Origin of the sequence: Pseudomonas fluorescens group sp. (assembly GCF_020093335.1) — a bacterium.
GTDB lineage: Bacteria > Pseudomonadota > Gammaproteobacteria > Pseudomonadales > Pseudomonadaceae > Aquipseudomonas > Aquipseudomonas petroselini.
This window is the reverse complement of sequence record NZ_JAIOKW010000004.1, coordinates 1-57490: the sequence shown is the minus strand read 5'-3', so window position 1 is coordinate 57490 and position 57490 is coordinate 1. Positions and strand designations below refer to the sequence as shown.

The 57490-nt window shown below is 54.9% G+C and carries 53 protein-coding genes (1 of these 53 cut by a window edge); 40 read left to right on the top strand and 13 right to left on the bottom strand.

All coding sequences use genetic code 11. The features are described from left to right. Together K7431_RS06305 and K7431_RS06300 are read right to left on the bottom strand one after the other, a co-directional pair. Positions 1–237, bottom strand: the beginning of a protein-coding gene (locus tag K7431_RS06305; protein WP_148270900.1) for an anthrax toxin-like adenylyl cyclase domain-containing protein. The gene continues 1005 nt to the left of window position 1, outside the view; only the first 237 of its 1242 coding nucleotides appear in the window; it begins with the start codon at positions 235–237; its stop codon lies beyond the left edge, outside the window. 275 nt (positions 238–512) lie between these two features. After that, positions 513–1418: a LysR family transcriptional regulator gene (locus tag K7431_RS06300; protein ID WP_012722910.1), complete on the bottom strand. Its 906-nt coding sequence runs from the start codon at positions 1416–1418 to the stop codon at positions 513–515. Positions 1419–1520: 102 nt separating this feature from the next. On the opposite strand from K7431_RS06300, the gene K7431_RS06295 reads away from it, so the two are divergent. Continuing rightward, the gene (locus tag K7431_RS06295) at positions 1521–2690 is read left to right on the top strand and encodes an aspartate aminotransferase family protein (protein ID WP_012722911.1); all 1170 of its coding nucleotides are present in this window, start codon (positions 1521–1523) and stop codon (positions 2688–2690) included. Positions 2691–2811: 121 nt separating this feature from the next. Here the strand turns inward: K7431_RS06295 and punR are convergent, their stop codons facing one another. Further along, positions 2812–3726 (bottom strand): DNA-binding transcriptional activator PunR, encoded by a 915-nt coding sequence (gene punR, locus K7431_RS06290; RefSeq protein ID WP_012722912.1) that lies wholly within the window; start codon positions 3724–3726, stop codon positions 2812–2814. Positions 3727–3848: 122 nt separating this feature from the next. Here punR and punC point away from each other — a divergent pair, with 122 nt between their 5' ends. Further along, positions 3849–5033 carry a purine nucleoside transporter PunC gene (punC, locus tag K7431_RS06285; RefSeq protein ID WP_012722913.1) on the top strand — a complete coding sequence of 395 codons (1185 nt, stop codon included), beginning with the start codon at positions 3849–3851 and terminating at the stop codon, positions 5031–5033. A 128-nt stretch (positions 5034–5161) separates the two neighbouring features. On the opposite strand, the gene K7431_RS06280 is transcribed toward punC, so the two are convergent. After that, entirely contained in the window at positions 5162–5995 is an 834-nt protein-coding gene (locus tag K7431_RS06280) for a hypothetical protein (protein WP_012722914.1), read from the bottom strand. A gap of 158 nt (positions 5996–6153) precedes the next feature. Here K7431_RS06280 and K7431_RS06275 point away from each other — a divergent pair, with 158 nt between their 5' ends. Then, positions 6154–7656 (top strand): nucleobase:cation symporter-2 family protein, encoded by a 1503-nt coding sequence (locus K7431_RS06275; RefSeq protein WP_012722915.1) that lies wholly within the window; start codon positions 6154–6156, stop codon positions 7654–7656. Between the two features lie 115 nt (positions 7657–7771). On the opposite strand, the gene K7431_RS06270 is transcribed toward K7431_RS06275, so the two are convergent. Then, positions 7772–8704 carry a proline iminopeptidase-family hydrolase gene (locus K7431_RS06270; protein WP_012722916.1) on the bottom strand — a complete coding sequence of 311 codons (933 nt, stop codon included), beginning with the start codon at positions 8702–8704 and terminating at the stop codon, positions 7772–7774. 92 nt (positions 8705–8796) lie between these two features. Beyond that, positions 8797–9561, bottom strand: coding sequence for a LuxR family transcriptional regulator (locus K7431_RS06265; protein WP_012722917.1), 765 nt, complete (start codon positions 9559–9561; stop codon positions 8797–8799). 182 nt (positions 9562–9743) lie between these two features. On the opposite strand from K7431_RS06265, the gene K7431_RS06260 reads away from it, so the two are divergent. The 6 genes from K7431_RS06260 to K7431_RS06235 are packed head-to-tail and all read left to right on the top strand — an operon-like array spanning position 9744 to position 15904. Next, positions 9744–10631, top strand: a complete 888-nt coding sequence (locus tag K7431_RS06260; protein ID WP_012722918.1) for a proline iminopeptidase-family hydrolase — start codon at positions 9744–9746, stop codon at positions 10629–10631. Between the two features lie 3 nt (positions 10632–10634). Beyond that, complete coding sequence (locus tag K7431_RS06255; RefSeq protein ID WP_012722919.1) at positions 10635–11582, top strand: ABC transporter permease; 948 nt, start codon at positions 10635–10637, stop codon at positions 11580–11582. Continuing rightward, on the top strand, positions 11579–12436 hold the full coding sequence (locus K7431_RS06250; protein WP_012722920.1) for an ABC transporter permease: 858 nt from the start codon (positions 11579–11581) through the stop codon (positions 12434–12436). Before K7431_RS06255 ends, K7431_RS06250 begins: the two co-directional genes overlap by 4 nt. Beyond that, positions 12433–13389 (top strand): ABC transporter ATP-binding protein, encoded by a 957-nt coding sequence (locus K7431_RS06245; protein WP_012722921.1) that lies wholly within the window; start codon positions 12433–12435, stop codon positions 13387–13389. Before K7431_RS06250 ends, K7431_RS06245 begins: the two co-directional genes overlap by 4 nt. Then, positions 13386–14357 carry an ABC transporter ATP-binding protein gene (locus K7431_RS06240; RefSeq protein ID WP_012722922.1) on the top strand — a complete coding sequence of 324 codons (972 nt, stop codon included), beginning with the start codon at positions 13386–13388 and terminating at the stop codon, positions 14355–14357. Before K7431_RS06245 ends, K7431_RS06240 begins: the two co-directional genes overlap by 4 nt. A 32-nt stretch (positions 14358–14389) precedes the next feature. Further along, on the top strand, positions 14390–15904 hold the full coding sequence (locus K7431_RS06235; protein WP_012722923.1) for an ABC transporter substrate-binding protein: 1515 nt from the start codon (positions 14390–14392) through the stop codon (positions 15902–15904). Positions 15905–15972: 68 nt separating this feature from the next. On the opposite strand, the gene K7431_RS06230 is transcribed toward K7431_RS06235, so the two are convergent. From K7431_RS06230 to K7431_RS06215, 4 genes are all read right to left on the bottom strand, one after another. After that, positions 15973–16713, bottom strand: a complete 741-nt coding sequence (locus K7431_RS06230) for a YciK family oxidoreductase (protein WP_012722924.1) — start codon at positions 16711–16713, stop codon at positions 15973–15975. A 178-nt stretch (positions 16714–16891) separates the two neighbouring features. Beyond that, positions 16892–17563, bottom strand: coding sequence for an N-acetylmuramic acid 6-phosphate phosphatase MupP (gene mupP / locus K7431_RS06225; protein WP_012722925.1), 672 nt, complete (start codon positions 17561–17563; stop codon positions 16892–16894). A gap of 4 nt (positions 17564–17567) precedes the next feature. Further along, positions 17568–18266 (bottom strand): bifunctional 2-polyprenyl-6-hydroxyphenol methylase/3-demethylubiquinol 3-O-methyltransferase UbiG, encoded by a 699-nt coding sequence (ubiG, locus tag K7431_RS06220; RefSeq protein ID WP_003172645.1) that lies wholly within the window; start codon positions 18264–18266, stop codon positions 17568–17570. Positions 18267–18330: 64 nt separating this feature from the next. Beyond that, positions 18331–19662: a TRZ/ATZ family hydrolase gene (locus K7431_RS06215; RefSeq protein WP_012722926.1), complete on the bottom strand. Its 1332-nt coding sequence runs from the start codon at positions 19660–19662 to the stop codon at positions 18331–18333. Between the two features lie 108 nt (positions 19663–19770). On the opposite strand from K7431_RS06215, the gene mtnA reads away from it, so the two are divergent. The 29 genes from mtnA (at position 19771) to K7431_RS06070 (ending at position 53306) form a co-directional block, all read left to right on the top strand. Continuing rightward, positions 19771–20847: an S-methyl-5-thioribose-1-phosphate isomerase gene (gene mtnA, locus K7431_RS06210; RefSeq protein ID WP_012722927.1), complete on the top strand. Its 1077-nt coding sequence runs from the start codon at positions 19771–19773 to the stop codon at positions 20845–20847. 424 nt (positions 20848–21271) lie between these two features. After that, positions 21272–23926 (top strand): DNA gyrase subunit A, encoded by a 2655-nt coding sequence (gene gyrA / locus K7431_RS06205; RefSeq protein ID WP_012722928.1) that lies wholly within the window; start codon positions 21272–21274, stop codon positions 23924–23926. Between the two features lie 242 nt (positions 23927–24168). Then, on the top strand, positions 24169–25254 hold the full coding sequence (gene serC / locus K7431_RS06200; protein ID WP_012722929.1) for a 3-phosphoserine/phosphohydroxythreonine transaminase: 1086 nt from the start codon (positions 24169–24171) through the stop codon (positions 25252–25254). Then, positions 25254–26348 (top strand): prephenate dehydratase, encoded by a 1095-nt coding sequence (gene pheA / locus K7431_RS06195; protein ID WP_003172650.1) that lies wholly within the window; start codon positions 25254–25256, stop codon positions 26346–26348. The genes serC and pheA overlap by 1 nt, the downstream gene beginning before the upstream one ends. Positions 26349–26357: 9 nt before the next feature. Continuing rightward, positions 26358–27470: a histidinol-phosphate transaminase gene (hisC, locus tag K7431_RS06190; RefSeq protein WP_012722930.1), complete on the top strand. Its 1113-nt coding sequence runs from the start codon at positions 26358–26360 to the stop codon at positions 27468–27470. 28 nt (positions 27471–27498) lie between these two features. Next, entirely contained in the window at positions 27499–29709 is a 2211-nt protein-coding gene (locus tag K7431_RS06185) for a bifunctional prephenate dehydrogenase/3-phosphoshikimate 1-carboxyvinyltransferase (protein WP_043204980.1), read from the top strand. After that, on the top strand, positions 29706–30395 hold the full coding sequence (gene cmk / locus K7431_RS06180) for a (d)CMP kinase (RefSeq protein WP_012722932.1): 690 nt from the start codon (positions 29706–29708) through the stop codon (positions 30393–30395). The genes K7431_RS06185 and cmk overlap by 4 nt, the downstream gene beginning before the upstream one ends. 120 nt (positions 30396–30515) lie before the next feature. Next, positions 30516–32207: a 30S ribosomal protein S1 gene (gene rpsA, locus K7431_RS06175; protein ID WP_012722933.1), complete on the top strand. Its 1692-nt coding sequence runs from the start codon at positions 30516–30518 to the stop codon at positions 32205–32207. A 162-nt stretch (positions 32208–32369) separates the two neighbouring features. Next, the gene (locus K7431_RS06170) at positions 32370–32654 is read left to right on the top strand and encodes a hypothetical protein (protein ID WP_012722934.1); all 285 of its coding nucleotides are present in this window, start codon (positions 32370–32372) and stop codon (positions 32652–32654) included. A gap of 132 nt (positions 32655–32786) precedes the next feature. Continuing rightward, positions 32787–33083 carry an integration host factor subunit beta gene (gene ihfB / locus K7431_RS06165; RefSeq protein ID WP_003218804.1) on the top strand — a complete coding sequence of 99 codons (297 nt, stop codon included), beginning with the start codon at positions 32787–32789 and terminating at the stop codon, positions 33081–33083. Next, complete coding sequence (locus K7431_RS06160; RefSeq protein ID WP_370636053.1) at positions 33058–33348, top strand: LapA family protein; 291 nt, start codon at positions 33058–33060, stop codon at positions 33346–33348. Before ihfB ends, K7431_RS06160 begins: the two co-directional genes overlap by 26 nt. Positions 33349–34229: 881 nt before the next feature. Continuing rightward, positions 34230–35513, top strand: a complete 1284-nt coding sequence (locus K7431_RS06155; protein ID WP_043204985.1) for a flippase — start codon at positions 34230–34232, stop codon at positions 35511–35513. Then, positions 35513–36319: a glycosyltransferase gene (locus K7431_RS06150; RefSeq protein WP_012722937.1), complete on the top strand. Its 807-nt coding sequence runs from the start codon at positions 35513–35515 to the stop codon at positions 36317–36319. The genes K7431_RS06155 and K7431_RS06150 overlap by 1 nt, the downstream gene beginning before the upstream one ends. Before the next feature lie 2 nt (positions 36320–36321). Beyond that, a complete protein-coding gene (locus K7431_RS06145; protein ID WP_012722938.1) occupies positions 36322–37545 on the top strand; it encodes a putative nucleotide-diphospho-sugar transferase in 1224 nt (407 codons plus the stop codon). Between the two features lie 92 nt (positions 37546–37637). Then, positions 37638–38864 (top strand): hypothetical protein, encoded by a 1227-nt coding sequence (locus K7431_RS06140; protein ID WP_148270901.1) that lies wholly within the window; start codon positions 37638–37640, stop codon positions 38862–38864. A 54-nt stretch (positions 38865–38918) separates the two neighbouring features. Then, positions 38919–39953 carry a polysaccharide biosynthesis protein gene (locus tag K7431_RS06135; RefSeq protein ID WP_012722940.1) on the top strand — a complete coding sequence of 345 codons (1035 nt, stop codon included), beginning with the start codon at positions 38919–38921 and terminating at the stop codon, positions 39951–39953. Positions 39954–39956: 3 nt separating this feature from the next. Further along, on the top strand, positions 39957–41084 hold the full coding sequence (gene wbjC / locus K7431_RS06130) for a UDP-2-acetamido-2,6-beta-L-arabino-hexul-4-ose reductase (RefSeq protein ID WP_012722941.1): 1128 nt from the start codon (positions 39957–39959) through the stop codon (positions 41082–41084). A 12-nt stretch (positions 41085–41096) separates the two neighbouring features. Continuing rightward, entirely contained in the window at positions 41097–42227 is a 1131-nt protein-coding gene (gene wecB, locus K7431_RS06125; protein WP_012722942.1) for a non-hydrolyzing UDP-N-acetylglucosamine 2-epimerase, read from the top strand. A gap of 5 nt (positions 42228–42232) precedes the next feature. Then, positions 42233–43450 carry a glycosyltransferase family 4 protein gene (locus tag K7431_RS06120; protein WP_012722943.1) on the top strand — a complete coding sequence of 406 codons (1218 nt, stop codon included), beginning with the start codon at positions 42233–42235 and terminating at the stop codon, positions 43448–43450. A gap of 185 nt (positions 43451–43635) precedes the next feature. Beyond that, a complete protein-coding gene (locus K7431_RS06115) occupies positions 43636–44280 on the top strand; it encodes a sugar transferase (RefSeq protein ID WP_043204987.1) in 645 nt (214 codons plus the stop codon). Beyond that, complete coding sequence (locus tag K7431_RS06110) at positions 44280–44486, top strand: acyl carrier protein (protein ID WP_043204989.1); 207 nt, start codon at positions 44280–44282, stop codon at positions 44484–44486. The genes K7431_RS06115 and K7431_RS06110 overlap by 1 nt, the downstream gene beginning before the upstream one ends. Positions 44487–44643: 157 nt before the next feature. Continuing rightward, positions 44644–45675 carry an aromatic ring-hydroxylating oxygenase subunit alpha gene (locus K7431_RS06105; protein ID WP_012722944.1) on the top strand — a complete coding sequence of 344 codons (1032 nt, stop codon included), beginning with the start codon at positions 44644–44646 and terminating at the stop codon, positions 45673–45675. Positions 45676–45726: 51 nt separating this feature from the next. After that, positions 45727–46809 carry a ketoacyl-ACP synthase III gene (locus tag K7431_RS06100; RefSeq protein ID WP_012722945.1) on the top strand — a complete coding sequence of 361 codons (1083 nt, stop codon included), beginning with the start codon at positions 45727–45729 and terminating at the stop codon, positions 46807–46809. After that, on the top strand, positions 46809–47567 hold the full coding sequence (locus K7431_RS06095) for an SDR family NAD(P)-dependent oxidoreductase (protein ID WP_080567227.1): 759 nt from the start codon (positions 46809–46811) through the stop codon (positions 47565–47567). The genes K7431_RS06100 and K7431_RS06095 overlap by 1 nt, the downstream gene beginning before the upstream one ends. Beyond that, positions 47564–48229 carry an acetyltransferase gene (locus K7431_RS06090; RefSeq protein ID WP_012722947.1) on the top strand — a complete coding sequence of 222 codons (666 nt, stop codon included), beginning with the start codon at positions 47564–47566 and terminating at the stop codon, positions 48227–48229. The genes K7431_RS06095 and K7431_RS06090 overlap by 4 nt, the downstream gene beginning before the upstream one ends. 3 nt (positions 48230–48232) lie before the next feature. After that, the gene (locus K7431_RS06085) at positions 48233–49249 is read left to right on the top strand and encodes a ketoacyl-ACP synthase III (RefSeq protein WP_012722948.1); all 1017 of its coding nucleotides are present in this window, start codon (positions 48233–48235) and stop codon (positions 49247–49249) included. 48 nt (positions 49250–49297) lie between these two features. After that, complete coding sequence (locus K7431_RS06080) at positions 49298–50476, top strand: DegT/DnrJ/EryC1/StrS family aminotransferase (RefSeq protein WP_012722949.1); 1179 nt, start codon at positions 49298–49300, stop codon at positions 50474–50476. A gap of 392 nt (positions 50477–50868) precedes the next feature. Beyond that, complete coding sequence (locus K7431_RS06075) at positions 50869–52863, top strand: polysaccharide biosynthesis protein (RefSeq protein ID WP_012722950.1); 1995 nt, start codon at positions 50869–50871, stop codon at positions 52861–52863. A gap of 110 nt (positions 52864–52973) precedes the next feature. Continuing rightward, positions 52974–53306 (top strand): ComEA family DNA-binding protein, encoded by a 333-nt coding sequence (locus K7431_RS06070; RefSeq protein WP_043204991.1) that lies wholly within the window; start codon positions 52974–52976, stop codon positions 53304–53306. 21 nt (positions 53307–53327) lie between these two features. Here K7431_RS06070 and K7431_RS06065 read toward each other — a convergent pair whose 3' ends face one another. Further along, entirely contained in the window at positions 53328–53906 is a 579-nt protein-coding gene (locus K7431_RS06065) for a TetR/AcrR family transcriptional regulator (RefSeq protein WP_012722952.1), read from the bottom strand. A gap of 132 nt (positions 53907–54038) precedes the next feature. On the opposite strand from K7431_RS06065, the gene K7431_RS06060 reads away from it, so the two are divergent. Then, positions 54039–54683, top strand: coding sequence for a GntR family transcriptional regulator (locus K7431_RS06060; RefSeq protein ID WP_043204993.1), 645 nt, complete (start codon positions 54039–54041; stop codon positions 54681–54683). A 15-nt stretch (positions 54684–54698) separates the two neighbouring features. Next, positions 54699–55547, top strand: coding sequence for an urea carboxylase-associated family protein (locus K7431_RS06055; RefSeq protein ID WP_012722954.1), 849 nt, complete (start codon positions 54699–54701; stop codon positions 55545–55547). 74 nt (positions 55548–55621) lie between these two features. Here the strand turns inward: K7431_RS06055 and K7431_RS06050 are convergent, their stop codons facing one another. Beyond that, positions 55622–55789 carry a DUF2897 family protein gene (locus K7431_RS06050; protein WP_012722955.1) on the bottom strand — a complete coding sequence of 56 codons (168 nt, stop codon included), beginning with the start codon at positions 55787–55789 and terminating at the stop codon, positions 55622–55624. Between the two features lie 111 nt (positions 55790–55900). Beyond that, positions 55901–57265 carry an ethanolamine permease gene (gene eat / locus K7431_RS06045; RefSeq protein WP_010211919.1) on the bottom strand — a complete coding sequence of 455 codons (1365 nt, stop codon included), beginning with the start codon at positions 57263–57265 and terminating at the stop codon, positions 55901–55903. Positions 57266–57490: the final 225 nt, after the last annotated feature.

Below are 57490 nucleotides of genomic sequence, written 5' to 3'. Positions count from 1 at the left end.
TGCGACGTTTTCTACTGGGCGTATGCCGATGATGGAGTTGGTCTGCGCCGCGACTTTCTGTAACGGAAGAAGGTGGCTCGAGACTATTCCTGTGTTTTCTCTTGCGCGCTCAAACGCGGCGATTACCGGGTCATTCGTCTCTTGTGTGGCGTCGTTCGGTTGATCAGCTGAGGAGCGCTGTAACGTGTTCAAGCTGAGCGCGGAAGGTGAAATAGCGGGGGTGAGTAAGTTTGTCATTGAATGTCTCCAAGGCATGGTTTACCGATACGTCGGATGATTTCGTCCTGACCGAAGCATTCCTTCGGTTACGCAGGAAACACTAGAGAAGTCTCTGTTTGCCTGGGAGGGAAATGTATGACTGGTTGTATGAGACAAAGTTGGAGAAAGAACGCTCAAGGTCGAATACGCGGGGGAGGTTAGGTTTGTTGTGTGCACATCGGAGATTTATCAGAACAGTCCTACGCGCATTGACTCGTGGCGATGTCACCGATGTAGCGATTGCCACACGGTCTCTAGCGCGCCCATTTCTCCATGGCGAAATCCACAAAGGCGCGTAGCTTGGGCAGGCGATAACGGTCCTGGCCGTAGAGCAGGTGCATGGGGCGGCTGGGCAGTTTATAGGTGGTCAGCAAGGCCACCAACTTGCCGCTCTCCAGGTCCGGTTGCACCAGGGCATCGGCCAGCATGATGATGCCCATGCCGTTTACGGCCGCCTGGCGCAAGCCTTGCGAGCTGTTGATGGTCAATGAGCCGGACACCGGAACCTCCAGCTCGCCTCCATCACCGGTCATGCGCCACAGTTTTTCGGTATCGCGCCAGTTGTCATTCGCCGGGTAGGCGAACGCCAGGCAGTCGTGCTGCTGCAGTTCTGCTGGGCTCGAAGGCGTGCCGCGTCGCGCCAGGTAGGCTGGCGACGCGCAGAGGGTGAGGGTGTAGTCCTGCATGGGCCTGGCGATCAGGCTGGAAGTTTCCAGTTCGCCAAGACGGATGGCCACGTCGAAGCCGCTGTCGACCAAGTCCATCCGCTCATTACTTAGCACCACATACAGGTTGATCTGCGGGTAGCGCCGGGAAAATTCGCTCAAGGCCGGTGTAAGGCGTTCGGTGCCGAACACGGGGGGCGCAGTGATCCGCAGGGTGCCTTTGGGGATGTCGCTGTGGGCTTGCTCGGCAAGCTGCTCGGAGTCGGCCACCAGCCCCAGCACCTCAAGGCAGCGCTGGTAATACTGCCCGCCAAATTCCGTGAGGCTTTGCTTGCGCGTGGTGCGCTTGAGCAGGCTGACGCCCAATCGTTGCTCCAAGGCGCGCAGGTGGTTGCCGACCATGGTCGTGGACATGCCGCAGGCTTGGGCTGCTGCCGTCATGCTGCCGGCCTCGACCACTTTCACGTACACCGACATTGCTTGGAACAGGTCCATTATCAAGCCCTGATTTAAAGTCATTGCAGGAATGTGCAGTTTATCCAGCTCAGGTGGTTAACGATACTGCTCCCATCACTACGATGCACTGGAGCCCGCACCATGACTGCCGCCTGCCTGATGACCACGTACCAACCCTTGGCCCTGAGTTTTACCCGTGGCCTGGGCACGCGCCTGTGGGACCAGCAAGGTCGCGAATACCTGGATGCGGTGGCCGGCGTGGCGGTGACCAATGTCGGTCATTCGCACCCCAGGCTGGTGACGGCGATCAGCGAGCAGGCGGGTTTGCTGTTGCACACCTCCAACCTCTACAGCATCGATTGGCAACAACGGCTGGCCCAGCGCCTGGCCCAGCTGTCCGGCCTGGACCGCGCTTTCTTCAACAATTCCGGTGCCGAAGCCAACGAAACAGCGCTGAAACTGGCGCGGCTGCATGGCTGGAAAAAGGGCATCGAAGCGCCGCTGGTCGTTGTGATGGAAAACGCCTTTCATGGCCGCACACTGGGCACGATGGCCGCGAGCGATGGGCCATCGGTGCGCCTGGGCTTCCAGCGTTTGCCGGGGGATTTTCTCAAGGTGGGCTTTGGTGATATCGCCGCGATAGAAGCCATCACACAAGCATTTGGCACGCGTATCGCGGCGGTGCTGTTGGAGCCGATACAAGGCGAAAGTGGCGTACTGCCGGCGCCGCCGGGCTATCTGCAAGCCGTGCGTGATCACTGCACGCGCCACGGTTGGCTGATGATGCTCGACGAAATCCAGACCGGCATCGGCCGCACCGGCGCCTGGTTTGCCTTCCAGCATGAAGGCATCGTCCCGGACGTGATGACCCTGGCCAAAGGCCTCGGCAACGGTGTGCCGATCGGCGCCTGCCTGGCCCGCGCCGCCGTGGCTCAGTTGTTTACACCGGGCAGCCACGGCAGCACCTTCGGCGGCAACCCGTTGGCGTGTCGGGTCGGGTGCACCGTGCTGGACATCATCGAAGAACAAGGCTTGCTGCAGAACGCGGCGCAGCAGGGTGAGCGCTTGCTGGCGCGGTTGCGGGTGGAGTTGAGTGAGCACCCGCAGGTGCTGGCGATTCGGGGGCAGGGGTTGATGATCGGTATCGAGCTGGCCAATCCCTATCGTGACCTGGCCCAGCGTGCCGCACAGGAGCACGGTTTGCTGATCAACGTGACGCGGGGCAAGGTCATTCGCCTGCTGCCACCGCTGACCCTGGATGCCAAGGAAGTCGAGATGATCGTGCGCGCCATCACCCGTCTATTGGATTGAAATGACGTCCACCCTGTGGGAGCGGGCTTGCCCGCGATAGCGGTGTATCAGTCGAAATATTGGCAAACTGACACTCCGCCATCGCGGGCAAGCGCGCTCCCACAGGGGATCTCCATGATTGTCAGGGATCGTTTCCGTTCAGCCACTCCTGGTTCATCGTCTCGGTATCCCCCAAATACTCCAGCAACCACGCCATGGCCGGCGACAGCTTGCTCTGCGCCCAGGCCACACACGACGGGCTGGCCGGAAACGGCCGGCTGAGCTGCAGCGCCACCAGTTCACCGCGTTCGATCCACGGCAACACCTGATGCGCGGGGGCCATGCCGACACACAGGCCGTCGCGCAGGCAATCGATGGCCGAGGACCAATTGGGCACCACCAGCCGCCGCTGGTTATCCAGGGTCCAGGTGTCGCGCTTGGGCAGGTTGCGCGAGGTGTCGGTCATGCACAGTGACGCGAAAGGGCGCAGTTGATCGTCACTCAGCAACCCGTCGATGCTCGCCAGTGGGTGCCGCGCGCTGACCACGCACAGCCAGTTCAACAAGCCCATATCGCGAAAGGTAAAGTGACTGGCCACCGGCACCGCGCTGGTGGCGCCGATCACAATATCGGTGCGCTCGTCTGCCAGGGCATCCCATACACCGTTGTACACCTCGTACTCCAGCAGCAATTCCACCTCGGGAAACTGTCGATAGAAATCCAGCACCAGTTGCCGACAACGCTGAGGTTTGACGATGGAATCCACCGCGACCTTCAACTGGCCACTCCAGCCATTCGCCACTTGCTGGCACAAACGCCGCGTGCCGAGCATTTTTTTCATCACGCCACGGGCTTCGTCGATAAACAGCCGACCTGCGGGCGTCAGCTCTACGTCGCGGTGTCGGCGCACAAACAACGGCACTGCCAACCATTCCTCAAGCTGACGCACGGTATAGCTGATAGCGGACGGCACACGGTGCAATTCCTGGGCGGCGGCGCTGAAGCTGCCATGGCGCGCCACGGCGTCGACCACGTCCAGGGAGTATTCGGACCACATGGCGAGTGCCTTCAAAAATATTGATAAGAGTGTCCAATTATTATCGCTTCACACACATACTGTCAGCTTCATAATGGGCGCCAGTCAGCAAATAGTTTGATGGCAGGTTAAGCAAGGCTTCAATGAAAAATTCTTTTGGTTTCACCTGGTACCTGGCGGGGCTGAGCATGCTCGGTTACCTGGCCATGGACATGTACTTACCGGCGTTCGGCGCCATGGGCGAGCACCTGCACATTGGCGCGGGCGCGGTAGGCGCCAGCTTGAGTATTTTCCTCGCCGGCTTTGCACTGGGCCAACTGGTGTGGGGGCCGTTGTCCGACCGCCTGGGGCGCAAACCGGTGCTGCTCGCCGGCCTGAGCCTGTTTGTGCTGGGCTGCGCGGGGATGTTCTGGGTCGAGACGACGCCGCAACTGCTGGCGCTGCGCTTTATGCAGGCAATTGGCGTGTGTGCCGCCGCCGTAAGCTGGCAGGCGTTGGTCATCGACCGCTACCCGGCCGACAAGGCGCACTGTGTGTTCGCCAGCATCATGCCTCTGATGTCATTGTCGCCAGCGCTGGCGCCATTGCTGGGTGCGATGGTACTGAACCACTTCGGTTGGCAGGCGATCTTCGGTGTATTGCTGGGCGTGTCGCTGCTGTTACTGCTGCCGACGTTGTTCCTGCGTACGCCGCCGAAACCTCGGGCGCAGGAGGGCGCACCTTCGCGCCTGGGCTATGGCCAGTTGTTCACCTCGCGCGTGTTTACCGGCAACGTCATGATCTTCGCCGCGTGCTCTGCCAGCTTTTTCGCGTGGTTGACGGCGTCCCCCTTCATCCTCGGTGGCATGGGCTACAGCCCGAATGACATTGGCCTGAGCTACGTGCTGCCGACCTTGGCCTTTCTGGTCGGTGGCTACAGTTGCCGCAGCGCCCTGCAGCACGTTCAGGGCAAGACGCTGCTGCCCTGGTTGCTGCTGGCGTACTGCATCAGCATGGTGGCGTTATACCTGGTCGCCACGTTGACGGTACCGACCCTCACTACCTTGCTGATTCCGTTCTGCCTGATGGCGCTGTGCAACGGTGCGAGTTACCCCATCGTGGTGGCGAATGCGCTGATGCCCTTTGCGGAAAATTCCGGCAAGGCGGCAGCCCTGCAAAACACCCTGCAACTGGGGCTGTGCTTTCTCGCGAGCCTGATAGTGTCGTGGATGATCGATGAGCCGCTGCTGATTACGGTGATCGTGATGTTGGCGACCGCGCCGTTGGCGGTGTTGGGATACTGGCTGGCGCGGCCCAAAAAGGGTAATTCGGCACTGGCACAAGCCTGAAGTGACAATCCGATCCAAGTGTGGGAGCTGGCTTGCCTGCGATGCCGGCGACTCGATGTGTCAGTTGCACCGGGGCGATGCCATCGCAGGCAAGCCAGCTCCCACACTTGATCGGATTCCTTCAGGTATTAGAAGGTGACCTCAAGGTTCACCGTCGGCGTTGAGGTGCGGCTACCCCGGCCGCCATCCACGCCGAACTTGTTATGCCAGTACTCGTAACCCACCCCCAGGTACAGGTTCGGCTTGACGCTTTTGCCCGGTCGCACCGCCACCATCAGCGCGGTGCGCATCAGGGCTTCCGGCGCGGTGTCGCGGCCGTGGTAATCCTCGCCTTTTTCGCCGACGTAATTGATAAAACCCTGGAATTTCGCCGCGTGGTTGGCGATTTCGAACGGGCGCATCCACGTCAGGTTGAGCAAGTAGGTGTCGTCGAAGGTGTGGTTCGACTCTTTTGCACCGGGAATGCCGGTGTGGTTCCTTTCCTTGTAGTACATCAGGCTCAGGTCCAGCACGCCGACGGTGTTGAACTTCAAGGTCGGGCCGATCACCAGCGCGCGCTTCTTGGCTGAGGCGAAGTTGTTGTTGCGGTTGGCATCGAAGCCCAGGGTCAGCGCGTAATCCTTGATCAGCCCGGTGCCCAGCGGCACGTCGAATACCCGCGACGCATACAACTGGTGGCGATACACCGCGTACACCTCACTCCCACCATGGTCGGTGCCCTTGCGCGGGTCGCGGCTGTCGGACAGGAACACATCAAGGTTGAGGAAATTGCTGCCGTACCGGTAGCCGCTGGCGTGGGTAAAGCTGTAGATGCGCTTGCTGAACTCGTCGGGGTTATTCGGGTTGGTGAACTGCTGGCCGTAGCGAAATCCTACGCTGTTGTTCATCCATTCCAGCGCGACGGCCTCCCCACCGCCGAGGAGCGTGAGTGCAACGGTGGCGCTCTGTAATGCCTTTTTCATTGTTCTAGGTCCTTTGGCGTTCTGGCTCATCTCGGCCGGATTGTTTTTGTAACGCCGATGGAGGGTATCTTGTTCGATTGATTGTATACAACTCTATGGGCATCCAGTCCGAACATTGCATACAGTGGCCGCACAACAAAAACAGAGAACCCCTCACCATGACTATCCCGAAGGCGTCACCGCAGCGGCCAGAAGATGAGAATCTCGGCGTCGCCGCCAACATGGCTTACGGCCTGCAACATGTGCTCACCATGTACGGCGGTATCGTCGCGGTACCGTTGATCGTCGGCCAGGCAGCCGGGTTGTCGCCGGCAGACATCGGCTTGCTGATCGCCGCGTCATTGTTTGCCGGTGGCTTGGCCACGCTATTGCAGACTCTGGGGTTACCGTTTTTTGGCTGTCAGTTGCCGCTGGTGCAGGGCGTCTCGTTTGCCGGTGTGGCAACCATGGTGGCGATTGTCGGCAGCGATGGCGCTGGCGGGGTACCGGCGATTCTCGGGGCGGTGATGGCCGCGTCGTTTATCGGGCTGCTGATTACCCCGGTGTTTTCGCGGATCACCAAGTTTTTCCCGCCGCTGGTGACGGGTATTGTGATCACCACTATCGGCCTGACCCTGATGCCCGTTGCGGCGCGCTGGGCCATGGGCGGCAACAGCCGCGCCGCGGATTTCGGCAGCATGTCAAATATAGGCCTGGCGGCATTGACGCTGGTGCTGGTGTTGCTGCTGAGCAAGATCGGCAGCGCGACCATTTCGCGCTTGTCGATTCTGCTGGCGATGGTGATCGGCACCGTGATTGCAGTGTTCCTCGGCATGGCCGATTTTTCCGGCGTGACCCAGGGGCCAATGTTCGGTTTCCCCACGCCATTCCATTTCGGCATGCCCACCTTCCATGTCGCCGCGATCATTTCCATGTGCATCGTGGTGATGGTGACCCTGGTCGAGACCTCGGCGGACATCCTGGCCGTGGGTGAAATCATCGACACCAAGGTCGATTCCAAACGCCTCGGCAATGGCCTGCGCGCCGACATGCTGTCGAGTATGTTTGCGCCGATCTTCGGGTCCTTCACCCAGAGTGCCTTCGCCCAGAACGTCGGCCTGGTCGCGGTTACCGGGGTCAAGAGCCGCTTTGTGGTGGCCACGGGCGGGCTGTTCCTGGTGGTCCTCGGCCTGCTGCCTTTTATGGGGCGAGTGATCGCGGCGGTGCCCACCTCGGTGCTGGGCGGGGCGGGGATTGTGCTGTTCGGCACTGTGGCAGCCAGCGGTATCCGCACTTTGTCAAAGGTCGATTACCGCAACAACATGAACTTGATCATCGTGGCGACATCCATCGGTTTTGGCATGATCCCGATTGCTGCGCCGAGCTTCTACGATCACTTTCCGAGTTGGTTTGCGACCATCTTTCACTCGGGGATCAGCTCCTCGGCGATCATGGCGATCCTGCTGAACCTGGCGTTCAACCATTTCACCGTGGGCAATTCGGACCAGCAATCGGTGTTTGTGGCGGGGACTGAGCGCAGTTTGTGCTTCCGTGATGTGTCGGAACTGCGTGATGGGGATTACTTCAAAGGCGGCAAGCTGTTTGATGCCGAGGGCAGGGAGATCCCGTTGGTGGCGGAGGTGTCGAGGAAGGTCACCAAACCCGAGGCTAGCGAGGCCTGAATGTGGGAGGGGGCTTGCCCCCGATTACGGTGTATCAGCTGAGTGATTGGCTCCTGACACACCGCTATCGGGGGCAAGCCCCCTCCCACAATTGGAATGCATCCAGCTTGAGCATTCAGCCCGCCTTGAGCACGTTGTGCGGTACTGAACACACCTCATCCAGAAACTTCACCACGGTCCCCATGCACGCCTGGCGTTCTTCCACATGCGGCATGTGGCTGGAGTCTTCAAACAGCGCCCAGCGCACATCTGCGATTTCATCCAGGAACGGCTTGACCACCAACGGCGTCGCTTCGTCGTGCCGGCCGGAAATCACCAGCGTCGGCACGTTGATGGCCGACAGGCGGCCAATGGATTTCCAGTCCTTCAAGCTGCCGATCACATGGAATTCGGTCGGGCCGCTCATGGCGTGGTACACCGTCGGGTCCGCATCGACCTGGGCGAAAGTGCGTGCCACTTCTTCCGGCCACGGGTTGACCCGGCACACGTGATGGTCATAAAACACCCGCGACGCCGCGAGGTATTCCGGGTCCTGATAGGTGCCGGCGGCTTCATGCTTGAGCAGGGTTTCATGCACACCTTCCGGCAGCAATTTGCGCAGGCGGTTGGCTTCGCTGACCCAGGTGCGCATGCACGTCGGCGAGTTGGCCGGGATGAAGGCGCGCAGGCCCTTGGGTTGCAAAATCGCATGTTCACTGCCGAGCATGCCACCCCAGGACTGGCCGAGGATCGCGTAGTTATCGCTGATCTGCAGGTGGTCCAGCAGGTTGTTCAGTTCTTCGAGGAACAGGCCCACGGTCCAGAAGGACGGGTCTTTGTCAGGCAGATGGGTGGAGCGGCCGTTGCCCAACTGGTCGTAGTGGATCACGGCGTGGCCGCTGGCGGCTACGTCCTTGAAGGCGTCTACATAGTCATGCGTGCATCCGGGGCCGCCGTGGATAACCACCAAGGGGGTGCGGCCGCTGGAGAGGTCACCGGTGACGCGGTACCAGGTTTGGTAGGCGCCAAACGCCGCATAGCCTTCGCGGATCTTTTCGATGAATTCCATTTCGTGCCCTGCTCTGAAAAAAGGATCAGGGACACGATAAGGCGTCATGGAAATTTAAGTAACTAGCAAAACAGCTAGGTTTTGCCGGACGGTCAGTCCTCCAGCAGGCGGTAATGAGTGGCGCGAACCACCGCCTGTACGCGGTTCTTGGCCCCCAGCTTGTGCATCGCCGAGGCCAGGTGCAGGGTGACCACCGCCAATGAGCGGCTCAGTTGCGTGGCTATTTCAGCGGCGGTCAGGCCGTCGGCGGCCCATTTGAGGCACTCGCGTTCGCGTTTGGTCAGGTGAATATGCGGGTAAGTGCGCAGTTCCTTGCTGAACAGCGGGTAGGCCGCTTCCTGCAAGGCGTGGGAAATCAGGCTGAAATCCGACAAGGTCTGCTGCGCATCCTGCAGCACACTGTGGGCCTTGCCGGTGCGCAAGCCGGTCAGCGAGGCGAAGCCGCCGCGTGGCAGGTGGATCGGCACGCTGACGCCGCAGGTCAACTGCTGGTCATGCAGGTAGGTCGACACCGGGGCGTGGCAGGGATCGATGATCTTTTGCAGGGGGGTGTCGACCTTGACGTCGTAGGACCACACGAAGGGCGACACCGTACTCAGGGCCAGATGTTGCACCGGATCGATCTGGTAGAAGCCCTTGCTGCACCATAAGGCGTGCCAGTCGGGCGGGGTGTTGCGCAGTTCCAGCACCGAAGGGGTGATCAATGCGCCATCCTGGTCGATCGGCACCGGGGTGTAGTCATACACCAGTGCATCGAAACCCAACTGCTGGGCGAGGATAAACGTGTTGTCCATCTGCTCGTCCAGGCTCCTGCCCGGCATCAGACGGTGATTTAAGGCAGTAAGCTTGGCCAGCATCCGTTCTGCTCCCGAATTCATTTGAATCTCGACTTGCTGCAAGTAGAATGCCACGCCCCGGCGAAGGACTGCCAGGCCAAACCTATAAGAAATGCTAGGTTATGGACGCGCGGCATCCTCGGTAGTGTTGGTCGATAAACGGCCGCTACCTGCCAGGCCGACACAACACAAGGAATGTATGCATGTGGCGTGAAATTGCCCCCGACCAGCAGTACAACGTGCAAGTCGACGGCCATAACCTCGTGGTCTACAGCTTTGGCGAAGGCGATGAGGTGCTGCTGTGCCTCAACGGCGGGCCGGGCCTGCCGTGTGACTACCTGCGCGACGCCCATGGCTGGCTCAAGGAACACAACCTGCGAGTGGTTGCATTCGACCAGCTTGGCACGGGCGCATCAGCCAGACCTACCGACGTTTCGCTGTGGGAAATCGGCCGATATGTCGAAGAAGTTGAAACCGTGCGCCAAGCCCTGGGCCTGGGCCGCGTGCATCTGCTCGGGCATTCCTGGGGTGGCTGGCTGGGCATCGAATACGCCATCCATTACCCCGACGCGCTGAAAAGCCTGATCCTCGAAAACACCGTCGGTGACATTCCGCACCTGTCCCAGGAGCTCGAACGCCTGCGTGGCGCCCTCGGCAGCGAAACCGTGGCGATGATGCAGCGCCACGAAGCCATGGGCACCCTGGACCACCCGCAGTACCAGGCCGCGATCACCTTGCTCAACTACCGCCACGTGTGCCGTCTCGACGAATGGCCCGAGCCAGTCAAACGTTCCCTCGGCGACTGGAACATGGGCCCTTACGAAACCATGCAAGGCCCCAACGAGTTCCTCTACATCGGTAACCTCAAGGACTGGAACCGCATCCCTGAGATGGCCGCGTTCACGATGCCGATCCTGATCACCACCGGCCAGCACGACGAACTCACTCCGGCCTGTGCCCTGCGCATGAAAATGGCGGCCAAACACGCCCAATTGCACGTTTTCCCGAACAGCAGCCATATGCCCTTTTATGAGGAACCCCAGGCGTACTTCCCGGTGCTGTTGGACTTCCTTGCGCGTCATCGAGGCTGACGGATGAACCTGGCGCGCTACCGTTTTGTCCTGTCCCGGCCGCTGCAGTTGCTGCCGGTGCTGTTTGGCATCAGCCTGATTACCTTTGTGCTGGTGCGCTCGATTCCCGGTGACCCGGCCCGTGCACTGCTGGGTTCGCGCAGCACGCCCGACGCCTTGCTGAAAATCCGCGCCCAGTACGGCCTCGACCAGCCGTTGTGGCTGCAATATTTCTACTTCCTGAAAAATCTGCTCAAGGGCGACCTCGGCCAATCGCTGCTGTACAAGGTCGACGCGCTCAAGCTGATCGTCACCCGCATCGAACCCACGCTGGTATTGGTGCTCGGCAGCGTTGTGCTGGCGCTGCTGATCGCGGTGCCGCTGGCGACGTTGGCCGCGCGTAACAAGGGCGGCTGGGCGGATAACCTGATCCGCGTGTTCACCACGGTCGGCCTGGGCATGCCGGCGTTCTGGCTGGGCTTGATGCTGATCCTGTTGCTGAGCGTGCAGTGGGGCTTGTTTCCCGTGTCCGGTTACGGTCGCACCTGGCTGGACAAGGCGCATCACATGGTGCTGCCGTGTCTGACCATCGCCCTGGCGCTGTCGGCGGTGTTGGTGCGCAACCTGCGGGCGAGCATGCTGATGGAGTTGCAGGCTGACCATGTCACCGCCGCCCGGGCTCGTGGGCTGTCGGAAGCCGCCGTGTTTCGCCGCCATGTGCTGCCCAATTCCCTGGTGCCGGCGGTCAACCTGCTGGCGGTGAATATCGGCTGGCTGATCAGCGGCACGGTGGTGATCGAAAGCCTGTTTGCCATTCCCGGCATCGGCCAGTTGCTGGTGCGCGGCATTTTCACCCGCGACTACATGGTGGTGCAGGGCGTCGCCATGGTGCTCGCCTGCGCGACAGTGGTGGTCAACTTCATCGCCGACGTGGTGACCGTGGCCCTTGACCCACGGGTGAAGATGCAATGAGCAGCCGCCCGTTGATTGCCCCGTGGCGTCTGCGCCTGCGTTTTGGTTTTCGCAATGGCCGGCTGACGGCTGCGTGGGGCCTGTTGATTTTGCTGGTGTGGCTGGCGCTGGCGCTATGTGCGCCGTGGATTGCACCTTATGACCCGATTGCGCAAAACACCGATATCAGTTTGCTCGGCCCGAGCCTTGCTCATCCCTTTGGCACGGATAACTACGGTAGGGACATCCTGTCGCGGGTCATCTGGGGCGCGCGCATTGACCTGCAGTTGGCCATCGTCGGGGTGATTTTCCCGTTCATGATCGGCACCTTTGTCGGCGCGGTGTCGGGCTATATCGGCGGGCGTTTCGACAGTTTTTGCATGCGCCTGATCGACGTGATCCTGGCATTCCCGTTCCTGGTGTTGATGCTGGCGATCATGGCCATCCTTGGTCCAGGCCTGAAGAGTTTCTATATCGCCATGGCGTTGGTTGGCTGGGTGTCGTATGCACGGCTGATCCGCTCGCAAATCCTGGTGCTCAAGGAAAGCGACTTTGCCCTGGCCGCCAAGAGCCTGGGCTTTGGCCATGGGCGCATTCTGTTCCGGCATTTATTGCCTAATGCCATGTTCGGCTCGATCGTGTTTTCCATGTCTGACGCCGTATTGGTGCTGCTCAATGGCGCCGCCGTGAGTTACCTGGGCCTGGGCGTGCAACCGCCGACCGCCGAGTGGGGGACGATGGTGGCCGAGGGGCAAGCCTTTATCACCACCGCGTGGTGGATCTGCACCTTCCCAGGGCTGGCCATCGTGACCTTGGCCATGGGCTTCAGCTTGCTGGCGGATGGTGTGGCGCAAGTGTTGGGGGATCGCTCATGAGTGTGCTGCAGGTGCGCGATCTCAGCGTGATCGCCAACAATGCCGGGCGCGAGGTGACCTTGGTCGACCGCGTGTCTTTCGATCTGGCCGAGGGCGAAATCCTTGGCTTGGTGGGTGAGAGCGGCTCGGGCAAGACCATGGCCTGTCGCGGTCTTATGCGCTTGCTGCCATCGCCCAACCTGCGGGTGCAGGGCGGTGCTGTAAGGCTGGCCGGGCAGGACCTGTTGCAGCTGGATGATGCGGGGATGCGCGCGATACGCGGCGGGCAACTGGGCATGATTTTCCAAAACCCCAGCAGCCACCTTGATCCGCTGATGCGCATCGGTGAACAGATTGCCGAAGGCATTCGCCTGCACCAGGGCGCATCGAAGAAAGATGCCCGGTTGCAGGCCATCGACGTGTTGCGCCAGGTGGGCATTCCCGATCCCCTGGCGCGCATCGACAACTACCCCCACGAGTTTTCGGGCGGCATGCGCCAGCGCGCAATGATCGCCGTGGCGCTGGGCTGCAACCCGAAAGTGCTGATCGCCGACGAGCCGACCACCGCCCTGGATGTGACGGTGCAGGCGCAAATCCTGCGGCTTTTGCTGGACCTGCGCGATCAACGCGGCCTGTCGATCATCATGATCACCCACGACCTCGGCGTGGTCGCGCAAACCTGCGACGCCATTGCCGTGATGTATGCCGGGCGCCTCTGCGAGCACGGCAGCAAATACGACCTGCTGGCCCGGCCACAGCACCCGTACACCGCCGGTTTGATCGACTGCCAGCCCGCCCACAGCAGTGGCCACGCCTTGCTGCGCACCATCCCCGGGCAGCCGCCGTTGCTGGATGCATTGCCCGCCGGCTGCCGGTTCAACCCACGTTGCCCGCAGGTTGGCGCCTTGTGTACCGAGGTGCTGCCGGAAGGCGCGCGCGTCGCCTGTCATTACCCGTTGGGAGCGCAGCCATGAGCCTGTTGCAGATCAAGGATCTCGAGGTGAAGTTTGCCGCGTCCGGCACCGGCCTGTTTGGTTTGAACAAGCAGTGGGTAAGGGCGGTGAACGGCGTGTCGCTGAACCTGGCGGCGGGCGAAACCCTGGGGCTGGTCGGCGAGTCCGGCAGCGGCAAAAGCACCTTGGGCCGCGCCATTCTGCACCTCAACCCGATCAGCGCCGGCCAGGTGTTGTTTGATGGCGTCGACATGGCGCATGGCAGCGCCATCGACATCACCCGCCTGCGGCATGAAACCGCGATGATCTTCCAGGACCCGTACGCCGCGCTAAACCCGCGCCACACCATCGGCGAAACCATCGCCGAAGTGCTGCGGGTGCAGCGCAAGGTCGCGCCGCAGCAGATTCCCGCGCGCGTGAATGAGTTGCTCGACCTGGTCGGCCTGCGCCCCGAACTCGCCGACCGCAAACCCGGCTCCCTCAGCGGCGGGCAATGCCAGCGCGTCGGCATTGCCCGGGCGCTGGCGGTGGAGCCACGACTGATCATCGCCGATGAGTGCGTGGCGGCGCTGGATGTGTCGATCCAGGGCCAGATCATCAACCTGCTGCTGGAACTGCAACAGCGCATGAACCTGGCGATCCTGTTCATCGCCCATGACCTCGCCATCGTGCGCCGCCTGTGCGACCGCGTGGCGGTGATGTACCTGGGCAAGATCGTCGAGGAAGGCCCGGTGGAGGCGGTCTTTACAACGCCACGCCATCCGTACACGGCGGCGCTGATCCAGGCGATTCCCGAGATTGACCCGCATCGGCCGTTACCTACGGAGCCCTTGCCGGGTGAACCCCCGAGCCCACTGAATTTGCCTACGGGCTGTGCCTTTCATCCGCGTTGCCGGCATGCCCGCTCCATGTGTTCCGTGGTGTTGCCGCCGACGCATTTCCTGCACGAGCATCGGTACAGTTGCGTGCTTGAAGAACCTTTGCTTTAACCCTCTGCCATTCATTAACAAGGAGTTGTGATATGCAATCGCGCCACTTGAAGTTGCTCGCCGCCGCCACATTGACCGCCTGGTCGCTGACCGCTGGTTTTGCCCAGGCGGCGGGTGTATTGACCATCGGCTGCCGTGAAGACAGCACCACGTTCGACCCGATCAAAAGCGCTCAGAACCGCGACACCTGGGTCTTCGCCAACGTCTACGACACCCTGGTGCGCGTCGACAACCTGGGCACCAAGATGGAGCCGGGCCTGGCCGAAAGCTGGGACATCTCCAAGGACGGCCTGACCTACACCTTCAAGCTGCGTGATGCGAAGTTCTCGGATGGCTCGCCGATCACCGCCGAAGATGCGGCGTTCAGCCTATTGCGTATTCGCGACAACAAGGCCTCGCTGTGGGCCGATCCGTTCAACCTGATCAACACCGCCAAGGCGTCGGACCCGAAAACCCTGGTGGTCACCCTCAAGACTCCGGCCGTAGCCTTCCTCTCGCAACTGGCGTCGCCGACGGTATCGATCCTGTCGGAAAAAGCCATGACCAAGATGGGCGAAGACGCCTACTCGGAAAACCCGGTGACCTCCGGTGCGTTTACCGTGGACGAGTGGCGCAAGGGCGATCGGGTGATCCTCAAGAAGAACCCGAACTTCTGGCAGGCCAAGAACGTGAGCCTGGATGGCGTGGAGTGGGTGTCCGTCACCGACGACAACACCCGCATGCGCATGGTGCAGAACAACGAGCTGGACACGGCGATCTTCGTACCGTTCTCACGGGTTGAAGAGCTGAAGAAAGACAAGAACGTGGTGATCCACGCCGACCCGTCGACCCGTGAAGATCACCTGCTGATCAACCACGCCCATGGCTTGCTGGCCAAGCAGGAAGTGCGTGAAGCGCTGGACATGGCTATCGACAAACAATCGCTGGTCAAGACCGCCACCTACGGTCAGGGCACCGTGGCCTATTCCTACATTCCAAAGGGCTCGCTGTACCACTACGCCAACAACCTGCAGCGCCCGTACGATCCGACCGCCGCCAAGAAGCTGCTGGAGCAGGCCGGCGCCAAGGACTTGAAGCTCAACTACGTGGTCAACGCCGGCAACGAAGCCGACGAGCAGATTGCGGTGATCATCAAGGACCAACTGGCCAAGGTCGGCGTGACCGCCAACCTGCAAAAGGTCGACCCGACCCAAAGCTGGCAGATGCTGGTGGACGGTGAGTACGATATTTCGGTGATGTACTGGACCAACGACATCCTCGACCCGGACCAGAAGACCACCTTCGTGCTGGGCCACGACACCAACCAGAACTACATGACCCGCTACAAGAACGACAAGGTCAAGGACCTCGTAGCCGCCGCACGCATCGAGGCCGACCCCGCCAAGCGTGAGCAGATGTATGTGGAATTGCAGAAATTGGCGAAACAGGACGTGAACTGGATCGACTTGTACTACAGCCCGTACATCAACATCTCACGCAAGAATGTGAGCAACTTCCTGCAAAACCCGCTGGGGCGTTTCACCCTTGAGGAAGTGGTGAAAAACTAAAGAACACTGCAATAAAAAATGTGGGAGGGGGCAAGCCCCCTCCCACATTTGGTTTTATAGTGTGCCTGTTATTGCGCGTCGAACGCCTGCCCGTTGATGCCGGCACTGTCCGGCCCCATCAGGTACAGGTACACCGGCATGATCTCTTCCGGCGCCGGCCTTTCCATCGGGTTTTCCCCTGGGTACGCCTGGGCGCGCATGCTGGTGCGCGTGCCACCGGGGTTGATGCTGTTGGCCCGTACTGCCGCCACGTCCTCCAGCTCATCGGCCAGGGTTTGCATCAGCCCCTCGGTCGCAAACTTCGACACTCCGTAAGCCCCCCAATACGCCCGGCCCTTACGCCCGACGCTGCTGGAGGTGAACACCACCGACGCATCCTGGGACAGTTTGAGCAGCGGCAGCAGGGTGCTGGTCAGCATGAACATCGCGTTGACGTTCACGTGCATGACCCGCATGAAATTCTCACCGGACAACTGCTCGATCGGCGTGCGTGGGCCGATGATCGAGGCGTTGTGCAGCAGGCCGTCGAGGTGGCCGAATTCTTTTTCGATCATCGCGGCCAGCTCATCGTACTGATGGGGCAGGGCGGTCTCCAGGTTGAACGGGATCACCACCGGTTGCGGCTGGCCCGCCGCTTCGATTTCGTCATAGACCTGGGCCAGGTTGGCTTCGGTCTTGCCCAGCAACAGCACGGTAGCGCCATGGGCGGCGTAGGTTTTCGCCGCTGCCGCGCCAATCCCGCGACCGGCACCGGTCACCAGGATGATTCGGCCTTTGAGCAGTTCTGGACGTGCGGAGTAATCAAACATAAACAACCTCGACAGAATTCACAGAAAATCCATGTGATTGATCGCAGCCTTTGCTTTTGTGGCGAGGGAGCTTGCTCCCGCTGGGGCGCGAAGCGGCCCCAAAAGATGGGCCTGCTACGCAGGCCAGCGGGAGCAAGCTCCCTCGCCACAAAGGCACATCAGCCGCAAGCATTCCCAATCAGCAACTGCACAGTGCGTTATCCAGCACTTTACGCAGCTCCAGCGGGTGATCCACCACCACATCGGCACCCCAATGGCGCGGGTTGTCGTCCGGGTGGATATAGCCGTAGGTCACCGCCGCGGTACGGGTGCCGGCGTCGCGGCCGGACTCGATATCGCGCAGGTCATCGCCCACGAACAGCACGCTGGCCGGGTCCAGGTCGAGCATCTTGCACGCCAGGATCATCGGCTCCGGGTCCGGCTTGCTGTTTTTCACATGGTCGGGGCAGATCAGCAGCGCCGAGCGCTCGGCCAGGCCCAGCTGCTGCATGATCGGTTCGGCAAAGCGCAGTGGCTTATTGGTGACCACGCCCCAGATCAGTTTGGCTTTTTCGATGTCTTCCAGCAGCTCGGCCATGCCGTCGAATAATGTGCTGTGGACCGCGCAGCCCTTGAGGTAGCGCTCGAGGAACTCCTGGCGCAGCGCTTCAAAGCCTGGGGATTCCGGGTCCATCGAGAAGGTCACGGCGACCATCGCCCGTGCACCGCCGGAGATTTCATCGCGGATGTGCTGGGGATTGATCGGCGCCAGGCCGCGGTCGGCGCGCATGGCCTGGCAGATGGCGATAAAGTCCGGCGCGGTGTCCAGCAGGGTACCGTCCATATCGAAGAGAACCGCTCGCAACTTCACAGGCTCACTCCTCGCGCAGGGTCTGGATCATGTAGTTGACGTCAACATCGCTGGCCAGCTTGTAGTGTTTGGTCAGCGGGTTGTAGGTCAGGCCGATGATGTCCTTGACGGTCAGCCCGGCCTGGCGGCTCCAGGCGCCCAGCTCGGAAGGGCGGATGAATTTCTTGAAGTCATGGGTGCCGCGTGGCAGCAGCTTCATGATGTATTCGGCGCCGATGATCGCGAACAGGTAGGCCTTGGGGTTGCGGTTGATGGTGGAGAAGAACACCTGGCCGCCCGGCTTGACCATGCGGAAGCACGCACGGATCACAGAGGACGGGTCCGGCACGTGCTCGAGCATTTCCAGGCAGGTGACCACGTCGAACTGCTCGGGCATCTCTTCAGCCAGGGCTTCGGCGGTGATCTGGCGATACTCCACGCTCACGCCGGATTCCAGCTGGTGCAGCTGGGCCACCGCCAAGGGCGCCTCACCCATGTCGATGCCCATCACGGTCGCGCCGCGCTGGGCCATGGCTTCGCTGAGGATGCCGCCGCCGCAGCCCACGTCCAGCACCTTCTTGCCGGCCAGGTTGACGCGTTCGTCAATCCAGTTGACCCGCAGCGGGTTGATGTCGTGCAGGGGTTTGAACTCGCTTTCTCGGTCCCACCAGCGGTGAGCCAGGGCTTCGAATTTGGCGATTTCGGCGTGGTCGACGTTGCTCATGGTGAATCCTCTAAATCTGATAAATCGGTTTGTCAGCCCTGAACGATACGGTTCAAGACCGGCGTTATTCGCTGTGCCCGCTGATACGTTGGCCCCAGGCGATGGCCGTGGCGGTCAACTGGTGTTCATCCATGCGGGTCAACTGCCGGTCGTCGAGCAATTGCTTGCCGGCGACCCAAAGGTGTTTCACGCAATCGCGTCCGGTGGCATATATAAGTTGTGAGACCGGATCGTAGATCGGTTGTTGCGCCAGCCCCGACAGATCGAAGGCAACGATATCCGCCGCCTTGCCGACCTCCAGCGAGCCAATCTCGCTTTCCAGGCCCATGGCCCGCGCGCCATTGAGCGTCGCCATGCGCAGGGCACGGTGGGCATCCAGCGCTGTGGCCGAACCGGCGACGGCCTTCGCCAGCATCGCCGCAGTGCGGGTTTCGCCCAGCAGGTCGAGGTCATTGTTGCTGGCGGCGCCATCGGTGCCGATGGCCACATTCACGCCAGCCTGCCACAGACGCTCCACCGGGCAAAAGCCGCTGGCCAGTTTCAGGTTGGATTCCGGGCAATGGATGACGCTGGTGTTGCTTTCTACCAGCAAAGCCAGGTCATCTTCGCTGATTTGGGTCATATGAACGGCCTGGAAGCGCGGCCCCAACAGCCCGAGGCGGCCCAGGCGCGCCAGTGGGCGCTCGCCGGTCTGCTCGACGGCTTGCTGCACTTCAAAGGCGGTTTCGTGAACATGCATATGGATCGTGGCGTCCAGCTCTTCGGCGATTACGCGGATTTTTTCCAGGTTGTCATCGCACACGGTGTAAGGCGCATGGGGGCCGAAGGTGATCTTGATGCGCGGGTGGTGCTTGAGGTCGCCGAACAGTTCAATGCCCTGGCGAATCGCCTCATCGGCCGTGCTGGCGCCGGGAATCGGGAAGTCGAGGATCGGAATCGCGATCTGCGCGCGCATGCCGCTGTTGTGCACGCAGTCGCTGGCGACCTTGGGGTAAAAGTACATGTCGGAGAAGCAGGTGATGCCACCCTTGAGCTGCTCGGCGATGGCCAGGTCGGTGCCGTCGCGTACGAACGCTTCATCGACCCACTTGGCCTCGGCGGGCCAGATGTGTTTTTCCAGCCAGGTCATCAGTGGCAGGTCGTCGGCCAGGCCGCGAAACAGGCTCATCGCCGCATGCCCGTGGGCGTTGACCAGGCCGGGGCTGAGCAGCATGCCCGGCAGCTCGCGCACCTCGTGGGTTGCCAGCTTCAAGGCCGCTGCCCGTGGCCCGATAAAGGCAATGCGCCCATCGCGGATGCCCAGGCCATGCTCCTTGAGCACCACGCCAGCGGGTTCGACAGGCACCAGCCAGGTTGGCAGCAGCAACACGTCGAGCGGGGCGGCAGTGGCGGTCATCGCGGGCTTCTTCCCAGGCAGCTATAAAAGAAGGGCGAAGTATACCCGAGCGTCCTGGCTGGCGGATCGCTATAATCGGCGGCTTTGTTCTTGAGTGCGGAGTAAGGGATGCGCGATCGACTGTTGGCAGCGGAGAAGGTGAAGGCCATCGATTGGCGTGATGGCGCGCTGTACCTGCTCGATCAGCGTGCCTTGCCATCCCGGGAAAGCTGGGTGGCCTGCGTGACGGTCGAAGACGTGGCGGCAGCCATCCGTACGATGGTGGTGCGCGGTGCGCCGGCCATTGGCATCAGTGCTGCGTATGGCCTGGTGTTGGCGGCCCGTGTGCGCATCGCCGAGGGCGGTGACTGGCAGGCTGCCTGGGAAGAAGACTACGCACTGTTAGCCGATGCCCGTCCCACCGCATCGAACCTGTTCTGGGCGTTGAAGCGCATGCGCGACCGTCTGGATCGCGTCAAGAAGCACGCCGATCCGCTGGCGGTGCTGGAAGCCGAAGCCATCGCGATCCATGAAAGTGATCGCGAAGCCAACCTGACCATGGCCCAACTGGGCGTCGAACTGATCCGCAAGCACCAGGGCAATGCCCAGGCCATCCTCACCCACGGCAACGCAGGCGCCCTGGCGACCGGCGGCGTGGGAACGGCGCTCGGAGTGATTCGCGCAGCCTACCTGGAGGGCATGGTCGAGCAGGTCTATGCCAACGAAACGCGCCCCTGGCTGCAAGGTTCGCGGCTGACCGCCTGGGAACTGGCGGGCGAGGGTATCCCGGTGACGGTGAATGCCGATTCGGCGGGGGCGCATATCCTCAAGACCAAAGGCGTGACGTGGGTGATCGTCGGCGCCGATTGCATTGCCGCCAATGGTGACGTGATCAGCAAGATCGGCACCTACCAGCTGGCGGTGTGCGCGATGCACCATGGCGTGCGTTTCATGGTGGTGGCGCCGAGTTCCACCCTGGACATGATGATGGCCACTGGCGATGACGTTGCCCTGGAAGAGCGCGATGCCGGTGAGTTGCTGGAAGTGGCCGGCCAGCGCTTTGCGGCGGATGTGAATGCCTACAACCCGGTGTTTGACGTGACGCCGGCCGACCTGATCGACGTGATCGTGACCGAGAAAGGTGTGGTCGAGCGGCCGGATACGGCCAAATTGGCCAAGTTGATGTGCCGTAAGCGGTTGCATTGAGGGGTGTGGTGTTTGTGGAATGGCCATCGGGGGCAAGCCCCCTCCCACACTTGAGCGGCGAACGCATTCAAAATGTGGGCGGGGGCTTGCCCCCGATTGGCTTTATAAGTCAACAAAACCCTCGGATCTGCCCTCAGAAAAAAGCACCAACCCACCTCTGAGCCCCTCTCGTCGCCCTCAAGCCTGTCATCCGTCAACTTACTATGCTCCATGCGCATCAGGGGGATAGGTGCGTGGCGGCGATTGTGATAACATCCGGCGGTTTCCAGGGCCACCCCGAGGGGTGGCCTATAACGTGCAGATCCGTGTCATAACTCGTTGATTTGTCGTAAGTCGTTGTCAGGCACTCTGCCGGCAGCGGCGAGCTTCGTTCGTCCCAAATGGATGTGACGAGGTTTCACCCGAAAAAGGAATCAGGCTTCTCATGGGCGAACTGGCCAAAGAAATCCTCCCGGTCAATATCGAAGACGAGCTGAAACAGTCCTACCTCGACTACGCGATGAGCGTAATTGTCGGTCGGGCACTGCCTGATGCGCGCGATGGCTTGAAGCCCGTGCACCGGCGTGTGCTGTTCGCGATGAGCGAGCTGGGTAACGACTGGAACAAGCCGTACAAGAAATCTGCCCGTGTTGTCGGTGACGTGATCGGTAAGTATCACCCTCACGGCGACACTGCGGTGTACGACACCATCGTTCGGATGGCCCAGCCGTTTTCCCTGCGCTACCTGCTGGTAGACGGCCAGGGCAACTTCGGTTCGGTCGACGGCGACAACGCTGCGGCCATGCGATACACCGAAGTGCGCATGACCAAGCTGGCGCACGAGCTGCTGGCCGACCTGCATAAAGAAACCGTGGACTGGGTGCCGAACTACGACGGCACCGAAATGATCCCGGCCGTCATGCCAACCAAGATCCCCAACCTGCTGGTCAACGGTTCCAGCGGTATCGCCGTGGGCATGGCCACCAACATCCCGCCGCACAACCTCGGTGAAGTCATCGACGGTTGCCTGGCCCTCATCGACAACCCCGAGCTGACCGTCGATGAGCTGATGCAATACATCCCCGGTCCGGACTTCCCGACCGCCGCGATCATCAACGGTCGCGCCGGCATCATCGAAGCCTACCGCACCGGTCGCGGCCGCATTTACATGCGCGCCCGCTCGATGATCGAAGACATCGACAAGGTCGGTGGCCGCCAGCAGATCGTCATCACCGAGCTCCCTTACCAGCTGAACAAGGCGCGTCTGATCGAGAAGATCGCCGAGCTGGTTAAAGAGAAGAAGCTGGAAGGCATCACCGAGCTGCGCGACGAGTCCGACAAAGACGGTATGCGCGTCGTGATCGAGCTGCGCCGTGGCGAAGTGCCTGAGGTGATCCTCAACAACCTCTATGCCCAGACCCAGCTGCAAAGCGTGTTTGGTATCAACGTGGTTGCACTGATCGATGGCCGCCCGCGCATCCTGAACCTCAAGGATCTGCTGGAAGCCTTCGTCCGTCACCGTCGCGAAGTCGTTACCCGCCGTACCGTGTTCGAACTGCGCAAGGCCCGCGAGCGCGGCCACATCCTGGAAGGCCAGGCGGTTGCGCTGTCGAACATCGACCCGGTGATCGCCCTGATCAAGGCTTCGCCGACCCCGTCGGAAGCTAAAGAAGCCCTGATCAAGATGCCGTGGGAGTCCAGCGCCGTGGTGGCGATGGTTGAACGTGCCGGCGCCGACTCGTGCCGTCCGGAGACCCTGGACCCGCAATACGGCCTGCGTGACGGCAAGTACTTCCTGTCGCCGGAACAGGCCCAGGCCATCCTGGAACTGCGCCTGCACCGCTTGACCGGCCTGGAGCACGAGAAGCTGCTGGCCGAGTACCAGGAGATCCTCAACCAGATCGGCGAGTTGATCCGCATCCTCAGCAGCGCCGTGCGCCTGATGGAAGTGATCCGCGAAGAACTGGAAGTGATCCGCGCCGAATACGGCGACGTGCGCCGCACCGAGATCCTCGACGCGCGCCTCGACCTGACCCTGGGTGACATGATCCCGGAAGAAGAGCGCGTGGTGACCATTTCCCACGGTGGCTATGCCAAGACCCAGCCGTTGGCGGCGTACCAGGCCCAGCGCCGTGGCGGTAAAGGTAAATCGGCTACCGGCGTCAAGGATGAGGACTACATCGCTCACCTGCTGGTCGCCAACAGTCACACCACGCTGCTGCTGTTCTCCAGCAAGGGCAAGGTGTACTGGCTGAAAACCTACGAAATCCCGGAAGCGTCGCGTGCCGCCCGTGGTCGTCCGCTGGTCAACCTGCTGCCGCTGGACAGTGATGAATACATCACCACCATGCTGCCGGTCGAGGAATACACCGAAGGTCACTTCATCTTCATGGCGACCGCCAAAGGCACCGTGAAGAAGACCCCGCTGGAATCCTTCAGCCGTCAACGCAGCGTGGGCCTGATCGCCTTGGAGCTGGACGAAGGCGACGTACTGATCTCCGCCGCCATCACCGATGGCGAGCGTGAAGTCATGCTGTTCTCCGACGGTGGCAAGGTGACGCGCTTCAAGGAATCCGACGTTCGTGCCATGGGCCGTACCGCCCGCGGTGTGCGCGGCATGCGCCTGCCGGAAGGGCAGAAGCTGATTTCGATGCTGATCCCGGAAGAAGGCAGCCAGATCCTCACCGCTTCCGAGCGCGGTTATGGCAAGCGTACGGCCATCAGCGAGTTCCCGGAGTACAAGCGTGGCGGCCAGGGCGTGATCGCCATGGTCAGCAACGACCGCAACGGCCGTCTGGTCGGCGCGGTCCAGGTGCTCGACGGCGAGGAAATCATGCTGATTTCCGACCAGGGCACCCTGGTGCGTACCCGTGTGGCTGAAGTGTCGAGCCTGGGCCGTAACACCCAGGGCGTGACCTTGATCAAGCTGGCCAAGGACGAAAAACTGGTCGGCCTGGAGCGTGTCCAGGAGCCGTCGGAAGTCGAAGGCGAAGCGCTGGAAGGCGAGGAATTTGAAGGCGAGGTGATCGCAGCAGGCGATGACAACGTCGACGAGCCAACCCTCGATGCTGCCGCAGACGAAGAAGAACCGCAGGAATAAGCGGACACACAGGGGGCGGATGAAGATTCGCCCCCTTGTTGTTTGTCCCTTATGAAATAAACGTCCTTTGGCTGGACGCGGTCAATGTGGGAGCTGGCTTGCCTGCGATGGCAGCGCCGCGGTATCACTGCGCTACCGAGGTGCCCTTATCGCAGGCAAGCCAGCTCCCACAAGGGTTCGCTCCCGATAAAGGTTGTTGCCGAATATGATTGCAGCCCCACCAGATCAGAGTGAGATTGGATGTGAGCAAGAGAGCCTATAACTTCTGTGCCGGTCCCGCGGCGCTTCCTGAAGCAGTCCTGCAGCGTGCGCAGGGTGAACTCCTCGACTGGCATGGAAAAGGCCTCTCCGTGATGGAAATGAGCCATCGCAGCGATGAGTTCGTGTCCATTGCCACCAAGGCCGAGCAGGATCTGCGCGACTTGCTGGGCATCCCCTCCCATTACAAAGTGCTGTTCCTGCAGGGCGGCGCGAGCCAGCAGTTCGCCCAGATCCCGCTGAACCTGCTGCCGGAAGACGGCACTGCCGACTACATCGACACCGGTATCTGGGGTCAGAAAGCCATTGAAGAGGCCTCCCGCTACGGTCACGTCAATGTGGCGGGCACCGCCAAGCCTTACGATTACTTTGCCATTCCCGGCCAGAACGAGTGGAAGCTGTCGAAGGACGCCGCCTACGTGCATTACGTAGCGAACGAAACCATCGGCGGCCTGGAATTCGACTGGGTACCGGAAGTCGGCGACGTTCCGCTGGTGTGCGACATGTCTTCTGACATCCTTTCGCGCCCGATCGATGTGTCCAAGTACGGCATGATCTACGCGGGTGCGCAGAAGAACATCGGCCCGAGCGGCATCCTGGTCAACATCATCCGCGAAGACCTGCTGGGGCGTGCCCGTTCGCTGTGCCCGACCATGCTCAACTACAAGGTCGCGGCCGATAACGGCTCGATGTACAACACCCCGCCGGCGTTCGCCTGGTACCTGTCCGGCCTGGTCTTCGAGTGGCTGAAAGAGCAGGGCGGTGTCGCCGCCATGGGCAAGCTCAACGAAGAGAAGAAGCGCACCCTGTACGACTTCATCGACGCCAGCGGCCTGTACAGCAACCCGATCAACCTGACCGACCGCTCGTGGATGAACGTGCCGTTCCGCCTGGCTGACGATCGCCTGGACAAGCCATTCCTGGCCGGTGCCGACGAGCGCGGCCTGCTGAACCTCAAGGGCCACCGTTCGGTCGGTGGCATGCGCGCCTCCATCTACAACGCTGTCGACATCAATGCCATCAAGGCGCTGATTGCCTACATGGCAGAGTTCGAAAAGGAACACGGCTAATGTCTGAGCAAGAACTCAAGGCCCTGCGCGTACGCATTGACAGTCTGGACGAGAAAGTCCTGGAACTGATCAGTGAGCGCGCGCGGTGCGCCCAGGAAGTGGCACGCGTGAAGATGGCGTCCCTGGCGGAAGGTGAAGTGCCGGTTTTCTACCGGCCTGAGCGTGAAGCCCAGGTGCTCAAGCGCGTGATGGAACGCAACAAGGGCCCGTTGGGCAACGAAGAGATGGCGCGGTTGTTCCGTGAAATCATGTCCTCGTGCCTGGCGCTGGAGCAGCCGCTGAAAGTGGCTTATCTCGGCCCTGAGGGCACCTTCACCCAAGCGGCGGCCATGAAACACTTCGGTCACGCAGTGATCAGTAAGCCCATGGCGGCGATCGACGAAGTGTTCCGTGAAGTGGCAGCCGGCGCGGTGAATTTTGGCGTGGTGCCGGTGGAAAACTCCACCGAAGGCGCGGTCAACCACACGCTGGACAGCTTCCTCGAGCACGATATGGTGATCTGCGGCGAAGTCGAGTTGCGTATCCACCACCACCTGTTGGTGGGCGAGAACACCAAGACCGACAGCATCAGCCGTATCTATTCCCACGCCCAGTCCCTGGCCCAGTGCCGCAAATGGCTGGATGCGCATTACCCGAATGTCGAGCGCGTGGCGGTCTCCAGCAACGCCGAAGCGGCCAAGCGGGTCAAGGGTGAGTGGAACTCGGCGGCCATCGCCGGTGATATGGCGGCGGGCCTGTACGGCCTGACGCGCCTGGCCGAAAAAATCGAGGACCGCCCGGACAACTCCACGCGCTTCCTGATGATCGGCAGCCAGGAAGTGCCGCCGACCGGCGACGACAAGACTTCGATCATCGTCTCCATGAGCAACAAGCCCGGCGCGCTGCATGAACTGCTGGTGCCGTTTCACGACAACGGGATTGACCTGACGCGCATCGAGACTCGTCCTTCGCGCAGCGGTAAATGGACTTACGTGTTCTTTATCGACTTCATCGGCCATCACCGCGACCCACTGGTCAAAGGCGTGCTCGAGAAAATCAGTCAGGAAGCCGTTGCACTCAAGGTGCTGGGCTCTTACCCGAAAGCGGTTCTGTGAGGCGTTAACATGAGTGGCAACTTCCTCGCCCTGGCTCAGCCGGGCGTGCAACAACTGTCGCCTTACGTTCCGGGCAAGCCTGTGGACGAGCTGGCGCGTGAGTTGAACCTGGATCCGTCCAAAATCGTCAAGTTGGCGAGCAACGAGAACCCGCTGGGCCCTAGCCCTAAAGTGCTGGCGGCGATCCGTGAAGAGTTGGCTGAGCTGACCCGCTATCCCGATGGCAACGGCTTTGCGCTCAAGTCCCTGCTGGCGGAGAAGTGCCGGGTCGAGCTGAACCAAGTGACCCTGGGTAACGGTTCCAACGATATTCTTGAGCTGGTCGGTCGTGCCTACCTGGCGCCGGGCCTGAACGCGGTGTTCAGTGAACATGCGTTCGCGGTCTATCCGATCGTGACCCAGGCGGTCGGCGCTGACGCGCGCATTATTCCTGCGAAGGAATGGGGTCATGACCTGCCGGCCATGCTGGCGGCCATCGACGCACAGACCCGCGTGGTGTTTATCGCCAACCCGAACAACCCGACAGGCACCTGGTTCGACGCTCAGGCGCTGAACGACTTCCTGCAAGACGTGCCTGAGCACGTGCTGGTGGTGCTGGACGAGGCGTACATCGAATACGCCGAAGGCAGCGACCTGCCGGACGGCCTGGATTTCCTGGCTGCCTACCCGAACCTGCTGGTCTCGCGCACCTTCTCCAAGGCTTACGGCCTGGCGTCGCTGCGGGTCGGCTACGGTTTGTCCAGCGCGGTCGTCGCTGACGTGCTGAATCGCGTGCGCCAGCCGTTCAACGTCAACAGCCTCGCCCTGGCGGCGGCCTGTGCGGCGGTGAAGGATGCCGAGTACCTGGAAGAAGGCCGCCGCATCAACGAAAGCGGCATGTTGCAGTTGCAGCAAGGCTTCCGTGAGCTGGGCCTGGGCTGGATTCCGTCCAAGGGCAACTTCATCTGCGTCGACCTCGGCCAGGTGGCTGCCCCGGTCTTCCAGGGCCTGCTGCGCGAAGGCGTGATCGTGCGTCCGGTGGCCAACTACGGCATGCCGAACCACCTGCGTATCACCATCGGTTTGCCGGCTGAAAACAGCCGCTTCCTGGAGGCGTTGGCCAAGGTTCTGGCTCGTGGTTGATGTCACTGCATTGCAACCTGCTGTGCCTATGATCGGGCGCCTGGTGGTGGTCGGTCTGGGGTTGATCGGCGGCTCTTTCGCCAAAGGCCTGCGTGAAAGCGGGCTGTGCGGCGAAGTGGTCGGTGTGGACCTGGACCCGCAATCGCGCACGTTGGCGGTTGAGTTGGGGGTGGTGGATCGTTGTGAGGCGGACCTGGCGCTCGCGTGCCAGGGCGCTGACGTGATCCAGCTGGCCGTGCCGATCCTGGCCATGGAGAAGCTGCTGGCCGTGTTGGCGGGCATGGACCTGGGCCAGGCGATCCTGACGGATGTCGGCAGTGCCAAGGGCAATGTGGTGCGTGCGGCGCAACAGGCGTTTGGCGGCATGCCCGCGCGCTTTGTGCCGGGCCATCCGATTGCCGGTTCCGAGCAGAGCGGGGTGGAAGCGTCGAATGCGCAGCTGTTCCGTCGCCACAAAGTCATCCTGACGCCGCTTGCGCAAACCGACCCGGCCGCGTTGGCGGTGGTGGATCGTCTGTGGCGTGAGCTGGGGGCGGATGTCGAGCATATGCAGGTCGAGCGTCACGACGAAGTGCTGGCGGCGACCAGCCATTTGCCGCATTTGCTCGCTTTTGGCCTGGTGGACTCGCTGGCCAAGCGCAACGAAAACCTTGAGATTTTCCGTTACGCCGCCGGTGGCTTCCGCGATTTCACGCGGATTGCCGGCAGCGACCCGGTGATGTGGCATGACATCTTCCTTGCCAATCGCGAAGCGGTGTTGCGCACCCTGGACACCTTCCGCAGTGACCTCGACGCCTTGCGCGATGCGGTCGATGCCGGAGATGGCCACCAATTATTGGGCGTGTTCACCCGTGCGCGGGTGGCGCGTGAGCATTTCAGCAAGATCCTGGCGCGCCGGGCCTACATGGAAACCGCAGTGAACACCGATGACCTGACCTTCCTCGCCAACCCGGGCGGCCGCTTGAGCGGACGCATTCGGGTGCCGGGTGACAAGTCGATCTCCCATCGGTCGATCATGCTGGGTTCGTTGGCCGAGGGGGTGACTGAGGTCGAAGGTTTCCTCGAAGGCGAGGACGCCTTGGCGACGTTGCAGGCGTTTCGTGACATGGGCGTGGTGATTGAAGGGCCGCACCATGGGCGCGTGACCATCCATGGCGTGGGGTTGCATGGCTTGAAGCCGGCACCGGGGCCGATCTACCTGGGTAACTCCGGTACATCGATGCGCCTGCTGTCCGGTTTGCTGGCCGCGCAGCGCTTCGACAGTGTGCTGACCGGCGACGCGTCCCTGTCCAAGCGCCCGATGAATCGCGTGGCCAAGCCTCTGCGGGACATGGGCGCGGTGATCGAGACCGGGCCGGAAGGGCGTCCGCCGCTGACTATTCGGGGTGGTCAGGCGTTGAAAGGCCTGACGTACGCCATGCCGATGGCCAGTGCCCAGGTCAAGTCCTGCCTGTTGCTGGCGGGGTTGTATGCCGAGGGCAAGACCGCCGTGACCGAACCGGCACCGACCCGTGACCATACCGAGCGCATGTTGCGCGGTTTTGGTTACCCGGTTGCCGTGGAGGGCGCGACGGCTTCGCTGGAGTCGGGTCATGCCTTGATCGCCACCCATATAGAAGTGCCGGGGGATATTTCCTCCTCCGCATTTTTCCTAGTGGCGGCGTCGATCGCCGAGGGTTCCGAGCTTTTGCTGGAGCACGTGGGGGTCAATCCGACGCGCACCGGGGTAATCGAGATCCTGCGGCTGATGGGGGCGGATATCACCCTGGAAAATCAGCGCGAAGTCGGCGGCGAGCCTGTGGCGGACTTGCGGGTGCGTGCGGCGTCATTGAAGGGGATCGAGATTCCCGAAGCGCTGGTGCCGTTGGCCATCGATGAGTTCCCGGTGCTGTTCGTCGCGGCGGCCTGCGCCGAAGGGCGGACCGTGTTGCGTGGGGCGCAAGAGCTGCGCGTGAAGGAGTCCGACCGTATTCAGGTCATGGCCGATGGTCTGCTGGCACTGGGGGTGAAGTGTGAACCGACCCCCGATGGGATTATCATTGACGGTGGCCTGATGGGCGGTGGTGACGTGCACGCCCATGGCGATCACCGGATTGCCATGGCGTTCAGCGTAGCTTCCCTACGGGCGGCGGCGCCGATTCGTATCCATGACTGCGCCAATGTTGCTACGTCTTTTCCGAACTTTCTTACACTGTGTGCCCAAGTCGGCATCCGTGTTGCCCAAGAGGCTCAATTGTGAATATCAAAGCACCGGTGATTACCATCGACGGGCCAAGCGGCTCGGGCAAAGGCACGATCGCCGGCATCCTGGCCAAGCGCCTGGGTTGGTGCCTGCTGGATTCCGGCGCGCTGTACCGCCTGCTGGCATTTGCCGCTCGCAACCATGGCGTCGATCTGACCAACGAAGAATCCCTGAAGCTGCTGGCGGCACACTTGGATGTGCAGTTCGTCGGCGCGACGGAAGGTCATCCCCAGCGCATCATCCTCGAAGGGGATGATGTGACGGATGACCTGCGCAACGAACAAGTCGGTTCCTGGGCTTCCCAGGTTGCCGCGCTGCCGGCCGTGCGTGATGCGCTGCTGCAGCGCCAGCGGGCATTTCAGGAGCCGCCGGGCCTGGTGGCTGATGGCCGTGACATGGGAACCGTGGTGTTTCCCGAGGCGCCCTTGAAGATTTTCCTGACCGCCAGCGCCGAGGAGCGGGCTCGCCGCCGTTACTTGCAGTTGAAGGGCAAAGTCGATGGTGTTAGTCTGTCGAGTCTGCTAGATGAGATCCGTGCACGCGATGAGCGTGATACCCAGCGCGCAGTAGCCCCGCTTAAACCGGCGGCTGATGCCATACAGCTGGATTCCACGGAGTTGTCCATCGAGCAGGTGCTGGAACGCATCATGAGCGAGATCGCCATTCGCGATATCGCCGGGTGACCAAGAAGGCCGCAGGGGACCAGTCATAGTCCTGTGGTGGCTTCTTTTAACTGAAACTGACCCACACCGTCTGGGGTGTGGAGATGGGCGTATTCTTCGCCCTTATCAACAGGAATTAAAATGAGCGAAAGCTTTGCGGAACTCTTTGAAGAAAGCCTAAAAACCCTGAACCTTCAGGCAGGCTCCATCATCACCGGTGTTATCGTTGATATCGATTACCAAGCTCGCTGGGTAACCGTTCACGCTGGTCTGAAGTCTGAAGCTCTGATCCCGCTGGAACAGTTCTACAACGATGCTGGTGATCTGACAATCAATGTCGGTGACGAAGTTCACGTTGCTCTGGACTCGGTTGAAGACGGTTTCGGTGAAACCAAGCTGTCCCGTGAAAAAGCCAAGCGCGCTGAATGCTGGATTGTTCTCGAAGCAGCCTTCGCAGCTGAAGAAGTGGTCAAGGGCGTTATCAACGGTAAGGTTAAAGGCGGCTTCACTGTCGACGTTAACGGCATCCGTGCGTTCCTGCCAGGTTCTTTGGTCGACGTTCGTCCAGTGCGCGACACCACGCACCTGGAAGGCAAAGAACTCGAATTCAAGGTCATCAAACTCGACCAGAAACGCAACAACGTTGTCGTTTCCCGTCGCAGCGTCCTGGAAGCAGAGAACTCCGCCGAGCGTGAAGCTCTGCTGGAATCCCTGCAGGAAGGCCAACAAGTCAAAGGTATCGTCAAAAACCTCACCGACTACGGCGCATTCGTCGACCTGGGTGGCGTGGATGGCCTGCTGCACATTACCGACATGGCTTGGAAGCGCATCAAGCATCCTTCCGAAATCGTCAACGTTGGCGACGAGATCGATGTCAAGGTTCTGAAATACGATCGCGAACGCAACCGTGTTTCCCTGGGCCTGAAGCAACTGGGTGAAGATCCATGGGTCGCTATCAAAGCCCGTTACCCAGAAAGCACTCGCGTCACCGCACGTGTTACCAACCTGACCGACTACGGCTGCTTCGCTGAGCTGGAAGAAGGCGTTGAAGGCCTGGTACACGTTTCCGAAATGGACTGGACCAACAAAAACATCCACCCTTCGAAAGTCGTACAAGTCGGCGACGAAGTGGAAGTTATGGTTCTGGACATCGACGAAGAGCGTCGTCGTATCTCCCTCGGCATCAAGCAGTGCAAATCTAACCCATGGGAAGATTTCTCTGGCCAGTTCAACAAGGGCGATAAAATCTCCGGCACCATCAAGTCGATCACCGATTTCGGTATCTTCATTGGTCTGGACGGCGGCATCGACGGCCTGGTTCACCTGTCCGACATCTCCTGGAACGAAGTGGGCGAAGAAGCTGTTCGTCGTTTCAAGAAGGGCGACGAGCTGGACACCGTTATCCTGTCGGTTGACCCAGAGCGCGAGCGTATCTCCCTGGGTATCAAGCAACTGGAAAGCGACCCGTTCTCTGAATACGTTCAGGACAACGACAAAGGCGCAATCGTTAAAGGCATCGTGAAAGAAGTTGACGCTAAAGGCGCCATCATCACTCTGGCCGACGATATCGAAGCGACTCTGAAAGCCTCCGAAATCAGCCGTGACCGCGTTGAAGACGCGCGTAACGTTCTGAAAGAAGGCCAGGAAGTAGAAGCCAAGATCATCAGCGTTGACCGCAAGAGCCGTGTAATCCAGCTCTCCATCAAGTCGAAAGACGATGCTGAAGAGAAAGAAGCCATCCAAAGCTTGAAAGACAAGCCTTCGGATAGCATCGCTGCTGGTCCTACCACTCTGGGCGACCTGTTGCGTGCACAAATGGAAAAACAGAACTAAGTTCTGTCAGACCATAGAAAAAGGGCGACTTCGGTCGCCCTTTTTTGTGCCTGAAATTTGCTGAATCAACGTCGAGAACCAAGGTGAGTAGATCAGTGTCAGAACTGACTATAGTCTTAGGAAAAAAGCGGTTTTCGTGATGTCGCTTCAGTAAGGAGTTGAATGAACAGGCTTATTGTAATACTCGCAGTGCTCATGCTTGCAGGCTGCTCCACCACCAGTGCCAAGACCCACGCTAAGCGGGGCGTCAGCGGCATCGAGATCGACTGCTCGGGGCTGGGCAATAAGTGGGACAAGTGCGAGAAGCGCGCCGCCCGTGAGTGCAAGATGCAGGGCTACAAGGTCATCACCAAGTCCAGTGACGCCACGGACGAAGAGGGCGACTACCTGTTCGGCTGGAACCCTGCTGGCGCGGTGACTCGCAAGATGCTCGTCATCTGCAATTGAGTCGGTTACGGGTTTCACGCAGGTGTTTATTTAACCCGCAGATAAGTTTATCCATGGGCTGTTCAAATTCATCAAGTCATGCTAAAACCTTCGAAGCGCTTTTCCTAGCTGCTTGAAAAAGAAGGGAAAAATATGACGAAGTCGGAGTTGATCGAACGAATTGTCACCCATCAAGGGCTGCTCTCATCCAAGGATGTTGAGCTGGCTATCAAGACCATGCTCGAGCAAATGTCCCAGTGCCTGGCGACGGGTGATCGGATTGAGATACGTGGGTTTGGCAGCTTCTCGCTGCACTATCGCGCGCCGAGGGTGGGGCGAAATCCTAAGACTGGGCAGTCGGTGAGTCTGGATGGGAAGTTTGTGCCTCATTTCAAGCCGGGGAAGGAATTGCGGGATCGGGTGAATGAGGATGAGGAAGAGGGCGTCTGAATCTTTATGGTCAGGGGGCGGATTTATGCTTAGGGTTGGACGTGTCATTGCTATCCTTGTACTGCTATCGGTTTTGGTATTGGTTCTGGCATTTGTGCTTGAGAATCAACAGGAGATTACCATTTCATTTTTTGGGTGGGCTACGCCTCAGCTGCCAGCGTCTGTATTCTTGGCACTCTCACTGATTGTCGGAATGGTCGCTGGTCCCGTATTAGGAGTGTTGGTCAAGATCAATCGGTTCGGAAAAACTCGACATCTTAGCTAAATCGAGTGGTGAGTATTTAATCGGCACATTGAAGGGGTGGGTTAGTCATCTCTCCTTCGAGCTTCCTGCATGTTGTTTTCTCACTGTTGAGTGAGAACGATGGTACCTTTATTCTTCCTCTTGCCTTTACGTGCTAGGCCAGTAATGGTTTAATATGCGCGATTTTTTACCTAAAAAATATATCTGTGCTTATTAAGTTAACTACTTGATTGCTATTCTCTGTATACGAATATCAATTTAAGTCATGTACTTCCAGTACTGAACCATTAGGCTGATGTGGCTGCAGTTTTATCTGGTTGCACGGGTCGATTGTTCTGAGGAGTGGCCAAGAGTCGGTTCGACATAATGGAAAGTTTTGCACTCGTGAGTTAAGTGAACTACTTTGCTTCCTGTGTCAACACGTAGGTGTGTGCTGATTGAATAGATGGTCGGCCATTAGGCGGGTCGAGACGGTAGAAAAGTATTTCGGCGCGTTCGTTCTGTTGTAGCCATTTAGCTACGTGATTTAGGAGTGAATGAATCGATTTTTCACGATTCAATTGCACCAACCGTCATGAGGCCTATTTTCTTATGGTATTCGTCTTTGATCAATGCCTGTTCAGCGGGCGCGAAACTAATAGCTGCCTGGTCGACATGCGCAACGTTTTTTCCAGTTCGATGAGATTGATTGCAGAGGCTTGGTGTGGGTTGTTATGTGTGAAAAAATATGGATGATTCTCACATGCTCTATAGCATAACTACCCGGCTGAGCCGTAGCTAAGAATAGTACTCTGCCCTCCTGATGAAAATAATTATTGATATTTGATATTTTCGTGTTTTGTACTCCATTTTTAAGGGGTGGGGGCAAGGACTGATACTAAAATTTTTTTGTGAGCTGTGTAATGTCGATCAGAAACAACACCGTTTGGAATTTGATTGGAACGGGAGCACCCTTCCTATTGGGGTTGATCACTATTCCGTACTTGATCAAATGGACAGGCGTAGAAATGTTTGGTGTCCTTACATTGGTATGGATATTGATTGGCTATTTTAGTTTGTTTGATTTTGGTTTAGGCCGTGCTTTAACTCAAACAGTCGCGAAAAAGATTGCAGAAGAGAAGATTGATGAGGTGTCTATAACTATAAATCTTGGTTTATTTTTAGTTGTATTCGCTGGTGTGTGTGGTGGTGTTTTGTTGGGCGCTATTTCCCATATGTTGGGGGCTCATTGGCTTGGAGTGAGTGCTGAACTGCAAAGCGATGTTGTCATTTCATTTTTAATCGCTGCTGCAGGCATCCCTCTTACTACTGCAACTTCTGGACTGCGAGGCGTATTAGAAGCATATCAAGAGTTCGGTAAGGTTAACGTTTTGAGAGTTTTATTAGGTGTGGCCAATTTTGGAGCACCGGCATTGACCGTGTTGATATTGGGCCCAGAGTTAAAGTGGATGGTTGCAAGTTTGGTCGCTGCCAGAGTTGTAGTCTTTATTGCACATACTTATTTAGTCGGTCAGAAAAGTTCATTTTTTTGGGTTTCTCCAAAAAAGCACAAGGCCGAAATTCGCCAACTAATAACATTTGGCTCATGGATGACGTTGTCGAACGTAATAAGTCCTTTGATGGTGACAGGAGATCGATTCGTAATTTCCTCCATGATGGGCGCCAGTTTTGTCGCCTATTACACAGTACCCTTTGAGGTTCTTGTGCGTTTTCTTGTAATACCTGCTGCATTAACAGCCGCCATATTCCCCAGACTTTCCGCTTTGTTAGTGACTGACATGAGGAGTGCTTACAGCCTTTTCAGAAAGAGTGTTATGTTAGTTGCTGCGGTAATGCTCGTCTTTTGTGCCACTGCTGCATTTGGTTCTAACTTCGGTATGACTCTATGGTTGGGGACCGAATTTTCCGAACAGTCTGCGATGTTAGCTTCGATCCTTGCAATTGGAATCTTGTTTAACTCAGTTGCCCAAATTCCACATTCGGTAGTGCAGGCGGCCGGAAATGTTAAAGGAACAGCCATCGTACACTTGGCAGAGTTTTGTATATATTTTCCTATTCTGTATCTGGCGGTAAGAAATTTTGGATTGATGGGTGCCGTAGTTGTTTGGGTGATTAGAGCATTTGTGGATATGTCGTTGATGTTCTTACTTAGCCGTAAAATTTTTCTCAAGCAGGAGAGGAATTAATGTCCCGTAAAATAGCAGTTGGAATTGTTGTTTTTAAACCAGGTCAACCTGTACTAGATCGAATTTCCATGATGGTGTTAGCTGGATTCGACGTCTATATTTTCGATAACTCTCCAGAAGTGGAGAGTGTTAAACGGATATCTAAAAATACCCCTTGCGTACACTATTTTACTTGCGGAAAAAATGTGGGCCTAGGATATGGTATATCAACAGTATGCGCGCAAGCGTACGCTGATAATATAGATGCTCTGGTTTTTTTCGATCAGGATACCGGTTTTAGTATTCAGACTTTGGAATTTATAGAGAACTATTATATTAAGCGTCTAGATATTGCTGATAGTTATAGTTCTTTTTGGTTTAATGCTAAGGCGATCAATTGCGAGAATGCTACGGGAGGTGAGCTTAAAGATGTTGAACTCTCGATTAATAGTGGTTCACTTTATTTCCTTGATAAGTTGAAGTTGCTAAACTGGCACGATTGTAGTTATTTTGTAGATGGCGTGGACTATAAGTACTGCCTTGATACAAATAATGCAGGTCTGAAGATAGGGGAGTGTTCTTATGCTCCCGGTTTCGATCATGTGAGCGAGCAGGATGACAAGGTATATCGTTTTTTTTCGAAAGAATATTATTTGCGTCCTTATCCGCTTTTTCGAATTGTTGATACCAGTAAAGCTAGCTTAAAGTTAATAATTTCATCTCTTGTGGCGAGGCGTATGAAATTTGCAGCTAAGTTCTTTAAGTTCTACTGTATTTATTTAGCAACGCAGTTGTTAGTGCGTATTGCCCATAGTGAGGTTAAATAGCAATGTTTGAAGTGTCGACTAAGAACGCACAGTTTGCGATATTTACGGTTTGTAATATTGCGTATTTGCCTAAAGCGCTAGTCTTAGCTGAGTCTTTGCAGAAGTTTAAACATCCGAAGTTAAAGATTTATTTGTTTGATCGGAAGACCGACAAGGTTGATCTAGAGCAATTTTACTCTATTGCACAGTTTGTGTGGATTGAAGATATTGGTTACGAAGGCTTGGAACAACTAGCTTTCAAATATGACATTACGGAATTCAGCACTAGTCTAAAACCATGGATAGCATTAGATCTTTTAAAATTTTCCGAAAAGGTTGTTTTCTTAGATCCGGATACATGCTTATTCTCATCGCTTGATCGGTTGTCAGAGTTGTTGGATGAAAAAGAGATAATCCTTACTCCTCATTATATTACACCTGAGCCAGCAAGTGATTTAGGTATGATGCGGTTTGGATCCTTTAATCTAGGTTTCTTTGCTGTCAGAAAAACACCTGAGGCGATAAGATTCCTAGAATGGTGGAGTGATCGCTGTCTTGAATCCTGTTACTTCGAAACGCAATTTGGTTTGTCAACTGATCAAAAATGGGTAACTATTGCACCGTGCTTTTTTCCAACACTTTATATTTCTTTTGATCTTGGATATAACGTCGCATTTTGGAATATGCATGAGAGGGTGATCGATGCTGCTGAAGAAACTGGGTACGTGGTAAACGGTAAATATGCCTTGGTATTCTTTCATTTTAGTGCGTTTGATGAGAAGAATCCTCAGTTTCTTTCGAAACGTCCATTTTCGACTAAAACTAAAGGGCGAAAAGATTATATGCCATTAGTGCTTACTTACAAAGAGGCGCTGGATGGATATAAAGACAAGGTTCCTAATGTTGCCTATAGTTTTGATTATATGTCAAATGGTGACTACATATCTCCAACTTTTCGTCGGGCGTACGCTAGCGTTCTACCAGAATTGCCGGTCAATCATGATCCTTTTGACTCTAGTGGGGTGGTAGCAAGGTTTGGGTCAAAAAACTATTTGCTCAGAAATAACGGAAGTTATAAATCTACTGGCTTTGGAGACTTGAAAGATAATAGGGTGAAACTGAGAGTTATAAATACTGGTTTGAAATTGGCGTTGCGTATATTCGGTCCCAATAGAATGATGAATTTTTCAAGGTTGTTTGTATTTTTATCGAGCTTTAGAATGAATAGGGATATGTGGAAGCTCTGATACTTGGGGTGCGTCATTAGTAGATAGGCTGATGGCGCACGCACGGCGGAGTGCTTTTTATGCATTGGCAGTCGATAGGGGCGGGCTCGTACATGTTGCAGGAAAAAAAAATACGTCAGTTTCATCCTGGAGGGCTAGCCATACTATTTCTTTGGTTTGCCTGTATTTTTGATCCGGTCGGCATGTTGTTTAATATAAAGTTTGTTGCAATAATCATAGTTTATATAGTTATTTTTTTTAAACTTATAAAGAAAGGCGGTCGCCTAGATCTTACAAAAGACTATATTTGGTTTTTTATTTTTTTTGCAATAGTGCTGCCAGTTTTCGGGGTGACAGTTTCAGTCTTTCACGGAGTTTCAGAGAGCGGAGGAGATACTTCTTATATATCATCTGCAGTGTATGTAGGTTGTTCATTACTTTATCTATTTCCGGGATATCTAGGTGCTGCATGCCAGAGCCTATCGATATCGCTCCGAGCCTTAGCGCTTTCTATTTGGCTTACATTGCTGGCGATTATCACCGGGCATCATGAGGCGTTGACTGAGTTCTATTTCAATCACGGAATGGCTTATATAGGTGAACGAACGTATTCTGCTGTTGGTTTTTACTATATCTATTTTGTTGCCTCGCCAATGCTCATTTATCTGGTTTGTAAAGATACTTGGGAGCTAATTTCATCATTTTCGGTTAAGCGCCTGTTAATTTTGTTTATGACAGCAGGAGCTCTTTTTCTATCGGGTACTAGGGCTAACATGGTGCTTGCAGTAGTTGCGCCTTTTTTTGTAATGACGTGGTTTCGGTATGGCCGGGCCACGTTAATTTTTGTTCCCGTAATGGCTGGGGTCTTAATTCTGACGATGATAGTTTTTAACATACCTATAGTTTCTGACATGTTCGGCCCTGGAGAACAAAGTAATTCCACAAAAATCGCTTACTTGCAAAGCTATTACAAAATTTTCAACGATCCTCTGATATTACTAATCGGCCAGGGTTTTAATGCTAAAGAATGGTCAGGTGTGGTTGCTGCCATGCTTCCAGAAGGCGCTAATAAAACTGAACTGAGCTATCTCGAGATGCTACGTGTGTTTGGCTTCTTTGGTTTGTTCTTTTTGCTGTTATTGCTGAAAAGGCTTAGTGTAAATGGAGCTATCGCAAGAACGGGCTATCCTTGGATCGCCCCTGGATTGATTCTGTACGCGATGGTTTCTGCTATCAATCCATACATTTTTTCCTCTAACGGCATGCTTTTGCTCGGTTTTTCAGCGGCGGTTTTATCCGCAGAGAAGTCGACCGCATCTGATCGACAACAAAGTGTCTAATGGTGCAGAATAGGGGATAAGGAATTTATTTATCTATGAGTGGTAGATACTAACATGTTCAAATCTAAAGTACTTATGATTACGGGTGGCACGGGATCTTTCGGAAACGCCGTGTTAAAGCGGTTTCTGGAGACAGATATCGCCGAAATACGTATCTTTAGTCGCGATGAAAAAAAGCAAGACGATATGCGCAAGCATTATAATAATAAAAAGCTAAAATTCTATATTGGCGATGTTCGAGATTATCAAAGTGTGCTGAACGCTAGCCGAGGTGTGGATTACATTTTTCATGCGGCAGCGTTAAAACAAGTACCCTCCTGTGAATTTCACCCTATGGAGGCTGTAAAAACCAACATAGTAGGCACGGAAAATTTGTTAGAGGCGGCTATACAGAGCGACGTAAAGCGAGTTGTATGTCTAAGTACCGATAAAGCGGTATATCCCATTAATGCAATGGGTATTTCAAAGGCGATGATGGAAAAGGTGGTCGTTGCTAAATCTCGTAATGTTGATGAGAGTAAAATTATAATCTGTGGCACGCGTTATGGAAATGTCATGGCGTCCAGGGGGTCGGTAATCCCTTTATTCATTGAACAAATTCGCGCAGGCAAACCGCTCTCCATCACAGACCCAAAAATGACACGTTTCATGATGACCTTGTCAGACGCTGTCGACCTCGTACTCTATGCTTTTGAACATGCAAACAACGGCGATTTTTTTGTTCAAAAAGCCCCTGGCGCAACGGTCGAAACGCTAGCGCGTTCGTTGACAGCGTTAATGGGCAAGGCTGATCATCCCATTAAGATTATTGGTACCCGACACGGGGAAAAGCTTTACGAGGCTTTGCTTAGTCGTGAAGAAATGGCCTGTGCTGAAGACATGGGGAACTATTTCCGTATCCCGCCAGATTTGCGTGATCTTAACTATAGCAAATTTGTTGAAGAGGGAGAGGAGAAGATTTCAAAAATGGATGATTACAACTCTCATAACACAACTCGTTTGGATAGTGATGGGATGCAAGAACTTCTGATGAAGTTAGAGTTTATGCGTGCTATCAAACGCGGCGAATACGTAACTCCTGAGGAATAAATCATGAAAGTACTCATCACAGGTGTTGACGGATTTGTTGGAAAAAATCTGGTCGCTCACCTTCGTGAGCGAACAGATATAGAAATATTGCGATTCAGCCGTGAGAGCGATATCTCAGAACTCTCTGAACTTATACAGAAATCGGATTTTATTTTTCATTTGGCAGGTGTGAACCGACCTCAAGAATCAGAGTGTTTTCAAACGGGTAATGTAGATTTCACTCAGACGTTATGTGAGGCGATAACAAAGAGCGGCAAGTGCGTACCTTTGTTGTACACATCCTCCGTTCAAGCGGACCAAGATAACCCCTATGGATCTAGTAAATTGGGCGCTGAGGTGTTGCTCACACGTTTGTCAAAAGAGCGTGGAGTGCCTGTTTATGTTTTCAGATTACCTAATGTTTTCGGAAAATGGGCCCGCCCAAACTATAATTCTGCGGTAGCGACGTTTTGTCATAATATTGCTCGTGATCTGCCAATTCATATCAATGACCCTGCAGCGCACATCGTGCTGGTCTACATTGACGATGTGATGAGAAGTTTTATTGCTCTTATGGATCAACCTGCTAACGGAGTTAAATTTTTAGAAGTAGAACCTAAATATCGAACTACGGTGGGAGATGTCGCGGGTTTTCTGAAAATGTTCAAAGATGGTCGCGATACCTTAGTAACTGAGTCAGTTGGCGAAGGATTATGCCGTGCTCTGTACTCAACGTATCTAAGTTATCTGCCTCCAGAGAAATTTTTCTACGAGATTCCCCAGCACAAAGATCCTCGTGGAATGTTTGTTGAAATGCTCAAGACTAAAGACTCCGGTCAGTTTTCATTTTTTACTGCACACCCAGGTATTACTCGTGGTGGACATTATCATCACTCCAAAACAGAGAAGTTTCTAGTTATCAAAGGTGAGGCGCTGTTCCGATTCAAACAGATTGATTCTGGGGAGTTATATGAGGTTTTTGCTTCTGGAGAAAAATCTGTAATTGTCGAGACAGTACCTGGTTGGTCTCACGATATCACCAATATCGGTGAAGATGAAATGATTGTTATGTTATGGGCCAACGAGGTTTTTGATCGAGAAAACCCCGACACCTACTCAATGCCGCTTACTAGCGAAGTGAGAGCGAGATGAAAAGAGGGAATTATGAATAAGCTGAAAGTCGTTACTGTCTTAGGCACCCGTCCTGAAGTTATTCGTTTGTCTCGAGTTATCGCTGCTCTTGATATGAGTTGTGAGCATATCCTTGTGCACACTGGGCAAAATTATGATTATGAGCTCAACCAGATTTTTTTTGAAGACTTGGGTATTCGTAAGCCTGATTACTTTCTCAGTGCAGCGGGGGCAAGCGGCGCCGAGACGATAGGGAATGTAATAATAAGTGTTGATCGCGTGCTTGCGGAAATTGAGCCTGAGGCGTTACTCGTCCTAGGTGATACCAATAGTTGTATGGCTGTCATTCCGGCTAAAAGACGAAAGATTCCCACGTTTCACATGGAGGCAGGTAACCGCTGTTTTGATATGCGGGTACCTGAAGAAATCAATCGCCGGATTGTTGATCACACAGCAGATATTAATCTGACGTATAGTTCCATCGCTCGTGACTATTTATTGCGTGAGGGATTACCACCTGACATGGTAATAAAAACGGGTAGTCCTATGTATGAGGTGCTTAATTATTATCGCGATAGCATCGAGGCATCAAATATTGTAAATGATCTTGGTCTTAATATAGGAAAGTATTTTGTTGTAAGCGCACACCGTGAGGAGAATATTGATTCTGAAAAAAATTTTCTAAAATTGGTTGAGGTTTTGAATGCTGTTGCAGTTAATTTCGACTATCCGATAATTGTTTCAACGCATCCAAGAACCCAGAAGCGTGTTGATGCTCTAGGGGTGAAGTTTCATAAAAATGTTCGTCTACTCAAACCGTTGGGGTTCACGGACTATAATAAGCTTCAATTGGAATCCACGGCCACTCTATCTGACAGTGGTACCATTAATGAAGAGTCGTCTATACTGAATTTTCCTGCCTTGAATTTGCGCGAAGCTCATGAGCGTCCGGAAGGCATGGAAGAGGCCGCGGTTATGATGGTAGGGCTCGAAGTTGATCGAGTGATGCAAGGTCTAGCGTTATTGAAAAGTCAAAGGCGCGGAGAGGATCGTACACTACGGTTAGTATCTGATTATAGTATGCCTAATGTTTCCGATAAGGTGGTTAGAATAATTCATAGTTATCGAGATTATGTCATGCGAGTCGTTTGGAAAAGGTTTTAGTTGATATGGCTATTCGTGTTTTACTCTTGACCCAATGGTTCGATCCGGAGCCGACATTCAAAGGCCTTGTTTTTGCCCGAGCGCTCGTCGAGAAAGGATTTGATGTGGAGGTCATTACAGGATTTCCAAATTATCCCGGTGGTAAAGTGTATCCGGGATATAAAATTAAAATTCTACAAAAGGAGCAGATAGATGGTGTGAGTGTGGTTAGAGTGCCTCTATATCCGAGTCATGATAAGAATAAATTAGGTAGGATTTTGAACTATGTTAGCTTTTCCACCTCCTTGGTCCTCTACGGTCTTTTTTCAAAAAGGCCAGATGTCATATATTCTTATCATCCCCCTCTAACTGTTGGTGTTGCCTCTGCCGTTATCGGATTTTTTAGGCGTGTACCTGTGGTAAACGATATTCAAGATATGTGGCCGGATACGCTGAGTTCGACTGGCATGATCTCTAATCGACGTGTCCTTTCCGTAGTTGGAAAAGTATGTGATTGGGTATACAGGCGGGCTGCGAAGATTGTGGTGCTATCACCAGGATTCAAAAAGTTGCTTATTGAGCGCGGTGTGCCGGCTGAGAAAATCGAAATTATCTATAATTGGTGTGCTGAAGACTCGATTGGAAATACCCAAGGTATAAGGCAATCCGTTATGAAGTCATGTGATAAATTTCGTATACTTTTTGCTGGCAATATGGGTCGGGCGCAAGCATTAGATGTTGTTCTGTCGGCCGCGAAGATTTTGGAGGTTAAAGCACCCGAAATTGAATTTGTTTTTTTGGGAAGTGGACTTGAAGTCGAAAGTCTCAAAAAGTTAGCGCTTAAACTTGAGCTCAACAATGTTGATTTTCTACCTCCGGTGCCGATGAGTGAAGTTGGCAACTATTTAGGTTCGGCGGATGCATTGTTGGTTCATCTCAAGAAAGATGATTTATTTAAGATTACAATTCCGTCTAAAACGCAAGCATATATGGCTGCCGGAAGACCTTTACTTATGGCGGTTGATGGTGATGCTGCTGAATTAGTTGCCAGAAGTGGTAGCGGCGTTGTCGCTAATTCGGGTGATGCGAACTCTATATCTGAGGCTGCAATTGAATTATTTAATGCTACTGATGATGAACGCAGAGTAATGTCGGAAAATGGTTTGTCTTACTATAAAGAAAATCTCTCTCTGCAATGTGGCGTAGATAAATTTGGGCTAATATTTAAATCTTTAGTTGTGTGATAGTGTCGATAAAGTCAAGTTGGGTGTATATGTTTACGGCGGATCGATAATGAAGATTAGGAATGTGTTAACAAGACTATGAATTTGCTAATTCTCTCTGATCAAGTTTTTTAGCGGCCTTGATAAACAGCGTTTTAATGTCTCTGGCGCAACCACAAGCTTAGTGTCGGACGCTGTGGGAGATAATGATAAGGAATTGTGTTTTGAAACGATTTTTTGATATAGTTTTCTCGTTTTTAGGGTTGATTGTATTTTTCCCGGTATTGGTCATTCTCTCAATTATGATTCATCTGAAACTCGGCAGTCCGATATTTTTTACCCAGGTGCGTCCTGGGCTAGGCGGTAAGCCTTTCAAAATGATCAAATTTCGTACAATGAGAGACGCTGTAGACAATGATGGGGCTCCTCTCCCTGATGGTGAGCGAATGACAGCATTTGGTAGCATGCTTAGGTCTACTAGCTTGGACGAGCTCCCTGAGTTGTGGAACGTTTTGAAGGGGGAAATGAGTCTGGTTGGCCCGCGCCCTCTGCTGATGCAGTACCTGCCTTTGTATTCGGTTGAGCAAAATCGACGCCACGAGGTAAGACCGGGTGTTACGGGCTGGGCGCAGATAAACGGACGTAATTCTGTCAGTTGGGATGAGAAATTTAAGCTTGATACGTGGTATGTTGACAATAAATCTATGCTGTTAGACATAAAGATAATCATATCTACGGTAAAAAAAGTACTTGTGAGGGACGGTATCTCCCAAGAAAACAACGCAACGATGGCACCGTTTATGGGCGAAAAAGTTGCAGATCAGGCAATATGTAATGATAGGAGAGAGTGATGAGTGACACTATTTTGCGACTGATTGAAGAGTCGATGGAAGCGGATGAAAATACAATTGCTATAGGTCAGTCACTGGACTGGGATTCGATTGCAGTTGTGACCTTTATGGCCTTAGTAGATGAGCGTCTGGGGAAAACTCTATCGGCTGATCGACTGAACAAATGTGAAACGGTAGAGCAAGTCGTAGAGCTAGTTGCGGCTTAATAGTCTACGTTAATGGTTTTGAACATCGTAAGCGCTCAGCTGGATCTACAGCTGGGCATTTGCTTTTTTGGCTGTTGTAAAAATGTGATGCCCGATGAGGGTTATTTGGCAGCTTTGTAAGTTTGTGATCTTGCTGCGCTAGAAGGGTATGTTTAATATGAGTGTTTTGGATTCTACCAAGATATCAGGAGATCTGATCAGGTCTTACTGGCATCCTGTCGCGCACAAGTCCGAGCTTTCTAACGATAGAGATTTTGTACGTTTTGACGTGGCTGATTTTGAAGTTGTAATTATTAATGATAAAGGTAGTTTTGTCGCATTTGATAACCTGTGTCCGCATCGAGGTGCGCGCTTCTTCACTGAAGATTTCGGCAACAAATTTGTTAAATGTCTTTATCATGGCTGGAGTTACTCCCGAGGCAAGGTTAATGTTGCGGGTGTTAAAACGTTTCAAGGGTGTAATATTGAACAAGCTTCACTCAACCAATTTAGTTTAGATATATGTGGTGATTTTCTATTTTTTGCCATAGAACCTCGATCTACATTGCAAGAGCAGTTGGGATCTGAAATTTCCGCGATTCTTAATAAAATCGGCAGTGACATTGATTCTCGGGCTGATTTTAACCGGTATCCATTCAAATGCGATTGGACGATCGCACTTGAAAATGCCTTAGAACCTTATCATATTCCTCTTATTCACACGGACACATTGGCATCGCTTCAATTAGGTGTCGGTGTGAACGAGTTTTATGGTGAAAACTCTGTTTGGTATTCTCCGATTGAGAGCGAAAAAGTCGCCCGGCGATTAAAAAGCTTGAGTCGATTTTACGCTACAACAGATGCTTATGAGGGGTACATGAGTATCTTTATATTCCCTTTTTCGATGATCTCTTCCACATTTGGCTACTCATATTCGGCTCAGAATTTTTTTCCATCTACCTCTCCGGACTCGACGTATTTTACGAGTCGACTTTATCCCGTTCGAAATAGTGATCCTCGTTATAGAGAGATGACAGCTGGTTTCGTGCAGTCAAGTGCCGAAGTGAACAGGAGGATATTTGATGAGGATCATGAGATTTGCCAGCGTATCCCAAGCAAATCGTGGTCTACCTCTGCTCCCAAATTTATAAGCGTACTCGAAGAAAAGTTACTGCATTTTCGTCATTCTTGTGGGTATTGGAATAGGTAATCAGGCTTAAATTTGGAGTAAGTTTGCTATTTTTTGAATTAGGAGGGTCCGATGACATCCAACAATAACGTTCGATTAGTCAGAAATGTCCGTGTTAAAGGGATCGCCTCAGCCGTGCCTCAAGAGGTCAAAGAGGTTTCATCTCTGTACGACACCTTTGGGGTTGAAAGTATTGATAAGATTATTGCTAGTACTGGAGTCGAGCGTCGCCATGTAGTCTCGAGCGAGTGCTCTTCTGATCTGTGTCTGGCGGCAGCAGAGCGGCTAATCACCGATATGAGTATTAATAAGGATTCTATTGATACTCTTATATTTGTTTCACAAACTCATGATTACACCTTGCCTGCGACAGCGTGTGTGCTGCAGGAGCGGCTAGGCCTCTCAATGCATGTTGCTGCGTTTGATGTGGCAATGGGATGTTCGGGTTATGTCTACGGACTTTGGACTGCGGCATCTTTGCTATCTGGTGGTGGGAGTAAACGTGCTCTTCTATTGGTAGGCGATACCATCAGTAGAATAGCTTCTCCTGTCGACCGTTCTGTAGCAGCTTTATTTGGAGATGCGGGTACCGCCACTATCCTCGATTTCGAAGAGGGTGCTCCTGACATGCATTTTATTTTGGGTACTGACGGACGCGGAGCTCCAAATCTGGTGGTTCCTTCCGGTGGATTCAGAGATCGAGATGGAACTTCCACATCGACGAATGAAGAGGGCGTTCGTGGCCCATATGACCTTTACATGAATGGCGCTGAGATTTTTGCATTTACACTCGCGCGGGTCCCAGCATTAGTTAACGCATTACATGACGTTAATCTTGGCAGTGCCAAGGCTATTGATAAGTATGTTTTCCATCAAGCCAATCGTTTTATGCTTGACCATCTTGTCAAAAGAATGAAGTTGGATCGCGAAAAAGTTGTGCTTGATGTAAAAAATGTTGGCAATACAAGCTGTGCATCCATCCCGTTGGCTATTACATTGGACCAACGTGACAATGATGCGACTGTTTCAGGCAGGTTTATGCTTGCAGGCTTTGGAGTAGGTTACTCGTGGGCTGGATGTATTGCGGAATTCGATAACGTCTGGGTCAGCCCTTTGACGGTAACCCTAAGTGCTGCAGGCGAGGCCATGTCGTGATAGAAACCAATCCTTTCTCTCTAGCCGGTAAACACATACTCGTCACGGGTGCGTCGTCAGGGATAGGCCGTGAGGTGGCTGTCTGGATAAGCAAGCAGGGAGCTACGGTTACGCTGGCTGCCCGAGATACTGCTCGCCTTGAGTCAACATTGGCTATGATGGATGGTAGTGGGCATAAAGTAGAGGTCTTCGATTTCCTAGACGGTACTGATTGCTCACAGTGGCTCAAATCCGTAGCAAAAGTTTCCTCGCCGTTTGATGGATTGGTTCATGCGGCAGGTGTACAAATGCCTATGCCAATACGCGCTACGAGTGTTGCTCACTGGGAAAAAATCATGGCGACTAATGTAACCTCTGGTTTTTCTCTAATTAAAGCATTCCGGCAGAAAGGGGTATGTAACCTAGATTCAAGCATTGTTCTTATCTCCTCTGTCATGGCGCAAGCTGGCGAGTCTGCTCTTTTGGGGTATTGCGCAAGCAAAGGCGCTGTTGAGTCGATGGTCCGCGCTGCCGCTGTAGAGCTAGCTCGTGAGCATATTCGTGTTAATGCAATTGCACCAGGTGTTGTGCAAACCGAATTGGTCGATACTTTGCAAGGCCTAGTGGGAGCTGACGCGATGAAAGTAATCCAACAGCGACACCCTCTAGGGTTTGGTCTGGCACAAGACGTAGCCTATGCAGCTAACTATTTGTTGTCGCCCGCTGCTCGCTGGGTGACGGGTACTGCTTTAGTTGTTGATGGAGGCTACCTGGCATGACGCGTGTCAAAAAACTAGTAATCCTGGGGGCTGGTGGATTTGGGCGTGAGGTTCATGCATGGCTGTTGGACTCAATACGCAGTGGTGCTTGTAAGCCTACAGACGAGGTTATTTGGAAAATCGCGGGTTTCATTGACGATTTTAGTAATGCACCTGATATTTTTCCTGGTCTGCCACCTATTTTGTCAAAGATCGATGAGTACGAACCGGAACCGGATAGCTATGTTGTATGCGCTATTGCCGATCCTGCAGCCAAAAAAGTGCTGGCGAATAAGCTGCTCCTGAAGGGAGTAAAGTTTTTCTCCCTAATCCATTCAAGCGTGGTGGTCGGAACTAACGTAACAATTGGAAAAGGCGCGGTTATTTGTCCATTTACTGTGCTGTCTAGTGATTTGGTCGTTGGTAGTTTTGTAACCATAAATTCTGGATGTACTATCGGCCACGATAGCTCAATAGCCGACTATTGTACATTGAGCGGTCATTGTGACATTACTGGGGGCGCCAAATTAGAAGAGGGGGCATTCCTCGGGTCACATGCGGTGATTATTCCTAAGGTAACTGTGGGTGAATACGCAGTAGTCGGCGCTGGAAGTGTAGTCATTCGTAAGGTCGGTCCGGGCGTAACGGTGTTCGGTGTTCCAGCCAAGCGCATATCGGGTTAAAAAATGAATAACTTTGCTAAAATAACAGCTATTGAGTACGTCCTACCTTCCAATACTTTGTCGAATGAAGATCTTGCTCGTGAGTTTCCAGAGTGGGACGTAGACAAAATCTTCGGTAAGACCGGAATCAATAAGCGTCAGATCGTCGGGGTTGATGAGTGTGCCTCCGATCTCGCATTTCAAGCTTGCGAAAAGCTCCTCAGCGCTGTTGATTTTGAGCGCTCTGAGATCGACTTCATTATCTTATGCACGCAAAGTCCTGATTACTTGCTGCCTTCCACGGCTTGTATCCTTCAGAATCGCTTGGGCCTGTCTACACAATGTGGTGCCTTTGATTTCAATCAAGGGTGCTCTGGATTTATTTATGGGCTCGGATTAGCTAAGGGTTTAATCGAGACCGGGCAGGCTAAGAACATATTGTTAGTGACTGCTGAGACGTATAGTAAATATATTCATCCGTCAGACAAAAGTGTTCGTACTTTGTTTGGAGATGCCGCAGCAGCCACATTAGTGCAATCGACAGTAGGAACCCCTCATATTGATCGTTTCCGCTATGGAACTGACGGTTCCGGTGCTAAGAATTTAATCGTTCCTATTGGTGGCGCCCGTCGTCCTTCTGCATTAAATATAACTCCCCCGGTTTATAAAGATGACAGTGGTAATGCTCGTACAGATGCTAACCTTTATATGAATGGGGCCGCGATATTTGAGTTTTCAATGACTCGAATTCCTCAGATGTTTGCAACTCTGTTCGATGATGAATTTAAAATAGAGGACGTTGATCTTTTCGCCTTTCATCAAGCTAACAAATTTATGCTCGACTCGTTGCGTCGTAGAATAAAGCTGCCGGAAGAGAAATTTATCTCCGAGTTTGAACGTTGTGGTAACACTGTATCTTCCAGTATTCCTATCGCATTGAAGATTTCGATGGAAAAAGGCATATTGACTAGTGGTAAGACTGTAGTTGGTATTGGGTTCGGCGTAGGTTATTCTTGGGCTGGTTGCGTAATTAAATGGTAACGATATTCTTGTGGTTGTTTTGATCCATTATTCTAATAGAGGTTTCTAGTGCTCAATACTAAGTTTTCTCCTTGGCCGTCCTTCACCGAAGAGGAGGCGAACGCCGCCAAAGATGTTATTCTGTCTAATAAGGTCAACTACTGGACTGGTCAGGAGGCGCGTCATTTTGAGACAGAGTTCGCTGAGTGGGCGGGCACTCGCTACGCGGTCGCTCTGGCGAATGGTACGGTGGCGTTGGATTTAGCGTTGAAAGCACTGGGAGTTGGTCCCGGGGATGAGGTCATTGTTACCTCGCGTACATTTTTAGCGTCAGTCTCGAGTATTGTAAATGCTGGAGCGATCCCTATATTTGCGGATGTCGACCCTGACTCGCAAAACGTTGTAGCGCAAACAATCAATGCGGTTGTGACTGCGCGAACTAAAGCGTTGATTTGTGTCCATTTGGCCGGCTGGCCATGTGACATGGACCCGATCATGTCGTTGGCTAATGAACTGAATCTTAAGGTCATTGAAGATTGTGCACAGGCTCACGGCGCTACATACAACGGGCGTTCTGTAGGTTCGATTGGGCATGTGGGGGCCTGGTCATTTTGCCAAGATAAGATTATGACAACGGGTGGTGAGGGGGGGATGGTCACCACCAATGATCGTCAACTCTGGGCTGACATGTGGTCGTATAAGGACCATGGGAAAAGCTGGGAAGCCGTCTATGAGCGTCAGCACAACCCGGGTTTTCGTTGGTTGCATGAACGCTTCGGCACAAATTGGCGGATGCTTGAAGTTCAAGCTGTTATAGGCCGTATTCAGTTGCGACGTATGAAAGAGTGGCAAGTATCTCGTATTCAAAATGCCACGCGCATCTGGGACGTCGCTCGGAAATTGCCTGCGCTGCGCGTTCCTGTTATTCCTAATACTATCGAGCATGCTGCATATAAGTGCTATGTGTTTGTTCGCCCCGATCAATTAAAGAGTGATTGGTCTCGAGATCGAATTCTCGATGAGATTATTGCCGGTGGTGTGCCTGCATTTTCAGGATCCTGCTCGGAGGTTTATCTTGAAAAAGCCTTTGATAATACAGGCTGGCGTCCTATCAATCGCCTTGTTAACGCCAAAGAGCTAGGTGAAACAAGTTTAATGTTTTTGGTGCACCCAACTTTGACAGCGCAAGAGATAGAGTTGACTTGTAAAGTGCTGGCGACAGTTATGCAGCAAGCCACGTTGATATAGCGAACTATATAATGGGGCGCTTTAATGATCTGTTGTCTCTGTGGCGGATTGTGTAGCGACGGTACTACACTCTATGGCTATTATATATGTTGTTCATCAATGCGCCGTTTTTATAGTGAGTTGTATAGGTGGAATTATTTGGCGAGTTGCCCTAAAGCTTTTTAAAAGCGTCTTTAAAGTTTCTATTATGACGCGGCGACATTTGAAGCGGTATCGCGTTTCGTGGTTTCCAACTTTTCGTTGTTTTTCTTGGCTCATGAGTTCGGAAGCTAGTGACTCGAAAGTATGATGCTCGAATCCTGAAGAAGATTTTTGAGCGAGAATCCGTAAGGAAACATAGAATGATCGTTAGCGCGATGACATCAGGAGCTGTTTGAGTGGATGAAGGGGTTATGGAAAAATTGAGAGGACTGCTTCTGGGCCTCCCCAGGCGTACAAAACGGCTGATCCAGGTAGCTACTGACGTCTTTGTGGTGTGGGTAGCGTTGTGGCTGGCCTTTGCCGTCAGATTGGGCCTGGATGAAATGATTAATCCTTTGATTTTTCATTTTTGGCTGTTTTTAGCGGCACCGGTTGTGGCCATCCCTCTGTTTATCCGATTTGGAATGTACCGAGCTGTTATGCGCTATTTTGGCAATGACGCGTTGATTGCCATCATCAAGGCTGTCAGCTTGTCTTCACTGGTACTGGGCTTTTTTGTCTACTGGTACAGTAATCATGAGCACGTAGTGCCACGTTCCATCATCTTTAACTATTGGTGGCTGAGCATGATCATGGTTGGCGGGCTCAGGTTAGCCATGCGGCAGTACTTTTTAGGAGATTGGTTTTCAGCGTCCCAGCACGTCCCTTTCACCAATCGCGACGATGGCTTGCCACGTGTAGCCATCTACGGTGCTGGTTCCGCTGGTAATCAATTGGTTGCGGCTCTTCGCATGGGCCGTGTGATGCGGCCAGTTGCGTTCATCGATGACGATTCGAGCATCACTGACCGGGTGATTTCTGGATTGCAGGTTTACAAACCCAAGCATATCCAATTGATGATCGAGGCAACCGGCGCTCAGGAAATACTATTAGCGATCCCATCTTCGAATCGCGGTCGTCGCCGTGAAATTCTGAGTTTCCTTGAGGGATTCCCTCTTCATGTGCGCAGCGTGCCGGGCTTTATGGATTTGGCAAGCGGCCGAGTCAAGGTTGATGATATTCAAGAGGTTGATATTGCAGACCTACTTGGCCGTGATGCCGTTCCCGCCCAAGGCGAATTGCTAGAGCATTGTATTAGAGGGCAAAGTGTACTGGTTACAGGAGCTGGTGGTTCAATTGGTTCTGAGCTTTGCCGACAGATCCTTGTGCTTCGCCCCACGATATTAATTCTGTACGATCACAGTGAGTTCAATCTCTACAGCATTCTTTCCGAGCTTGAGCAGCGAATTACCCGTGAATCGCTACCCGTCAAGCTCCTGCCTATTCTCGGTTCCGTACGTAATCCTAGTAAACTTTTGGACGTGATGAAGACTTGGCGAGTACATACGGTTTATCATGCCGCCGCCTACAAACATGTACCTATGGTTGAACATAATATCGCTGAAGGTGTTTTGAATAATGTCGTCGGTACGCTCAATACCGCTCAAGCTGCGCTTCAGTCGGGAGTTGCTAACTTTGTCCTAATCTCAACAGATAAGGCTGTGCGCCCAACAAATGTCATGGGCAGTACCAAAAGGCTTGCCGAGTTGACGTTACAAGCGCTTAGTAATGAACTTGCCCCAGTGCTGTTCGGCGACAAGTCGAACATATCAAGGGTTAATAAAACACGTTTCACCATGGTTCGCTTCGGTAATGTGTTAGGCTCCTCTGGCTCGGTAATTCCGTTGTTTCACAAGCAGATCAAGTCCGGGGGGCCTTTAACCGTTACCCACCCCAAAATCACCCGCTACTTCATGACCATCCCCGAAGCCGCGCAATTGGTCATCCAAGCCGGATCAATGGGGCAGGGCGGTGACGTGTTCGTACTCGACATGGGCGAACCCGTAAAAATCGTTGAGCTCGCTGAGAAGATGATTCACCTTTCTGGCCTGAGCGTGCGCTCCGACAAGAATCCCCACGGCGATATCGCCATCGAATTCACCGGCCTACGCCCGGGTGAAAAGCTTTACGAAGAGTTACTAATCGGGGACAACGTAGTCGCGACCCAGCATCCCATGATCATGAGTGCTAATGAAGACCATCTTTCCTGGGAGGTCCTCAAGGGAAAATTGACCGAGCTATTGGCGGCAGTGGATGAGGACGACTACACCCGAGTCCGCCAACTACTGCGCGACACCGTCAGCGGCTACTCCCCCGACGGCGAAATCGTTGACTGGATCTACCAACAACGCCGACTTGAGCCGTGATTTAACACTCTGTTACTCAAGCATTTTTGACGAATCCCCACCATCGCCTAAGTTAGAAAAGCAGCTTCGGAAAAGCTGCTTTTCCTTCACCAATGTCATGGAGCGTCAAAATGCAAAACACCTACCTCACCTCCCTAATCTTCGCCTTCCTCACCACTCTCTCCGTCACCACCACCGCAGCCCCTTCCATCAAGCCCGAAGCCCCAACCCCCATCACCGCCCAAATGCCCAAGGCCGAGCAACCCGCCAAGGTCAACCTCAACGCTGCCGACGCCGAAACCCTGCGCCGTGACCTCTTCGGTATTGGCGCCTCCAAAGCCAAGGCAATCGTGGCCTACCGCGAAAGCAATGGCCCGTTCACGGCGGTGGATGAGTTGTTGGAAGTGAAGGGGATCGGCAAGGCTCTGCTGGAGAAAAACCGCGAGAGGCTTGTGATCAACTAAGCCAATACAAGGGGAGGCCGGTCACTGACCGGCTTTTTGATCTTCTGAAACCTGGGTGTTCAAACTCTCTCGCACCACCTCCATGATTCGCATGGCGAGTGCCTTGTCCTCAACACTCCTGGCAAGCACCAGGGCCCCGACCAGTGTCGACATCATCACCAAGCTTTGTGCATCACTCTGTCCTTCCCCCAAGGCCGTTTCGATCTGCTTGAGCCGCGCGTCGAGTACGGCATCCGTCGTCGGACTGTGCTGGCCTCTCAGCCCTAGCTCCGAAGACATGGTCGGCAATGGACAGCCTTCAGCCGGCGAGTTGAGGTGCCACGCCGATAAGTAACTGTCAATAAACGCTTCCAGCGGCCGTTCCTGGCTGAACAGCGTTTCGCAATGGGCATCCAGCTCTGCTGCGGCGGCCTGCAGGGCTTTTTCCACCAATTCACCCTTGGATCTGAAGTGCGCGTAAAACCCACCATGCGTCAGGTCCAGCGCTTTCATCAACGGCTGCAAGCCGGTGGCGCCGATGCCGTCGCGGCGAAAGCGTACGGAGGCTTCCTTGATGATGCGTTGGTGGGTCTGGGCTTTGTGGTTGGACGAATAACGCATGGGGCGGCCTCGGTGACAGGCTGGCATTTTAACCAACTTGAAGCCATTTACACGTCTCTCCTGAGCCTTGGCCGTTGGCACGAAAAGTGATTACCTCTACGCACAAGATTGTTCAACAATCGCGAGGTAACCATGACACTCAGTTTGTCCCTGGCCGATCAGATCGCCTTGGAGTTGCGTGCCGACATCATCGGCGGGCGGCTGTTGCCGGGAATGCCGTTGGTTGAGGCCGAACTGGTGACCGCCTATAACGCCTCGCGCAATACCATCCGCGAAGCGCTGCACCGTCTGGGTCAGGAAGGGCTGACGCGGTATGTGCGCAATAAGGGCGTAATGGTCCGTCGCTTGGCGCGAGAGGAAGTGCGTGACTTATTTGTAGTACGTCGCACCCTGGAGTTGCAGGCCATCGCCCAGAGTGGCCCTTTGACAGAGGATCAATCCGCGCGCATGCAGAACGCCATCGACGCCACCACCCTGGCCTGTGAGCGCGAAGACTGGCGTGCAGTCGCCACTCATAGCCTGGTGTTTCACCAGCAAATCGTCGGGTTGATGCGCAGCCCCTTGTTCGATGAGTTTTTTGCCCAAGTGATCGCCCAATTGCGCCTGGTGTTTTGCGCTGCGCCCGATGAGCAGCGTTTCCAGTCGCCTTGGTTGGAACGTGATCGTGAGATTTACACCTTGTTGGTCCAGCAGGACAAACCGGCGGCGGGGCAGGCGATGAGCCTGTACCTGGCTGATTCGGAACGCCTGTCGTTGGCTTTGTTTAATCACCCCTGATTGAGGATCTGCATTATGTACAAAGACTATCCGGCCGCTTATCAGGTCAGCAAAGGTTCGGCGTTGCAGGTCGACACGGCGTTTTACGAGCGTATCCGTGACCAAAAACAGCAACGCACGTTGATCGAGCAATTCGAAGTGCCGATCCGCACGGGCAGGGCGTGGAAGGTGCCGGCCGGGCATGTGTTTCGTGTGACCACGCCGGTTGGGCCGCAGGTGGGTGACTTTAATGTGTGGAACGCCAACGACCCACGCGAGCGTTTGTGGGCGGCGCGTACGCGTCAGTTGCAGGGCGCGCATGTCAGTACCCATGACCGGCTGTGGTCGAACCTGCCTTTTTTGCGGCCCTTGGTGACGATCACCGATGACAGTCTGGCCGGTTATGGCATTGATGAGCACGGCGGGCGTTTGCATGATTTGCTCGGCACGCGTTGTGATCCGTATGTGAACCGGATGCTCACCGGTGAGGACTTCCATCACCATTGCCACTCGAACCTGACCCGCGCGGTTTTACCCCACGGTCTGACGGAATTCGACGTGCATGATGTGCTGAATATTTTCCAGTGCACGGGCCTGAATCATGACGACATGTATTTCATGAAGGCGTGCCCGGCGCAGAAGGGTGATTACCTGGAGTTCTTTGCCGAGATTGATTTGTTGTGTGCGTTGTCGACGTGCCCCGGTGGGGATTTGTCGCTGCCGATGTGGGGGCCGGAGGCGCAGGACCCGTTGACGGTGTGCCGCCCGCTGGGGGTTGAGATTTATAAATTGGAGGAGCAATTGCTGAGCGGCTGGAGCCAGCCTGAGCGTGCTGCCTATAAGGGGCAGCACGGGTTGCATATTGCCAAGGCGGATTGGGAGTAACACTTTAGAGGGGCTGCTTCGCAGCCAGCGGGAGCAAGCTCCCTCGCCACAGGTTGTTTGTCAGGGCGGCTATGTTAGCGATCCTGCGCATCCTTGGCGTCCGCCTGGGCGTTTCGCTCGGCCACGCGCTTGCGTTGTTCGTCGGTGAGTTCCACTTTGTTGGCGCTGTCACGCAGCATCATCAGTCCACCGACGATCGACCCGATGGCGACCACTAATATCAACCATGCATACCACGGCATAAGGCTCTCCTTGAGGCAGATTGCCGTGGGAGAGTTTCCCACGGGAATAACTGCTTTGAGTGACGGGCTTTCTTACTAGTTCAGTGTAGGCCCGTTCTGCCTCTTAGTAGATCAGAGCCCGGTCAACATCGCATCCGCCGGTGCATCGGCGCGGTCTTGCGCGGTCATCTGGAAGTAGGCGAACCCCACGACCATAAAGCCCAGGAAGATCAGCCCGATCAGTGCATTGAACCAGGCCATGGCCACCAGGCACACCACCGCCAGCACCAGCGCGATGCCCGGCACGATGGGGTAACCCGGTGCGCGGAAGGTGCGTTCCAGCAGCGGTTCGGTCTTACGCAGTTTGAACAGGCTGAGCATGCTCATGATGTACATCACGATGGCGCCGAATACCGCCATGGTGATCATCGCGGCGGTCAACGTCATGCCGCCCAGGTTGATCAGGCCGTCGCTGTAGATTGCTGCGATGCCGACCACGCCACCGGCGATGATTGCGCGGTGCGGTGTCTGAAAACGCGACAGTTTGGCCAGGAAAGACGGCAGGTACCCGGCGCGTGCCAGGGCGAAGAACTGGCGCGAGTAACCCAGGATGATGCCGTGGAAGCTCGCTACCAGGCCAAACAAGCCGATCCACACCAGCATGTGCAACCAGCCGGAGCTGTCGCCGACCACGGTTTTCATGGCTTGTGGCAGCGGGTCGTTGATGTTCGACAGGGTGCGCCAGTCGCCCACGCCGCCAGCGAAGAACATCACGCCCATGGCCAGGATCACCAGGGTCAGGATGCCGCTGATGTAGGCTTTTGGAATGGTGCGCTTCGGATCTTTCGCTTCTTCGGCCGCCATGGCCGCGCCTTCGATGGCGAGGAAGAACCAGATGGCGAAAGGAATCGCGGCAAACATCCCGGCAATCGCCGGGGCGCCGAAGGTATCGGAGCCGGCCCAGCCGTTCAGGGCGAAGTTGCTGAAGCTGAAGGCAGGCGCGACCACGCCCATAAACACCAGCAGTTCAGCGACGGCGAGCACGCACACCACCAGTTCGAAGGTGGCGGCCAGTTTCACGCCGAGGATGTTGAGGCCCATGAAGACGATATAGGCGCCGACGGCGGCGTGTTTCGGGTCCAGTGCTGGAAACTGCACATTCAGGTAGGCGCCGATGGCCAAGGCGATGGCGGGGGGCGCAAAGACGAATTCGATCAATGTCGCGAGCCCGGCGATTAAGCCACCTTTCTCGCCAAAAGCGCGACGGCTGTAGGCAAACGGCCCGCCTGCGTGAGGAATGGCGGTGGTCAGTTCGGTGAAGCTGAAGATAAAGCAGGTGTACATCGCGGCGACCATCAATGAGGTCACCAGGAAGCCCAAGGTCCCGGCGACGCCCCAGCCATAGCTCCAGCCGAAATATTCCCCGGAAATCACCAGCCCGACCGCAATACCCCATAAGTGCAGGGTGCCCAAGGTGGGTTTGAGTTGTGTGTTCATTGTGTTGCTCTCCCTGAACCGGTTGGAATGATTCAAGGTGTTGCAGCGGACATGCCAGGCTGGGAATCATTGTCGTAAAGCTGCGCAACTGTCGCGCTGGGGATGGTTTGGCGTTTGAACATGTCCGGTATCGCACCAGATAAGTGCGGGAGTGGCTGTGCGGGCCTCATCGGGGGCAAGCCCCCTCCCACATTTCGACCGGTGTACGCAGGCCAAGTGTGGGAG

Excerpts from the sequence above, each read along its gene's own strand:
- K7431_RS06155 (WP_043204985.1), top strand. The coding sequence starts at position 34,230 with ATGTCGATCAGAAACAACACCGTTTGGAATTTGATTGGAACGGGAGCA.
- K7431_RS06075 (WP_012722950.1), top strand. The coding sequence starts at position 50,869 with ATGGAAAAATTGAGAGGACTGCTTCTGGGCCTCCCCAGGCGTACAAAA.
- K7431_RS06060 (WP_043204993.1), top strand. The coding sequence starts at position 54,039 with ATGACACTCAGTTTGTCCCTGGCCGATCAGATCGCCTTGGAGTTGCGT.
- K7431_RS06115 (WP_043204987.1), top strand. The coding sequence starts at position 43,636 with ATGATAAGGAATTGTGTTTTGAAACGATTTTTTGATATAGTTTTCTCG.
- K7431_RS06065 (WP_012722952.1), bottom strand. The coding sequence starts at position 53,906 with ATGCGTTATTCGTCCAACCACAAAGCCCAGACCCACCAACGCATCATC.
- hisC (WP_012722930.1), top strand. The coding sequence starts at position 26,358 with ATGAGTGGCAACTTCCTCGCCCTGGCTCAGCCGGGCGTGCAACAACTG.
- K7431_RS06240 (WP_012722922.1), top strand. The coding sequence starts at position 13,386 with ATGAGCCTGTTGCAGATCAAGGATCTCGAGGTGAAGTTTGCCGCGTCC.
- pheA (WP_003172650.1), top strand. The coding sequence starts at position 25,254 with ATGTCTGAGCAAGAACTCAAGGCCCTGCGCGTACGCATTGACAGTCTG.
- K7431_RS06300 (WP_012722910.1), bottom strand. The coding sequence starts at position 1,418 with ATGGACCTGTTCCAAGCAATGTCGGTGTACGTGAAAGTGGTCGAGGCC.
- K7431_RS06070 (WP_043204991.1), top strand. The coding sequence starts at position 52,974 with ATGCAAAACACCTACCTCACCTCCCTAATCTTCGCCTTCCTCACCACT.
- K7431_RS06255 (WP_012722919.1), top strand. The coding sequence starts at position 10,635 with ATGAACCTGGCGCGCTACCGTTTTGTCCTGTCCCGGCCGCTGCAGTTG.
- K7431_RS06135 (WP_012722940.1), top strand. The coding sequence starts at position 38,919 with ATGTTCAAATCTAAAGTACTTATGATTACGGGTGGCACGGGATCTTTC.
- K7431_RS06120 (WP_012722943.1), top strand. The coding sequence starts at position 42,233 with ATGGCTATTCGTGTTTTACTCTTGACCCAATGGTTCGATCCGGAGCCG.
- K7431_RS06185 (WP_043204980.1), top strand. The coding sequence starts at position 27,499 with ATGATCGGGCGCCTGGTGGTGGTCGGTCTGGGGTTGATCGGCGGCTCT.
- K7431_RS06100 (WP_012722945.1), top strand. The coding sequence starts at position 45,727 with ATGACATCCAACAATAACGTTCGATTAGTCAGAAATGTCCGTGTTAAA.
- K7431_RS06235 (WP_012722923.1), top strand. The coding sequence starts at position 14,390 with ATGCAATCGCGCCACTTGAAGTTGCTCGCCGCCGCCACATTGACCGCC.
- K7431_RS06270 (WP_012722916.1), bottom strand. The coding sequence starts at position 8,704 with ATGGAATTCATCGAAAAGATCCGCGAAGGCTATGCGGCGTTTGGCGCC.
- gyrA (WP_012722928.1), top strand. The coding sequence starts at position 21,272 with ATGGGCGAACTGGCCAAAGAAATCCTCCCGGTCAATATCGAAGACGAG.
- K7431_RS06105 (WP_012722944.1), top strand. The coding sequence starts at position 44,644 with ATGAGTGTTTTGGATTCTACCAAGATATCAGGAGATCTGATCAGGTCT.
- mtnA (WP_012722927.1), top strand. The coding sequence starts at position 19,771 with ATGCGCGATCGACTGTTGGCAGCGGAGAAGGTGAAGGCCATCGATTGG.
- wbjC (WP_012722941.1), top strand. The coding sequence starts at position 39,957 with ATGAAAGTACTCATCACAGGTGTTGACGGATTTGTTGGAAAAAATCTG.
- K7431_RS06150 (WP_012722937.1), top strand. The coding sequence starts at position 35,513 with ATGTCCCGTAAAATAGCAGTTGGAATTGTTGTTTTTAAACCAGGTCAA.
- K7431_RS06055 (WP_012722954.1), top strand. The coding sequence starts at position 54,699 with ATGTACAAAGACTATCCGGCCGCTTATCAGGTCAGCAAAGGTTCGGCG.
- punC (WP_012722913.1), top strand. The coding sequence starts at position 3,849 with ATGAAAAATTCTTTTGGTTTCACCTGGTACCTGGCGGGGCTGAGCATG.
- K7431_RS06110 (WP_043204989.1), top strand. The coding sequence starts at position 44,280 with ATGAGTGACACTATTTTGCGACTGATTGAAGAGTCGATGGAAGCGGAT.
- K7431_RS06275 (WP_012722915.1), top strand. The coding sequence starts at position 6,154 with ATGACTATCCCGAAGGCGTCACCGCAGCGGCCAGAAGATGAGAATCTC.
- K7431_RS06230 (WP_012722924.1), bottom strand. The coding sequence starts at position 16,713 with ATGTTTGATTACTCCGCACGTCCAGAACTGCTCAAAGGCCGAATCATC.
- K7431_RS06295 (WP_012722911.1), top strand. The coding sequence starts at position 1,521 with ATGACTGCCGCCTGCCTGATGACCACGTACCAACCCTTGGCCCTGAGT.
- K7431_RS06280 (WP_012722914.1), bottom strand. The coding sequence starts at position 5,995 with ATGAAAAAGGCATTACAGAGCGCCACCGTTGCACTCACGCTCCTCGGC.
- punR (WP_012722912.1), bottom strand. The coding sequence starts at position 3,726 with ATGTGGTCCGAATACTCCCTGGACGTGGTCGACGCCGTGGCGCGCCAT.
- K7431_RS06245 (WP_012722921.1), top strand. The coding sequence starts at position 12,433 with ATGAGTGTGCTGCAGGTGCGCGATCTCAGCGTGATCGCCAACAATGCC.
- ihfB (WP_003218804.1), top strand. The coding sequence starts at position 32,787 with ATGACGAAGTCGGAGTTGATCGAACGAATTGTCACCCATCAAGGGCTG.
- wecB (WP_012722942.1), top strand. The coding sequence starts at position 41,097 with ATGAATAAGCTGAAAGTCGTTACTGTCTTAGGCACCCGTCCTGAAGTT.
- K7431_RS06170 (WP_012722934.1), top strand. The coding sequence starts at position 32,370 with ATGAACAGGCTTATTGTAATACTCGCAGTGCTCATGCTTGCAGGCTGC.
- K7431_RS06140 (WP_148270901.1), top strand. The coding sequence starts at position 37,638 with ATGTTGCAGGAAAAAAAAATACGTCAGTTTCATCCTGGAGGGCTAGCC.
- K7431_RS06090 (WP_012722947.1), top strand. The coding sequence starts at position 47,564 with ATGACGCGTGTCAAAAAACTAGTAATCCTGGGGGCTGGTGGATTTGGG.
- K7431_RS06145 (WP_012722938.1), top strand. The coding sequence starts at position 36,322 with ATGTTTGAAGTGTCGACTAAGAACGCACAGTTTGCGATATTTACGGTT.
- K7431_RS06265 (WP_012722917.1), bottom strand. The coding sequence starts at position 9,561 with ATGCTGGCCAAGCTTACTGCCTTAAATCACCGTCTGATGCCGGGCAGG.
- rpsA (WP_012722933.1), top strand. The coding sequence starts at position 30,516 with ATGAGCGAAAGCTTTGCGGAACTCTTTGAAGAAAGCCTAAAAACCCTG.
- ubiG (WP_003172645.1), bottom strand. The coding sequence starts at position 18,266 with ATGAGCAACGTCGACCACGCCGAAATCGCCAAATTCGAAGCCCTGGCT.
- K7431_RS06085 (WP_012722948.1), top strand. The coding sequence starts at position 48,233 with ATGAATAACTTTGCTAAAATAACAGCTATTGAGTACGTCCTACCTTCC.
- eat (WP_010211919.1), bottom strand. The coding sequence starts at position 57,265 with ATGAACACACAACTCAAACCCACCTTGGGCACCCTGCACTTATGGGGT.
- K7431_RS06160 (WP_370636053.1), top strand. The coding sequence starts at position 33,058 with ATGAGGATGAGGAAGAGGGCGTCTGAATCTTTATGGTCAGGGGGCGGA.
- K7431_RS06215 (WP_012722926.1), bottom strand. The coding sequence starts at position 19,662 with ATGACCGCCACTGCCGCCCCGCTCGACGTGTTGCTGCTGCCAACCTGG.
- K7431_RS06260 (WP_012722918.1), top strand. The coding sequence starts at position 9,744 with ATGTGGCGTGAAATTGCCCCCGACCAGCAGTACAACGTGCAAGTCGAC.
- K7431_RS06050 (WP_012722955.1), bottom strand. The coding sequence starts at position 55,789 with ATGCCGTGGTATGCATGGTTGATATTAGTGGTCGCCATCGGGTCGATC.
- K7431_RS06250 (WP_012722920.1), top strand. The coding sequence starts at position 11,579 with ATGAGCAGCCGCCCGTTGATTGCCCCGTGGCGTCTGCGCCTGCGTTTT.